48 protein-coding genes and 1 pseudogene are annotated in these 55,262 nt (G+C 68.7%); 28 read left to right on the top strand and 21 right to left on the bottom strand.

Going from position 1 to position 55,262, the window contains the following annotated elements:
- Window positions 1-1,802: carbon starvation CstA family protein (locus CEK65_RS12060; RefSeq protein ID WP_152181877.1), on the top strand; the 1,802-nt coding region annotated here is incomplete at its 5' end.
- Window positions 1,802-2,026 (top strand): CstA-like transporter-associated (seleno)protein, encoded by a 225-nt coding sequence (locus CEK65_RS12055; RefSeq protein ID WP_017909376.1) that lies wholly within the window; start codon window positions 1,802-1,804, stop codon window positions 2,024-2,026. The genes CEK65_RS12060 and CEK65_RS12055, both read left to right, overlap by 1 nt.
- 231 nt (window positions 2,027-2,257) lie before the next feature.
- On the opposite strand, the gene CEK65_RS12050 is transcribed toward CEK65_RS12055, so the two are convergent.
- Window positions 2,258-2,944 carry an HAD-IA family hydrolase gene (locus tag CEK65_RS12050; protein WP_017909375.1) on the bottom strand — a complete coding sequence of 229 codons (687 nt, stop codon included), beginning with the start codon at window positions 2,942-2,944 and terminating at the stop codon, window positions 2,258-2,260.
- A 349-nt stretch (window positions 2,945-3,293) separates the two neighbouring features.
- Between CEK65_RS12050 and CEK65_RS12045 the strand changes: the two genes are divergently transcribed.
- Together CEK65_RS12045 and CEK65_RS12040 are read left to right on the top strand one after the other, a co-directional pair.
- Window positions 3,294-4,061 (top strand): ankyrin repeat domain-containing protein, encoded by a 768-nt coding sequence (locus CEK65_RS12045; protein ID WP_193314773.1) that lies wholly within the window; start codon window positions 3,294-3,296, stop codon window positions 4,059-4,061.
- A gap of 34 nt (window positions 4,062-4,095) precedes the next feature.
- Window positions 4,096-5,304 carry an XVIPCD domain-containing protein gene (locus CEK65_RS12040; RefSeq protein WP_152181876.1) on the top strand — a complete coding sequence of 403 codons (1,209 nt, stop codon included), beginning with the start codon at window positions 4,096-4,098 and terminating at the stop codon, window positions 5,302-5,304.
- A 209-nt stretch (window positions 5,305-5,513) separates the two neighbouring features.
- Here the strand turns inward: CEK65_RS12040 and CEK65_RS12035 are convergent, their stop codons facing one another.
- The 3 genes from CEK65_RS12035 to CEK65_RS12025 form a co-directional block, all read right to left on the bottom strand.
- Complete coding sequence (locus CEK65_RS12035) at window positions 5,514-6,758, bottom strand: DUF819 family protein (protein ID WP_152181875.1); 1,245 nt, start codon at window positions 6,756-6,758, stop codon at window positions 5,514-5,516.
- A gap of 298 nt (window positions 6,759-7,056) precedes the next feature.
- Window positions 7,057-9,126 carry a S9 family peptidase gene (locus CEK65_RS12030; protein ID WP_152181874.1) on the bottom strand — a complete coding sequence of 690 codons (2,070 nt, stop codon included), beginning with the start codon at window positions 9,124-9,126 and terminating at the stop codon, window positions 7,057-7,059.
- A gap of 471 nt (window positions 9,127-9,597) precedes the next feature.
- The gene (locus tag CEK65_RS12025; RefSeq protein WP_150411195.1) at window positions 9,598-11,556 is read right to left on the bottom strand and encodes an oligopeptide transporter, OPT family; all 1,959 of its coding nucleotides are present in this window, start codon (window positions 11,554-11,556) and stop codon (window positions 9,598-9,600) included.
- Between the two features lie 570 nt (window positions 11,557-12,126).
- Between CEK65_RS12025 and CEK65_RS12020 the strand changes: the two genes are divergently transcribed.
- Window positions 12,127-13,887, top strand: coding sequence for an oligopeptide:H+ symporter (locus CEK65_RS12020; protein ID WP_193314775.1), 1,761 nt, complete (start codon window positions 12,127-12,129; stop codon window positions 13,885-13,887).
- A 168-nt stretch (window positions 13,888-14,055) separates the two neighbouring features.
- Here CEK65_RS12020 and CEK65_RS12015 read toward each other — a convergent pair whose 3' ends face one another.
- The gene (locus tag CEK65_RS12015) at window positions 14,056-15,822 is read right to left on the bottom strand and encodes a S9 family peptidase (RefSeq protein ID WP_226980562.1); all 1,767 of its coding nucleotides are present in this window, start codon (window positions 15,820-15,822) and stop codon (window positions 14,056-14,058) included.
- Between the two features lie 430 nt (window positions 15,823-16,252).
- Window positions 16,253-17,260 carry a LacI family DNA-binding transcriptional regulator gene (locus CEK65_RS12010; RefSeq protein ID WP_152181872.1) on the bottom strand — a complete coding sequence of 336 codons (1,008 nt, stop codon included), beginning with the start codon at window positions 17,258-17,260 and terminating at the stop codon, window positions 16,253-16,255.
- A gap of 95 nt (window positions 17,261-17,355) precedes the next feature.
- Between CEK65_RS12010 and CEK65_RS12005 the strand changes: the two genes are divergently transcribed.
- The 5 genes from CEK65_RS12005 to CEK65_RS11985 are packed head-to-tail and all read left to right on the top strand — an operon-like array spanning window position 17,356 to window position 21,978.
- A complete protein-coding gene (locus CEK65_RS12005; RefSeq protein ID WP_152181871.1) occupies window positions 17,356-18,408 on the top strand; it encodes a sugar phosphate isomerase/epimerase family protein in 1,053 nt (350 codons plus the stop codon).
- 27 nt (window positions 18,409-18,435) lie between these two features.
- Window positions 18,436-19,653: a nucleoside permease gene (locus CEK65_RS12000; protein WP_152181870.1), complete on the top strand. Its 1,218-nt coding sequence runs from the start codon at window positions 18,436-18,438 to the stop codon at window positions 19,651-19,653.
- A gap of 11 nt (window positions 19,654-19,664) precedes the next feature.
- The gene (locus tag CEK65_RS11995) at window positions 19,665-20,789 is read left to right on the top strand and encodes a Gfo/Idh/MocA family oxidoreductase (protein ID WP_152181869.1); all 1,125 of its coding nucleotides are present in this window, start codon (window positions 19,665-19,667) and stop codon (window positions 20,787-20,789) included.
- Window positions 20,790-20,808: 19 nt separating this feature from the next.
- A complete protein-coding gene (locus CEK65_RS11990) occupies window positions 20,809-21,663 on the top strand; it encodes a sugar phosphate isomerase/epimerase (RefSeq protein ID WP_152181868.1) in 855 nt (284 codons plus the stop codon).
- Window positions 21,664-21,699: 36 nt separating this feature from the next.
- Window positions 21,700-21,978, top strand: a complete 279-nt coding sequence (locus CEK65_RS11985) for a cytochrome c (RefSeq protein WP_017913243.1) — start codon at window positions 21,700-21,702, stop codon at window positions 21,976-21,978.
- Between the two features lie 95 nt (window positions 21,979-22,073).
- Here CEK65_RS11985 and CEK65_RS11980 read toward each other — a convergent pair whose 3' ends face one another.
- From CEK65_RS11980 to CEK65_RS11955, 5 genes are all read right to left on the bottom strand, one after another.
- Window positions 22,074-22,817: a DUF1080 domain-containing protein gene (locus tag CEK65_RS11980; protein WP_193314772.1), complete on the bottom strand. Its 744-nt coding sequence runs from the start codon at window positions 22,815-22,817 to the stop codon at window positions 22,074-22,076.
- Window positions 22,818-22,860: 43 nt separating this feature from the next.
- Complete coding sequence (locus CEK65_RS11975) at window positions 22,861-23,433, bottom strand: gluconate 2-dehydrogenase subunit 3 family protein (protein ID WP_043095702.1); 573 nt, start codon at window positions 23,431-23,433, stop codon at window positions 22,861-22,863.
- Entirely contained in the window at window positions 23,433-25,118 is a 1,686-nt protein-coding gene (locus CEK65_RS11970) for a GMC family oxidoreductase (protein ID WP_043095703.1), read from the bottom strand. The genes CEK65_RS11975 and CEK65_RS11970 overlap by 1 nt, the downstream gene beginning before the upstream one ends.
- A 30-nt stretch (window positions 25,119-25,148) precedes the next feature.
- Complete coding sequence (locus CEK65_RS11965; protein ID WP_152181867.1) at window positions 25,149-26,045, bottom strand: TIM barrel protein; 897 nt, start codon at window positions 26,043-26,045, stop codon at window positions 25,149-25,151.
- Window positions 26,046-26,900: 855 nt separating this feature from the next.
- Window positions 26,901-27,416, bottom strand: coding sequence for a single-stranded DNA-binding protein (locus tag CEK65_RS11955; protein ID WP_152181866.1), 516 nt, complete (start codon window positions 27,414-27,416; stop codon window positions 26,901-26,903).
- 281 nt (window positions 27,417-27,697) lie between these two features.
- Between CEK65_RS11955 and CEK65_RS11950 the strand changes: the two genes are divergently transcribed.
- A complete protein-coding gene (locus CEK65_RS11950; protein WP_152181865.1) occupies window positions 27,698-28,696 on the top strand; it encodes a polyprenyl synthetase family protein in 999 nt (332 codons plus the stop codon).
- A 13-nt stretch (window positions 28,697-28,709) separates the two neighbouring features.
- Window positions 28,710-28,973, top strand: a complete 264-nt coding sequence (locus CEK65_RS11945) for a helix-hairpin-helix domain-containing protein (RefSeq protein WP_152181864.1) — start codon at window positions 28,710-28,712, stop codon at window positions 28,971-28,973.
- A gap of 226 nt (window positions 28,974-29,199) precedes the next feature.
- Here the strand turns inward: CEK65_RS11945 and CEK65_RS11940 are convergent, their stop codons facing one another.
- The 5 genes from CEK65_RS11940 to CEK65_RS11920 form a co-directional block, all read right to left on the bottom strand.
- Entirely contained in the window at window positions 29,200-30,003 is an 804-nt protein-coding gene (locus CEK65_RS11940; protein ID WP_152181863.1) for a dienelactone hydrolase family protein, read from the bottom strand.
- 220 nt (window positions 30,004-30,223) lie between these two features.
- On the bottom strand, window positions 30,224-31,660 hold the full coding sequence (murD, locus tag CEK65_RS11935; protein ID WP_152181862.1) for a UDP-N-acetylmuramoyl-L-alanine--D-glutamate ligase: 1,437 nt from the start codon (window positions 31,658-31,660) through the stop codon (window positions 30,224-30,226).
- Window positions 31,641-32,996, bottom strand: coding sequence for a UDP-N-acetyl-alpha-D-muramoyl-L-alanyl-L-glutamate epimerase (gene murL / locus CEK65_RS11930; RefSeq protein ID WP_152181861.1), 1,356 nt, complete (start codon window positions 32,994-32,996; stop codon window positions 31,641-31,643). The genes murD and murL overlap by 20 nt, the downstream gene beginning before the upstream one ends.
- Window positions 32,993-33,445, bottom strand: coding sequence for a hypothetical protein (locus tag CEK65_RS11925; RefSeq protein ID WP_010341996.1), 453 nt, complete (start codon window positions 33,443-33,445; stop codon window positions 32,993-32,995). The genes murL and CEK65_RS11925 overlap by 4 nt, the downstream gene beginning before the upstream one ends.
- Complete coding sequence (locus CEK65_RS11920; RefSeq protein WP_152181860.1) at window positions 33,429-36,038, bottom strand: bifunctional aspartate kinase/diaminopimelate decarboxylase; 2,610 nt, start codon at window positions 36,036-36,038, stop codon at window positions 33,429-33,431. Before CEK65_RS11920 ends, CEK65_RS11925 begins: the two co-directional genes overlap by 17 nt.
- Before the next feature lie 80 nt (window positions 36,039-36,118).
- On the opposite strand from CEK65_RS11920, the pseudogene CEK65_RS11915 reads away from it, so the two are divergent.
- Window positions 36,119-36,360 (top strand): annotated as a pseudogene (locus CEK65_RS11915) (PhzF family phenazine biosynthesis protein); the annotation flags it as partial.
- Window positions 36,361-36,526: 166 nt separating this feature from the next.
- Window positions 36,527-37,405: a PhzF family phenazine biosynthesis protein gene (locus CEK65_RS11910; protein WP_152181859.1), complete on the top strand. Its 879-nt coding sequence runs from the start codon at window positions 36,527-36,529 to the stop codon at window positions 37,403-37,405.
- Window positions 37,406-37,501: 96 nt separating this feature from the next.
- Here CEK65_RS11910 and CEK65_RS11905 read toward each other — a convergent pair whose 3' ends face one another.
- Window positions 37,502-38,119: a glycine zipper 2TM domain-containing protein gene (locus tag CEK65_RS11905; RefSeq protein ID WP_152181858.1), complete on the bottom strand. Its 618-nt coding sequence runs from the start codon at window positions 38,117-38,119 to the stop codon at window positions 37,502-37,504.
- 233 nt (window positions 38,120-38,352) lie between these two features.
- Entirely contained in the window at window positions 38,353-38,784 is a 432-nt protein-coding gene (locus CEK65_RS11900) for an OsmC family protein (protein WP_017910837.1), read from the bottom strand.
- Between the two features lie 288 nt (window positions 38,785-39,072).
- Between CEK65_RS11900 and CEK65_RS11895 the strand changes: the two genes are divergently transcribed.
- The 5 genes from CEK65_RS11895 to CEK65_RS11875 all read left to right on the top strand — a co-directional run bounded on the left by CEK65_RS11895 (window position 39,073) and on the right by CEK65_RS11875 (window position 41,969).
- Window positions 39,073-39,471 carry an HU family DNA-binding protein gene (locus CEK65_RS11895; RefSeq protein ID WP_026143706.1) on the top strand — a complete coding sequence of 133 codons (399 nt, stop codon included), beginning with the start codon at window positions 39,073-39,075 and terminating at the stop codon, window positions 39,469-39,471.
- Between the two features lie 142 nt (window positions 39,472-39,613).
- Window positions 39,614-40,318 (top strand): tellurite resistance TerB family protein, encoded by a 705-nt coding sequence (locus CEK65_RS11890; protein WP_152181857.1) that lies wholly within the window; start codon window positions 39,614-39,616, stop codon window positions 40,316-40,318.
- 4 nt (window positions 40,319-40,322) lie between these two features.
- Window positions 40,323-40,889 (top strand): M23 family metallopeptidase, encoded by a 567-nt coding sequence (locus CEK65_RS11885; RefSeq protein ID WP_152181856.1) that lies wholly within the window; start codon window positions 40,323-40,325, stop codon window positions 40,887-40,889.
- 94 nt (window positions 40,890-40,983) lie between these two features.
- The gene (locus CEK65_RS11880) at window positions 40,984-41,283 is read left to right on the top strand and encodes a DUF3861 family protein (RefSeq protein ID WP_010342007.1); all 300 of its coding nucleotides are present in this window, start codon (window positions 40,984-40,986) and stop codon (window positions 41,281-41,283) included.
- Between the two features lie 89 nt (window positions 41,284-41,372).
- The gene (locus CEK65_RS11875) at window positions 41,373-41,969 is read left to right on the top strand and encodes a DUF1439 domain-containing protein (protein WP_152181855.1); all 597 of its coding nucleotides are present in this window, start codon (window positions 41,373-41,375) and stop codon (window positions 41,967-41,969) included.
- Between the two features lie 135 nt (window positions 41,970-42,104).
- On the opposite strand, the gene CEK65_RS11870 is transcribed toward CEK65_RS11875, so the two are convergent.
- Window positions 42,105-42,650 carry a type 1 glutamine amidotransferase domain-containing protein gene (locus tag CEK65_RS11870; RefSeq protein WP_152181854.1) on the bottom strand — a complete coding sequence of 182 codons (546 nt, stop codon included), beginning with the start codon at window positions 42,648-42,650 and terminating at the stop codon, window positions 42,105-42,107.
- Between the two features lie 97 nt (window positions 42,651-42,747).
- Complete coding sequence (locus tag CEK65_RS11865; protein WP_017909663.1) at window positions 42,748-43,215, bottom strand: SET domain-containing protein-lysine N-methyltransferase; 468 nt, start codon at window positions 43,213-43,215, stop codon at window positions 42,748-42,750.
- A 195-nt stretch (window positions 43,216-43,410) separates the two neighbouring features.
- On the opposite strand from CEK65_RS11865, the gene CEK65_RS11860 reads away from it, so the two are divergent.
- The 9 genes from CEK65_RS11860 (at window position 43,411) to upp (ending at window position 53,048) form a co-directional block, all read left to right on the top strand.
- Window positions 43,411-43,869: an SUF system Fe-S cluster assembly regulator gene (locus tag CEK65_RS11860; protein ID WP_017909662.1), complete on the top strand. Its 459-nt coding sequence runs from the start codon at window positions 43,411-43,413 to the stop codon at window positions 43,867-43,869.
- A gap of 15 nt (window positions 43,870-43,884) precedes the next feature.
- A complete protein-coding gene (gene sufB, locus CEK65_RS11855; protein ID WP_017915889.1) occupies window positions 43,885-45,327 on the top strand; it encodes a Fe-S cluster assembly protein SufB in 1,443 nt (480 codons plus the stop codon).
- A 165-nt stretch (window positions 45,328-45,492) separates the two neighbouring features.
- Window positions 45,493-46,260 (top strand): Fe-S cluster assembly ATPase SufC, encoded by a 768-nt coding sequence (sufC, locus tag CEK65_RS11850; RefSeq protein WP_017909660.1) that lies wholly within the window; start codon window positions 45,493-45,495, stop codon window positions 46,258-46,260.
- On the top strand, window positions 46,257-47,519 hold the full coding sequence (gene sufD, locus CEK65_RS11845) for a Fe-S cluster assembly protein SufD (protein WP_148827931.1): 1,263 nt from the start codon (window positions 46,257-46,259) through the stop codon (window positions 47,517-47,519). The genes sufC and sufD overlap by 4 nt, the downstream gene beginning before the upstream one ends.
- Window positions 47,516-48,766 (top strand): cysteine desulfurase, encoded by a 1,251-nt coding sequence (locus CEK65_RS11840; RefSeq protein WP_017913831.1) that lies wholly within the window; start codon window positions 47,516-47,518, stop codon window positions 48,764-48,766. The genes sufD and CEK65_RS11840 overlap by 4 nt, the downstream gene beginning before the upstream one ends.
- A 161-nt stretch (window positions 48,767-48,927) precedes the next feature.
- Complete coding sequence (locus tag CEK65_RS11835; RefSeq protein WP_152181853.1) at window positions 48,928-49,464, top strand: GNAT family N-acetyltransferase; 537 nt, start codon at window positions 48,928-48,930, stop codon at window positions 49,462-49,464.
- Window positions 49,461-49,793: a non-heme iron oxygenase ferredoxin subunit gene (locus tag CEK65_RS11830; RefSeq protein WP_017909656.1), complete on the top strand. Its 333-nt coding sequence runs from the start codon at window positions 49,461-49,463 to the stop codon at window positions 49,791-49,793. Before CEK65_RS11835 ends, CEK65_RS11830 begins: the two co-directional genes overlap by 4 nt.
- A gap of 332 nt (window positions 49,794-50,125) precedes the next feature.
- Window positions 50,126-52,291, top strand: coding sequence for a methyl-accepting chemotaxis protein (locus tag CEK65_RS11825; RefSeq protein WP_152181852.1), 2,166 nt, complete (start codon window positions 50,126-50,128; stop codon window positions 52,289-52,291).
- Between the two features lie 124 nt (window positions 52,292-52,415).
- Window positions 52,416-53,048: a uracil phosphoribosyltransferase gene (gene upp / locus CEK65_RS11820; protein ID WP_017910423.1), complete on the top strand. Its 633-nt coding sequence runs from the start codon at window positions 52,416-52,418 to the stop codon at window positions 53,046-53,048.
- Between the two features lie 292 nt (window positions 53,049-53,340).
- Here the strand turns inward: upp and CEK65_RS11815 are convergent, their stop codons facing one another.
- Window positions 53,341-55,071 (bottom strand): glycoside hydrolase family 9 protein, encoded by a 1,731-nt coding sequence (locus CEK65_RS11815; RefSeq protein WP_226980561.1) that lies wholly within the window; start codon window positions 55,069-55,071, stop codon window positions 53,341-53,343.
- Window positions 55,072-55,262: the final 191 nt, after the last annotated feature.

Here is a 55,262-nt window from a genome sequence, read left to right as displayed (position 1 = left end):
GCGCCGGCCACCACCACGCCGACCACCAGCCACAGCAGGCCGCGCAGATGGGCTACCTGCCCGGCCTGCTGTGGCTGGTGGTCGGCGTGGTGGTGGCCGGCGCGGTGCAGGACTTCATGGTGCTGTTCCTCTCCAGCCGCCGCAACGGCCGCTCGCTCGGCGACCTGGTCCGCGAGGAAATGGGTCAGGTGCCCGGCACCATCGCCCTGTTCGGCGCGTTCCTGATCATGATCATCATCCTGGCGGTGCTGGCGATGGTGGTGGTCAAGGCGCTGGCGGAAAGCCCCTGGGGCATGTTCACGGTGATCGCGACCATGCCCATCGCGATCCTGATGGGCGTGTACATGCGCTACATCCGCCCCGGCAAGATCGGCGAGATCTCGGTGGTCGGGCTGATCCTGCTGCTGGCGGCGATCTGGTTCGGCGGCAAGGTCGCCGCCGATCCCACCTGGGGCCCGGCCTTCACCTTCACCGGCACACAGATCACCTGGATGCTGATCGGCTACGGCTTCGTCGCCTCGGTGCTGCCGGTGTGGCTGCTGCTGGCGCCGCGCGACTACCTGTCCACCTTCCTCAAGATCGGCACCATCATCGCCCTGGCGATCGGCATCCTGGTGGTGATGCCGGAGCTGAAGATGCCGGCGCTCACGCAGTTCGCCGCCAGCGGCGACGGCCCGGTGTGGAAGGGCGGCCTGTTCCCGTTCCTGTTCATCACCATCGCCTGCGGCGCGGTGTCCGGCTTCCATGCGCTGATCTCCTCGGGCACCACGCCCAAGCTGCTCGCCAACGAGTCGCACATGCGCTACATCGGCTACGGCGGCATGCTGATGGAATCGTTCGTGGCCGTGATGGCGCTGGTGGCGGCCTCGATCATCGACCCGGGCGTGTACTTCGCGATGAACAGCCCGGCCGCCGTGATCGGTGCCGACGTCGCCGCCGCCGCGCACCACATCAGCACCACCTGGGGCTTCGCCATCACCCCGGAGCAACTGACCGCCACCGCGGCGGCGATCGGCGAACCCACCATCCTGCATCGCGCCGGCGGTGCGCCGACGCTGGCGGTGGGCATCGCGCAGATCCTGCACCAGGCCATCCCCAACAGCAGCGACGCGATGATGGCCTTCTGGTACCACTTCGCGATCCTGTTCGAGGCGCTGTTCATCCTCACCGCGGTGGACGCCGGTACCCGCGCCGGACGCTTCATGCTGCAGGACCTGCTCGGCAACTTCATCCCGGCGTTGAAGAAGACCGAGTCGTGGACCGCCAACATCATCGGCACCGCCGGCTGCGTGGCCCTGTGGGGCTACCTGCTGTATACCGGCGTGGTCGATCCGTTCGGCGGCATCCAGACGCTGTGGCCGCTGTTCGGCATCTCCAACCAGATGCTGGCCGGCATCGCGCTGATGCTGGGCACGGTGGTGCTGTTCAAGATGAAGCGCGACCGCTACGCCTGGGTGACCGCGGTGCCGGCGGTATGGCTGCTGATCTGCACCACCTACGCCGGCCTGATCAAGATCTTCGACCGCAACCCGTCGCAGGGCTTCATGGCGCAGGCGCACAAGTTCCAGGACGCCATCGCCAGCGGCACCATCACCGCACCGGCCAAGTCGGTGGCGCAGATGCAGCAGATCGTCACCAATGCCTACGTCAACACCGGGCTGACCGTGCTGTTCCTGTGCGTGGTGTTCGCGGTGCTGGTCTACGCGATCAAGACCATTCTTGCCGCGCGCCGCAACCCGCAACGTAGCGACCGCGAGACCGCGTACGTGGCCTTGCAGCCGCACCAGATGGCGGACCTGTAATGGCCGGCGCCCTGGTTCCGGTCGGGCAGTACCAGGCGCACCGCCGGCTATGGCGGCGCCTGGTGCAGACCGCGCGGCTGTGCTGCGGCATTCCCGACTACGACAACTACGTGCGGCACATGCTGGAAAAGCATCCGGACCGCGAGCCGATGGACTACAAGACCTTCTTCCGCGAGCGCCAGGAGGCGCGGTACGGCGGCAAGAGCGGGTTTCGCTGTTGTTGAAAGGCGGGGATTGGGGAGTCGGGATTGGGGATTGGTGGCTGTAATCGTGATGAAAGTGCGGCGATGCTTGCAATGGGCATCGCCGCTTGGCTGTTGTAGGAACGGCTTCAGCCGTGACGCATTACCGACAAGGCATCGCGGCTAAAGCCGCTCTTACGGAGAAGCACGCGGATGCCATGCACTCGCGGCGCCGCTCCCATTCCCCAATCCCGATTCCCCAATCCCCGCTCTTCAGGCCGCCGCGGCGCGCACCAGTTCCGCATAGGTCTGCGGCAGTTCGCGCATGTGTTCCATCACCGCGGCCACGCCGAGCTGGCGCAGGGTCGCGGCGTGCCCGGCGGGAATGTGCGCGGCGCCGGTAAAGCCGATCACGGTCATGCCCGCGGCCAGCGCGGCGCTGGCACCGGTGGCGCTGTCCTCGATCACCAGGCAGCGTTCCGGCGCCACCTCCAGCGTGCGCGCGGCCAGCAGATACACGTCCGGCGCGGGCTTGGGCCGCGCCACCATGTCGGCGCTGAAGATGCGTTCGCCGACACGCTCATGCAGGCCGGCGCGCGCCACCGAGGCGACCACGCTCTCGCGCATGCTGTTGGAGGCGACCGCCAGCGGCAGCGGCAACGCCAGCAAGGCCTCGCGCACACCGTCGATCGGCTGCACCTCGGCGGCAATCAGCGCCTCCGAGCGTGTGCGGATCTCCTGGCACAGGCCCGGCGGCAGCGCCAGCGCGTACTGCCGTTGCACGCGCTGCACGATTTCCTGTGCGGTGAGGCCGAAGCTGCCCGCAAGAAAGCGTTCCAGTTCGGTCCGCGGCACATAGGCGCCCAGCGCGTCGAGCATCACCCGGTCGGCCAGCACTTCGCTGTCGACGAGCACGCCGTCGCAATCGCTGATCAACAGGTCGAAGGGGGTCGCCGTCATTGCGCGCTCCTTTGGAAAACGTCCATTATGCCGCTGCGCACATGTCCCTCGCCTGTGCGGCGCCTGCAGTCGCGGCAGCGCGGCCAATCCCATGCGCACGCGCTGCACACGCCTGCGGCGCTGCCTGTTCGCCCTGCCCGCTCGCGGCAGCGATCGCATCTCGGTGATATCCCGGCCGCCAAGCGTTTGTTTCTGGTTAAACGATGGACCGCCTGGCGGGATGCCACCAGAGATTCGCAGACCGCGTCACAAAACTGGCACAACACCACTGCGATCCGCTGCTAGCATCGGCAACGGCGCCAGGACGTGCGCCGTCATCCCAGGACCGCGAACAGGAAAGGAGCCTTGCATGCGTACGCCCGTCCCCGCCCTGATCGCACTCGCGACCTCGCTGTTCTTCTCGGTCAGTTGCGCCGCACAGTCCGGCGCCAAGGAGCATTCCGCCATGTCAGCCTCGCTGCAGGATCATTCGGTCGCGTTCCGCGACCCCGCACTCGCCGACATCGCCGCCGCCATCGCGCGCGGCGACGTCGCCCGCATCGCCGCCCTGGCGCCCAGCACGGACCTGTCCGCGCACGGCGACCAGAACGTCACCCTGCTCGAATGGGCCATCTGGAACGAACAGCCGCGCGCGCTGGCGGCGCTGCTCGACGCCGGTGCCGACCCGTCGCTGCCCGGCATGGATCAGGAAACCGTGGTGCACATGGCCGCCATGGCCAAGGATCCGCAATACCTGGAGATCCTGCTGCAGCACGGCGCCCCGGTCGACCCGGTGAGCGCGCGCGCGAACTGGACCCCGCTGTTCCGCGCCGTGCAGAGCAAGCGCGACGCGCAGATCGAACTGCTGCTCAAAGCCGGCGCCGACCCGAAGCGGGTCGACGCCACCGGCAACTCGTTGCTGCACCTGGCCGCGCAGAGCAGCGCCGGCAATCCCTGGGTGCCGAAGCTGCTGCAGGCCGGGGTCGATCCGAGCCTGCGCAACGCCCAGGGCAAGACCTTCCAGGCGTACTTCTTCAACACGCCCGAGCGCCTGCTCAACACCAACGCGCAGCAGGTCCGCAACGACGTGCGCGCCTGGCTGAGCGCCCACGCCATCCCGTTGGAAGCAAGCCGCTGACGCGGTCGGTCGCCACATTCGCACGGAGCCGCGCATGAACCAGAACGAGCTTTCCCCGTCCGATCCGTCCACCTCCTTCTCCGACGCCGTCCGCGGCCAGCAGCCGCAGGCCGTGGACCGGCAACTGCCGCCACTGTTGCAGGACCTCTACCACACCGCGGCCGAGCGCCGCGCCGGCGGCGCCGAGACCTTCGCCGCGCTGCCCGACGGCTGGTCGCGCATGGACGACGCCGCGCTGCAGCGCGCCGGCATCGATCCCAGCCTGCAGCACGATGCCAAGAGCGGCTTCGATGCCGCGTTCTACCGCAACCCGCAGGGCAACGTGGTGCTGGGCTTCTGCGGCACCGACGAACTGAAGGACTGGAAACACAACCTCGGCCAGGGCCTGGGCTTTTCCGACTCACAGTACGCCTCGGCGATCCAGCTCGGCAGCCAGGCCAAGCAGGCCTTCGGCGACAACCTGCTGATCTCCGGGCACTCGCTGGGCGGCGGCCTGGCCGCGGCCTCGTCGATGGTCAACGACGTGCCGGCGGTGACCTTCAACGCCGCCGGGGTCAACAACAAGACGCTCGAGCGCGAAGGGCTGGATGCCGACGCGGCCAAGGCCTATGCCGCCGACGGGCTGATCCGCGGCTATCACGTCAAGAACGAACTGCTGACCTACCTGCAGGAAGACAACCTGCTGACCCGCGGCCTGATGCCCGACGCCGCCGGCCACCAGATCCAGCTGCCGGAACCGGACCCGCTGTCGTTCGGCCAGCGCCTGATCCCCGGGATGATGCTCAAGCATCGCCTGGACTTGCACGGCATCGACTCGGTGATGAAGGCCGAGGACCTGGCGCAGAACCAGAGCCAGGGTCAGGTCCAGAGCCAGGGGCAATCCGGTTCGCTGTCGACCGGCAGCCGCCTGTTCAACGACGCGGTGGTGCAGTTGGACGGCCAGCGCGACCGGCTCGGCCTGCACGACGACGCAGCCTTCCTCAACACCGCCGCCAGCGTCGCCGCGCGCGCCGGCCAGGACGGCCTGCAGCGCATCGACCAAGTGCTGCCCAGCCGCGATGGCGACCGACTGTTCGCGGTCCAGGGGCAACCGGAGAACCCGGCGCACCTGCGCAGCCAGGTCCAGACCGCGGCCGCGGCCCACGAGCCGTCGCAGGCCAACGTCGGCCAGTTGCAGCAACAGAACCTGCAGGCGCCGCCACAGCAGCAGGAAGAACGGCAGCGCAGCGTGGCGATGCAGTAGTCGCCGCCACGGGCTCGGTCATGGCAGGCGTCCGCGAGGACGCCTGCCGAATCAGACCAGGACGGCGAAGCGACAGGCATGCTGCGAGCCAAGGTCATCCGACAGGAAACCTTGTGGGTGAGAGCCGCAGCACGCGTAACCCCACCGCAACGCTCGCCTGAAGCGGTCGGCACGAACGCTTACCTTCTGCGGTGGCGCGCCCGCGTGACTCAGCCCGCACCGGCCATCGCGCGCAGGGTGATGCCGACCAGATAGGCCAGGTACGTGCCGGTGGCGTAGCCCATCGTGCCCAGCAGCACGCCGACCGGGGCCAACGCCGGATGGAACGCGGCCGCCACCACCGGCGCCGAGGCCGGGCCGCCGACGTTGCTCTGCGAGCCGATCGCGAAGTAGAAGAACGGCACCCGCAGCAGCTTGCCCAGCGTCAGCAGCAGCAGGACGTGCACGATGAGCCAGATCAGGCCGAGCGCGAAGATCCAGGGCCGGTCGAACAGCGCCAGCAGATCCATCTGCATGCCGATGCAGGCGATCAGGAAATACAGCAGCAGCGTGCCGATGCGCGAGGCGCCGGCGCCCTCGAGCGTGCGCGCGCGGGTGAAGCTGAGCAGCAGGCCGAAGGTGGTCGCCAGCACCACCACCCACACGAACGGCGAGCCGAGGCTGAACTGCTTGGCCCAACTCACGTTCGCGTCGAACCACGCCGCGGTCGGGGTGGCGATCGCATGCGCCAGGCCGACCGCGCCGAAGGCGACGCCGACGATCAGCATCAGGTCGGTGAGGCTGGCCACGCGTTCGTGCTGAGCCTGGAAGTGGGCGATGCGCTGCTTGAGGTCGTCGATGCCGCGGGTGTCGGCGCCCGTGCGCGCATCGATCGCCGGCGCACGTTGCGCAAAGAAGATCAGCAGTGCCATCCACACGTAGCCGACGCCGACATCGACCACCGCGAACTGGCCGAAGGTGGTGGCATCGACCTGGAACACCTCACGCATCGCCAGCATGTTGGCGCCGCCGCCGATCCAACTGCCGGCCAACGCGGCCATGCCGGCCCAGGTGTCGCCGGCCACGGTCACCGGATGCAGCCACTTCATCACCTGGAACGCGACCACCGCGCCGAGCATGATGCTGAAGGACGCGCCCAGGTACATCGCCACCAGCTTCGGCCCCAGCCGCAGGATGCCCTTGAGATCGATGGTGAGGGTGAGCAGCACCAGCGCCGCCGGCAGCAGCACGTCGCGCGCGACCGGGTTGTAGAGCGAATTGTGCTGGCCGTCGATCAGCCCGACGGTGTTGTAGATGCCCGGAATCAGATAGCACAGCAACAGCGCCGGCACGAAGCCGTAGAAGCGCTTCCAGACTCCCGACGGCCGCGCTGCGGTCCAGAACACCGCGCCCAGGGTGGCGGCGATCAGGCCGAAGATGACGATGTCGTTGGTGATCAGGGGCGTCGAGGGCATCGGGCTGTGGCGCGGGGATTCGGGAGTGGGGATTCGTGCGCCGCGGTTGGAGGTTTGGAGGTGTCAACAAAGATCGAAAGAAACACCGGAGGGCTGGTGAATTCGCAGGAGCGACGCGCTGCAAGCACCCTGTTGTTTTTGTGGGAGGGGCTTCAGCCCCGACGCTTTAGCGGTAAGGCGTCGGGGCTGAAGCCCCTCCCACAAGGGCGATCGGGTTACCGGGATCGCGGAAAATCCCGAATCCCGGGACCTGGGCCATGACCGAAAAGGGGCCCGGAATCCCGAGCCCCAGGTCCCCTCACTCCCCGATATGTTGCTTCAGCCAGCCGTTGACCGTGTCGTGCCAGAGGATGCTGTTCTGCGGCTTCAGCACCCAATGGTTCTCGTCCGGGAAGTACAGGAACTTGGACTCGATGCCCTTGCGCTGCAGCGCGCCGAACGCGGCCAGGCCCTGCTCCATCGGGATGCGGAAATCCTGCTGGCCATGGATCACCAGCATCGGCACCTTCCACTTGTCCACGTGCAGGATCGGGTTGAACTTCTCGTAGCCGGCCGGGTTCTGCCACGGCGTGCCGCCGTTCTCCCACTCGCTGAACCACAGCTCCTCGGTGGCGTAGCCCATCATGCGGTTGTCGAACACGCCGTCGTGGTCGACCAGGCACTTCCACGGCTTGTTCCAGTTGCCGGCCATCCAGTAGACCATGTAGCCGCCGTAGCTGGCGCCGAGCGCGCAGGCCTTGTCGCCATTGAGGAAGCCGTACTGCTTCTGCGCCGCGTCCCAGCCCTTCTGCAGGTCTTCCAGCGGGCGGTCGCCCCAGTGCTGGCTGATCGCATCGGTGAAGGCCTGGCCGTAGCCGGTGGAACCGTGGAAGTCGATCATCACCACCGCGTAGCCCTGCCCCGCATAGGTCTGCGGGTTCCAGCGATAGCTCCAGCCGTTGCCGAAGCTGCCCTGCGGGCCGCCGTGGATCAGGAACGCCACCGGATAGGTCTTGCCTTCCTGGTAGTTGTACGGCTTGACCACATAGCCGTGCACGGTGTCGTTGTTCCAGCCCTTGAACGAGAACTGCTCGTAGTCGCCGAACTTCACGTCCGGCAGCAGTTCGCCGGCGCTGGGGGTGATGGCGCGCGGCTGCTGGCCATCGTCGTCGGCGACCACGATCTGGTCGCCGCTCTTGAGGCTGTTGCGGGTGAAGGCCAGGGTGGTGCCGGCCAGGACCGGTGAGCCAACGCTGCCGTCGGCGGCCACGGTACGGACCTTGCCATCGGCCACGTCGACCGCGAACAGCGGGTGCTGGCCCATGTCGTCGGCGGTGGTATAGATGGTCTTGCCGTCGGCCGAGAGCACGAGCTCGCCAGCCGAGCGATCCCACTGCGGGGCGATCTCACGGGTCTTGCCGCTGGCCACGTCCATCGCCATCAGGCCGAAGCGGTCGGCCTCGAAGCCGGGGCGCTTCATCGCGCGGTAGAACAGCGTCTTGCCGTCGGCGGAGAACACCGGGCCGGCGTCCCAAGCCGGGTTGGACGCGGTCAGGTTGACCGGCGCGGCCTTGCCGGCGGCGTCCAGCCGGTACAGGTCGAAGTTGGTCGACCACGGTTCTTCGCGGCCGGCCACGCGCACGCTGGCGACCAGCGACTGCCCGTCCGGCGCCCAGGTGTAGTCCTCACTGCCGCCGAACGGCTTGGAGGGGATGTCGCCGGCCAGGGTCACGCTGACCGCCGAGGCGCCGGCCACCGGCTTGGCCTTGGCGCCGGCCGGCAGCGGCGCGACGAACAGGCTGTTGCGGCGGCCGTCGTTCCAGGTATCCCAGTGGCGCACGAACAAGTGGTCGAACACCACGCCGGTGGCCTTGGACTGCTTCTTGGCGTCCAGGCGCTTCTGCGTACAGGCCAGGTCCGAGCCGCAGTCCTGGAACACGCCGGCGCTGAAGGCCACGCGGTCGCCCTGCGGGGCGATGCGGTAGCTGTCCACGTCCAGCGCGAAATCGGTGAGCTGGCGCGGCGCGCCGCCGGCCAGCGGCAGCGCGTACAGCTGCTGGCGGCCGGACTTGGCGCTGAGGAAGTAGACGGTCTTGCCGTCGGCCGACAGTTCCGGCGAATTGACGTTCCAGCCTTCCGGGGTCAGCCGCTTCGGCGGCGCCGCATCGCGGGTGCGCAGGTCGCGCAGCCACAGGCTGGTGTTGGACTTCTCCAGCGCCTTGTCCATCTGCCGCTTGGCGAAGATCACCGTGCCGCCGTCGGGCGTCAGCAGCGGCGAGGACACCCGGTCCAGCGCGACCATGTCGCGAACTTCGAAACCGCGGGTGGCGGCCAGCGCGGGCAGCGCGGTCAGCAGGGCCAGGGGCAGCAAGGCGTAGCGCAGGGTCATCGGGCGTCTCCGGAACACGGCAAAACGTCGATGGTAGGGGCCGCGGTGGGCGTGGCGCAAAGGACTGAAGTCATGGAGGGGCTGGGAATGGGGAATCGGGATTGGGGATTGGGAAGAGCGAGGTGCTGGCTCGGCTGTGATTACGAAGACCCGCACTGACCCGGTTTCGGATAGCAAGCGGACCGTGGCCATACCGCGGCCGGATGAGCGTGGTGGATCGGGAGTGGCCGCGAGGCACTGATACGGCGAAGTGCAGCAGGACGGTGCCGAAGCTGGCCTTGGTGGCGAGGCGGACCGCGGGAGGCGCACGCGGCCGGGGCAAGATTCGGTCTTTGCGACCCACGCGGCGCGGAGCAGCCAGCGAGAAGCTTGCGGGATCGGCACGTGCGGCGCGCGGGCCCGGCCGGAAAAAGCGAAGCCCGGCGCGGGGCCGGACTTCGGATGTTGCGTTGCAGGAGGCGATTGCGCCGGTTACGTGCGCGGCGCGGCCGCGGCTTCGCCCTTGCGGCCGGTGCGGTACAGCAGCCAGCCGACGAAGGCCAGCAGCGCCAGGCCGTACCACTGGTTGAGGTGGAATGCTTCCGGCAGCGCCAGCACGTCGGCGCGGCCCGAGGCCACGATCGGCACCGCGATCGCAATGCCCATCAACGCCTCACCGGTGATCAGGCCCGCGGCGAACAGCGTGCCTGGGCGGTGCACGCGATCGCGGCCCTCCTCGTCATCAGCGCGGATCTTGTGGAAGCGCTCGACCAGGTGGGTCAGCAGGCCGCCGAGGAAGATCGGCACCATCAGCTCCAGCGGCAGGTAAATGCCGATCGCCGCGGCCAGCACCGGCACGCGGAAGCGCTTGCCGGTCTTCTTCAGCCACTCGTCCAGCGCGATGATCGCCGCACCGACGCCGGCACCGATGCCGATCATGGTCCACGGCAACTCGCCGCCGAACAGGCCCTTGGCCACCGACGCCATCAGCGTGGCTTGCGGCGCCGCCAGCGCATTGGGATGCTGCGGCGTGGCTGCGCCGATGCCATAGGCCTGGGCCAGCAGATTCAGCACCGGCGCCATGATCAACGCGCAAGAGAACGCGCCGATCGCGAGCATCAGCTGCTGCTTCCACGGCGTGGCGCCGACCAGGTAGCCGGCCTTCAGATCCTGCAGGTTGTCGCCGCCCACCGCCGCGGCGCAGCACACCACTGCGCCGATCATGATCGCGGCGACCGCGCCGATCGGCGAATCGCGCCCGAGCAGCAGCACCAGCACCGCCGAGGCGAACAGGATGGTGGAGATGGTGATGCCGGAGACCGGGTTGTTCGACGAGCCGATCAGGCCGGCCAGGTAGCCGGACACCGAGACGAACAGGAAACCGGCGACGATCATGATGAGGGTCATCGGCACGCTGACGTGCCACTGGCCGACGATGGCCTGGTACAGGCCCAGCAGCGGCAGCGTGCACAGCAGCAGCGCGACCAGCATCCACTTCATCGGCAGGTCGCGATCGGTCTCGGCCACCGCGGCGCCGCCGGTGCTCTTGCGCGCCGCCGCGAAGCCGCTCTTGACGCCCGACAGCAGCGACTTGCGCAGCGAGAACAGCGTCCACACGCCGCCGATCAGCATCGCGCCCACGCCCAGATAGCGCACCTTGGCCGCCCAGATGCCGAACGCCGCTTCGGCCGCCGGCGCATTGACCAGGCTCTGCGCCAGCGCCGGGTCGGAGCCCATGAAGAACTGCTGGTACAGCGGGATGGCCAGATGCCAGGACAGGATCGAGCCGGACAGCACCACGATGCCGACGTTGAGCCCGACGATGTAGCCCACGCCCAGCAACGCCGGCGACAGATTGGTGCCGACGTAGCCGACCATCTTGCTGCTGCCGATGTACGCGGCCTGCGCCCAGGTATCCGGAATCACCTTCAGGCCGCTGGCCGCGCCGAGCTTGACCAGCCCGCCGATCGCCGCCGACAGGCCCAGGATCTTCAGCCCCGGCCCGGGATTCTCACCGGCCTTGAGCACTTCCGCGGCGGCCTTGCCCTCCGGGAACGGCAGCGGATCCTCGACGATCATCGAGCGCCGCAGCGGCACCGAGAACAGCACCCCGAGCAGGCCGCCCATGCCGGCGATGCCCAGCACCCACCAGTACTTGAAGTCCGGCCAGTAGCCCATGATCACCAGCGCCGGGATGGTGAAGATCACCCCCGCCGCGATCGAGGAACCGGCCGAGGCGCCGGTCTGCACGATGTTGTTCTCGAGGATGGAACCGCCGCCGAGCAGGCGCAGCACCCCCATCGACACCACCGCCGCCGGAATCGCGGTGGCGATGGTCAGGCCGGCGAACAGACCGAGGTAGGCATTGGCGGCGGACAGCACCACGGCCAGCACGATCGCCAGCACCACGGCACGGAACGTGAGCTGGCGCGGCGCGGCAGCGTTGTTCATGGTTACCCCTGAAACGACAAAAACGCTTTGCACGCTAGCGTCTGGGGCCGGGCAAGTCCAGCATCGCGGTGCCCAGCTTGTGGCACATGCCTGGGGGCGGGGATTGGGAATTTGGGATTTGCAGAGGCTGAGGCAGCTAATAGCCCCTCTCCCGTCGGGAGAGGGGTTGGGGTGAGGGTACGGCGGCACGCAGCGCGCCCCAGCCATGCAGGCGCTGCCCAACCCTCATCCGCCCCTTCGGGGCACCTTCTCCCAAGGGGAGAAGGAACAGCAGTAGCCCCTCTCCCATCGGGAGAGGGGTTGGGGTGAGGGTACGGCGGCACTCAGCAAACCCCAACCATGCAGGCGCTGCCCGACCCTCATCCGCCCCTTCGGGGCACCTTCCCCCCGAGAAGGGGGCCGTGGTCCCGACGGGAGAAGGAGCGGCGTTAGCCCCTCTCCCACCGGGAGAGGGGTTGGGGTGAGGGTACGCCCGCCGCCGAACCATCCATGCCGCGCGCCACCATTCGAGCAAGCGCCCGCCCGCCTATACTCCGCCGCTGCCTTCCTGCGCCGAGAGTCGCCGTGTCCGTGTCCTCCCTGCCGCTGCGCGACGCGCGCGACGATTTCCTCGGCCATCCCAAGGGCGTCTACGTCTGCTTCTTCACCGAGATGTGGGAGCGCTTCTCCTTCTATGGCATGAAGGCGCTGCTGTTGCTGTACCTCACCAAGTACCACCTGTTCGGCGACGACGCCGGGCTCGACCTGCTCGGCGCCTACGGCGGCCTGGTGTACTGCGTGCCGGTGCTCGGCGGACTGCTCGCCGACCGCTGGCTGGGCATGCGCAAGGCGGTGGTGTTCGGCGGCCTGCTGCTGGTGCTCGGCCACATCGGCATGGCCTTCGAGGGCCACGCCGCCACCCGGGTCAACGGCGAAGTGGTGCGCGACACCACGTCCCTGGGCGTGACCTACCTGTCGCTGGCACTGATCATCATGGGCGTGGGCTTCCTCAAGCCCAACATCTCCACCATCGTCGGCAAGCTGTATCCGGCCGACGACCCGCGCCGCGACGCCGGCTTCTCGCTGTTCTACGCTGGCATCAACCTCGGCGCGCTGTTCGCCTCGCTGGTCTGCGGCTTCCTGGGCGAGGCCTACGGCTGGCGCTACGGCTTCGGCGCGGCCGGCATCGGCATGCTGCTCGGCCTGGGCATGTTCCTGTGGGGCCAGAAATACCTGCACGGCCACGCCGAACCGGCGCAGCCGGCGCTGCTGCGCGAGCGCGTGCTTGGCGTGCCGCGCGAATGGGCGATCTACCTGTGCGCCGCGCTGGGCGTGCTGCCGGTGGCCGCGCTGATGTGGGCCGCGGCCAACGGCGCTTTCAGCCTGGGCGGGGAAATTTCCCTGGCCCTGCTGCTGATGCTGCTGGTGCTCGGCGCGGTGCTGCTGTGGTTCGCCTGGTTCACCGGCACCCAGTGCACGCCGGTGCAGCGCCAGCAGATGATCGCGCTGATGGTGCTGATCGCGATGGCGCTGGTGTACTTCACCCTGTACGAGCAGACCTACGGCTCGTGGGTCACCTTCACCGACCGGCTGATGACCAAGGACATCGTACCGTCGCTGGTGATCCGCGGCGGCACGCCCCTGCCCTGGTCGATCGCCTCGTTGCTGCTGGCGCCGCTGGGTTTCGTGCTGGCGGCCTCGCTGTCCGACCGCCGCCCCGGCTCGTCGGCGCCGCGGCGGCTGTTCGTCGCGGTCAGCGCGCTGATGCTGCTGTTCCTGATCCGCGACTGCCTGGTGCTGCCGCAAACCGCCGGCTCGCTGACCTATCTGGGCGCGCTGTTCCTGGTGTTGCTGGCGCCGCTGTTCGCCGCGCTGTGGGCGTGGTTGGCGCGGCGCGGACGCGAGCCGTCCAAGCCGGCCAAGTCGGCGATGGGACTGTTGTTGGCCGGCCTGTCCTTCGTGCCGCTGGCACTGGCCGCGCAACAGGTCGGCACGACCGGACAGATGGCGAGCGTGTGGTGGTTGGTGCTGGCCTACTTCGTGCTGGAGGCCGGCGAAATGTGCCTGTCGCCGGTCGGCCTGTCGGCGGTGACCCAACTCGCGGTGCCGCGCGTGGTCAGCCTGATGATGGGCACCTGGTTCCTGGCCACGGCGTTCTCCGAGGCGCTGGCGGCGCTGTTCGGCAAGCTCGCCGCGATCGAGGTGCCGGATGGCCAGACCCTCAACATCGCCGACGCCGCGGCCAAGTACGCGCACCTGTTCTGGCTGCTGCTGTGGATCGGCGTGGGCTGTGCGGTGCTGGCCTTCCTCGCCGCGCCGCTGCTGCGGCGGATGATGCACGGGGTGCGCTGAGCGGATTGCCATTGAGGTCGCATCATTGCGACCGCGATTTCGCCGCAACGGGCGTCAGGCCCAGCTGCCGACCAATCAAGGCAAGTGCGGTCCGGACCTGCCCCGGACCGCACTGACGTCGTGCACCTGCGATGCGTGCCGTGCAGGCACGCATCGCCAAGCGGACCACTACGGCTTCGCTGCTGCCGCCGGCGCCGCCTGCGCACCGCCCAGCGACTTGCTCAGGAAGGCCAGCAGCCGGGTGTAGAACTCGCGACGATGCGCCTCGGTGTAGAAGCCATGGCCCTCGGTCGGGACGTACAGCGTTTCCACCTGCACCCCTGCCTTCTTCAACGCCGCTTCCATCTTCTTGGAATGCTGGATGGGCGCACGCTCGTCCTCGCCACCCGCCGCCAAGAACACGGGCACCTTGATCTTGTCGGCCAGATTGACCGGCGAAATCGCGGCCAATCCATCGCCCGTCCCCATCCATTCGCGCAAGAAATTCTGGCTGGCATCGCGCAGCTGGGCATCGCCCCTGACATACATCATCGGCAGGTCGTAGACACCGACATAGCCGGCCGCGCAGCGATACAGCGTCGGCTCCTTGGCCACGCCCATCAACGACGCATAGGCGCCGTAGCTGGCGCCGTACATGCAGATGCGCTGCGGGTCCGCGATACCTTGGTCGATCGCCCAGCGGGTGGCATCGGTGACGTCGTCCTGCATCTTGCCGCCCCATTGGCCTGCGCCGGCCTGCTGGAAAGCGCGCCCGTAATTGCCGGAACCCCGATAATTGACCTGCAGCACCGCGTAACCGGCGCTGGCCAGGATCTGCGCATCCTCATCGAACATGCCGTTGTCGAAGATCCCGAACGGTCCGCCATGCGGCATCACCACCATCGGCACCTTGCCGGACTTGGCCGCCGCCGGCAGGGTCACGAACCCATGCAGTGGCAGGCCATCTCGCGCCTGCAACGCGACCGGCCGCACCTCGGCCAGCTTCGGCGGCTGCAGTGCCGCACGGCGTGCGAACACGAAATCGGCCTTCTTGGCGACGGTGTCGAACAGGTAGAACTCGCCCGGATTGCGACCGGACTGCACGTTGACCAGGTTGAGCCGGCCGTCGCGCGTGCTGGAGGTGACATAGACTGCCTGCCCCGGGAAGGCCGCTTCCAGCGAGCGCTGGGTCTTGGCTTCGGGCGAGGCGTCATCGAAAAACAGGCTCCGCGGCTTGTCGCCCAGCACTTCGATCCCGACCGGGACATGGGTGCCATGGCGATACATGATCCGATAGGGATCGGCCAGCACATCGCGTGCCACCACCTTGCGCTCGCCGCTGTCAGTATTCCACGACTCGATGACGTCACTCCCCTTCGCCTGCTGTACCTGCAGATACGCGACATGCCCGTCTTCGGAAAAACCGATCGGCGTCTCCACGTGATGGCTGACGTTTTCGTCATTGATCAGCTTCCAGTCGCTGCCCTGCGCATCGCGATAGAACAGCTTCTTGGCATTGTCGGCATCCGCGCCCAAGGCGAAGCGCACCTTGCCTTGCTCATCGCTGTAGAAATCGGCGCCGCGCACCTTGGGCGAACCGGTCAGCAACCGCCGGCGGCCGCTATAGACGTCCATGATTTCGGTGCGGCTGTAAGGATCCTGGCTGGTGCTGAACGGCTGCGCCTGGATGATGACGTTGCGGTCGTCGCCGGGCAGCGAACCAACGAAATACGCGGCAACCTTCTCCACCTTCTTGGTCTGGATCAGCGTCCCCGGCCCGTTGCCGGTCACGCGCTGGCCCACCAACAGCTCGGCCGCCCCGCCGTCGGCGTTGATCGCAAACAGTTCCCCGGTCCCCCAGGGCCGATCCCGCTGCCCGATCTTCTGGACCATGTTGAACAGCACGCGCGTGTCGTTGACCCACACGAAATCGGAGACGTGGGTGTTCTTCTCCATCGAGAAGCTGCCGACGATCTTGTTGTCGGAGCGGCGCATGATCGCCAGCGCGGTCCGATCCTCCAGCGGCACCGTCGCCGCGTAGTACTCGCCGGTCGGCGACAACTTCAGCGTTTCGACCTGCTCCTTGACCAGATACGGCGCCAGATCCACCTGCGCCCATGCATTCCCCGCTCCCAGCAGACACAACAACGCGACTGCGTGCAGTCCCCTCTTCATTCCCTGTTCCCCTGTTCCTGTTGGCGTGACGTATGCGTGAAGTCTAATCCAGGCGCTTGTCCGATGGCGTACCGGAAGCTGGGCGCCGACCTCAGGCGACGACGGGGCTGGAAACTGAAAAAGCGCGCTGCCCGGAGGCCGCACGCCCGTCACCAGCCGCGAAAACGGCGGCGCGCACCGGTCAGGCGCATCGCCGCCGCCCTGACGTCATCTACTGTCTCGGCGTGCCGGTCGACCCGCGCACCATCAAGCTGAAGTCCAGCGTCTGCTGCAGCGGCACGTCCACCCGTTCGATGATGGCAAGCAGCAGGTTGACCGCGCGGACACCGATCTCCCGCATCGGCTGCCTGATGGTCGTCAATGGCGGCGTGAGGTAACTGGACGAGGCCAGATCGTCGAAGCCGACGATGGACAGGTCGTCCGGCACGCGGATTCCCAGGTCCCGGCAGGCCGCCAGGGCGCCCAGTGCCATCTGATCGCTGAAGCAGAAGATCGCGGTCGGCGCGGGTGTACGACCCAATAGCGCCATCGCCGCCGCATGGCCGGATTCCACGGAGAAGTCGCCCGGCACGACGGTCAGGTTGCGCAAGCGACCGCGCGCCTTGGCGCAGGCGCGAACTCCTTCCAGTCGCTGCTGATGCAGGGGATTGTCGGGCGGACCGCCCACCACGGCGATCCGCACGTGCCCCAGTCCATACAGGTGTTCCATCACGGCGCGCGCGGCGGCCGCGTTGTCGATGTGGACGCTGGGAATCCCCAGCGCCGGGTCGAACTCGCAGCCGTTGACCACCGGCGCGGCGCCGCCCTGCTGCTTGACGATCTCACGCGCCGTCGGCGGCAAGCGGTGCCCCAGCACGATCAGGCCGTCCGCCTCGTTGCGTGGGAGCATCTGCGCGTAGCGCTCCTCGCGGTCGGGCTGGTGCTGGGTATCGCCCAGCAGCACGGCGTAGCCGACCGCCTGCGCGGCGTCTTCCGCGCCCTGCAGGATCTGGGCGAAGAAGGGATTGGCGATGTCCGGGACGGTGACCAGGAGCTTGCCGCTGCGCTGGGTCTTGAGCGTCCTGGCCACCGCGTTGGGGACATAGCCCAGCGCGGCGGCGGCCTGCTCGATGCGCGCGCGCGTGGCGGGCAGGACTTTTTCCGGCCGGGAGAGCGCCCGCGACACGGTGCCCGCGGTGACTCCGACGTGCTTTGCGATGTCGTAGATGGTTGTCGCCATGAACTGAACTCTTGTGTCTGCTGTGCAGTGCACAACGGGTCTTGCGGGAGGCCCATGCTAGGATGATTCAATCGATTGCATGAGGGCGAATCACGTTGAAGACGCTCAAGGGTCCAGCGCTGTTCCTGGCACAGTTCATCGCCGACACACCTCCCTTCAATCGCTTGGACACGCTGGCCGAATGGGCCGCGGGCCTGGGCTATTCTGGCCTACAAGTACCGACCAGCGCGCCCCACCTGTTCGATCTGGCCCAGGCCGCGCACAGCCAGGCGTACTGCGACGACCTCGCCGGCATGCTGGCCGGGCATGGCCTGCAGATCACCGAGCTGTCCACCCACCTGCAGGGACAGCTGGTCGCCGTCCACCCCGCCTACGACGGCCTGTTCGACGGCTTCGCACCGCCGGACAAGCGCGGCAACCCCGCCGCCCGCCAGGCCTGGGCGGTGGAGCAGTTGCAGTTGGCCGCCAAGGCCAGCCAGCGCCTGGGACTGACGGCGCATGCCACGTTTTCCGGCGCGCTGGCCTGGCCCTACTTCTATCCCTGGCCGCAACGCCCGCCCGGACTGGTGGAAGAAGCCTTCGCCGAGCTCGGCCGGCGCTGGCGTCCGATCCTGGATGCCTTCGACGCCTGCGGCGTGGACCTGTGCTTCGAGATCCACCCGGGCGAGGACCTACACGACGGCGCCACCTTCGAGCGCTTCCTCGACGTGGTCGACCAGCACCCCCGCGCCAAGATCCTGTACGACCCCAGTCACCTGCTGCTGCAGCAGATGGACTACCTGGGTTTCATCGATCGCTACCACGCGCGCATCGGCATCTTCCACGTCAAGGACGCGGAGTATCGCGCCAGCGCGCGCAGCGGCGTCTATGGCGGCTACCAGGACTGGATCGATCGTCCGGGGCGGTTCCGTTCGCTCGGGGATGGCCAGATCGATTTCAAGGCGATCTTCTCCAAGTTCGCGCAATACGATTTCCCGGGCTGGGCGGTGCTGGAGTGGGAGTGCTGCCTGAAGCATCCGGAAGATGGAGCACGCGAGGGGGCCGCGTTCATTCGCGACCACATCATCCGCGTGACCGAACGCGCCTTCGACGATTTCGCCGATAGCGGCGCCGATCCGGCATCGCTGCGCCGCATGCTGGGAACCTGAGTCATCACCGCCCTGGGAGGGGACGCCATGACGCACACCATGTCGCGCTTGGGCGCGATGATGTTTCTGCAGTTCTTCATCTGGGGCGCCTGGTTCGTGACCCTGGGAACCTACCTGGTGCAGGGGCCGCTGCACGCCAGTGCGAGCCAGGTGGCGACGGCGTTCCTCAGCCAGTCCATCGGCGCCATCGTCGCGCCGTTCCTGGTCGGCCTGATCGCCGATCGCTACTTCGCGGCGCAGCGCATCCTGGGAGTGCTGCATCTCGCCGGTGCGGTACTCATGTGGCTGGCATCCACGGCGACGAGCTTCGGCGTGTTCTTTGCCTGCGTGATGGGCTACATGCTGCTGTTCATGCCGACGCTGGCACTGGCCAACAGCGTGGCGATGCGGCACATGCAAGCGCCGGAAAAGCAGTTCCCGCCGGTGCGCGTGGCCGGCAGCGTCGGCTGGATCGTGGCCGGCGTGCTGATCGGCTGGCTGGGCTGGGAACAGGCGCATCGGCTCGAGCTGACCTTCCGGATGGCGGCGCTGGCCTCGCTGGCCCTGGGCCTGTACGCCTTCACCCTGCCGCACACGCCGCCGCTGGCGCGACAGCGCGATGCCGGGCTGGGACAGATCCTGGGGCTGGACGCGCTGCGACTGCTGAAGTCGCGCTCCTATCTGGTGTTCTTCCTGGCGTCCATCGCCATCTGCATCCCGCTGGCGTTCTACTACAACTTCACCAACCCCTATCTCAACGACCTGGGCGTGCGCGGCGCGGCCGGCCTGCAGTCGCTGGGCCAGGTGTCCGAAGTCCTGCTGATGCTGGCCATGCCGTTCCTGTTCGTGCGGCTGGGAGTCAAGACGATGCTGGCGGTGGGCATGGCGGCGTGGGTGGTGCGCTACGCGATGTTCGCCTTCGGCGATGCGGGCGGCGGCTTTTCCCTGCTGGTGATCGGCATCGTGCTGCATGGCATCTGCTACGACTTCTTCTTCGTCACCGGCCAGATCTACACCGATGCGCACGCCGGCCCGGCCGCTCGCAGCAGCGCGCAGGGCTTCATCACCCTGGCCACGTACGGCGTGGGCATGCTGATCGGCACCTTCCTGTCCGGCGCGGTGGTGGAGCACTACACCACCGCCACAGGTCCGGACTGGCAGCGGATCTGGCTGTTCCCGGCCGGCGTCGCGCTGCTCGTGCTGGTCGCCTTCCTGCTGCTGTTCCGCGACCGGCCCGCCGTCGCGGCCGCACGCTCCGCACCTTGAGGATCCCCCCGATGCCCAAGCTTGGAATCGCCATCGTCGGCACCGGCATGATCGGCGCCGTGCACCGTCGCGCGGCACTACTGGCGGGCGCCTCGGTCCGCGGCGTCGCCGCCTCGTCCCCGCAGCGCGCACGCGAGGTGGCGCAATCGTGGGATGTCCCGCATGCGTATCGCGATATCGAGGAGGTGGTCGCCGATCCGCAGGTGCAGATCGTGCACGTCTGCACGCCCAACCATCTGCACCGCGCCATGGCGCAGGCGGCGCTGGACGCCGGCAAGCACGTGATCTGCGAGAAGCCGCTGGCCACCACGCTGGAGGATGCGCGGGCGCTGGCGGCCCTGGCCCGCGCGACCGGGCTGGTCGCCACGGTGCCCTTCGTCTACCGCTACCACCCGGTGGTCCGCGAGGCGCGCGCCCGCATCGCCCAGGGCGAACTGGGGCCGCTGCGCCTGATCCACGGCAGCTATCTACAGGACTGGCTGCTGGATCCTGCCAGCAACAACTGGCGTGTGGACCCGGCGCTGGGCGGCGCGTCGCGCGTGTTCGCCGACATCGGCTCGCACTGGTGCGACCTGGTGGAATGGGTGAGCGGCGAGCGCTTCGCCGAGGTCAGCGCGGCGTTCGCGACGGTGATCGCCGAGCGCGGCACCAACACCGGGCAGAGCTTCACCACGCCGGCGGCGGGCGGCGCGATGCAGGCGGTCTCCAGCGAGGACGTGGCCATGGCGATGCTCCGAACCGGCGCGGGCACGCTGGCTTCGTTGACGGTCAGCCAGGTCTCGGCGGGGCGCCGCAATCGTCTCTGGTTCGAGATCGATGGCGCCCAGGCCAGCGTGGCGTTCGACCAGGAGGACGCCGAACGCCTGTGGATCGGCTGGCCGGACCAGCGCGAGGAAGTCTTCGTGCGCGGACCGGGTGCCGGCAGCGCCGAACAACGCCGGCTGGCGACGCTGCCGGCCGGGCACGCGCAGGGCTACGGCGATTGCTTCGAGGCGTTCGTCGCCGACACCTACCGCGCCATCGACGGCGAGCGGCCGGACGGCCTGCCCACCTTCGACGACGGGCTGCGCTCGGCGCTGATCGTCGATCGCGTCATCGCATCGGCCAGGACACGCGGCTGGACATCCATCGACTGACTCCCGGGAGGACTTCTTGATGAACACAGCGACACGCAGAACCGCGACCCTCGCACTGCTGCTCTTCGCGGCCCTGCCCGCCTTCGCACGCGACGCCGCCGGCCAGGAGGCGCCCATCGCGGTGCAGATGTACTCGCTGCGCAACGCCGGCACGCTCGACCAACAGTTGAAGATCGTCCGTGACGCCGGCGTGGGCGCGGTGGAAACGGTCGGCACGCAGAACATGAGCGCGGTGGAACTCAAGCAACTGCTGGACAAGTATTCGATCAAGGCGATCTCCTCGCACGTGCAGCTGGCCGACCTGCGCAAGGACCTGGACGGCGCGGTGGCCTTCAACCGCTCGATCGGCAACACAACGCTGGTGGTGCCTTACCTGGACCAGAAGGAGCGGCCCACCGATGCCGCAGGCTGGACCGCACTGGGCAAGGAGCTGGGCCAACTCGCGACGCGGGCACGCGCCAAGGGCATGCGCCTGGCCTATCACAACCACGATTTCGAGCTGGTCGATTTCGGTGGCAAGACCGGCCTGGAACTGCTGTTCGCCGCGGCCGGCCCCGATCTCAAGACCGAGCTGGACCTGGCGTGGGTCGCGCGCGCGGGCTACGACCCGGCGGCGATGCTGGGCAAGTTCAAGGGCCGCATGTTCGCGGTCCACGCCAAGGACAACGCACCGAAAGGCCAGGCCCAAGACGAAGGCGGCTTCGCCGCGGTCGGCAAGGGCGTGCTGAACTGGAACGCGATCCTGCCTGCCGCGGCGGCGAGCGGCGTGCAGTGGTACATCATCGAGCACGACCAGCCGCGCGACCCGGCCAGCGTCGTCCGGACCAGTGCGGAGTACCTGCGCGAACATCTGCCCGCCAGCACACAGCGCTAGCACGCAAAGGAGTTCCGCTTGAAAACGATCACGACGATGGCCGTGGTGCTGCTGGGGGCGACGCTTGCGCCCAAGGCCTGGTCCAAGGACGACCCGGCGGCCGGCGCGCAGCTCTATGCGAACCATTGCACGGCCTGCCATGGCGCGAATCGCGCAGGCGTCCCGCCCACCTTCCCCGCGCTGACCGACGTGGGCAAGCGCCTGCAGCCCGCGCAGATCAAGGAGAAGATCCGCAACGGCGGCGGGCTGATGCCGCCGTTTTCGCAGCTGTCGCAACAGGAGGTCGACGACCTCGCCAGCTTCCTGGCGCAGTAGGGCGCGCCCTCCATTCCCGAGTATGCCGCGTTGGGCGCGGCATACCCGGGATCGCCGACACGCCCCAGGCGATCGGCGCCGACTGCGCGCCGGCGCTACAGCTCGCGCACCCAGATGTTGCGGTAGCTGACCTTGGAATCGTGCTCCTGCAGGAAGATCGGCGCGCATCCATGCGGCGCATACGACGGCGCGCCGATGTATTCGGTCTTGCCCGCCAGCACGGTGTCGTTCTGCACCAGCACGCCGTTGTGCAGGACGGTGATGCGGGCGGGTGACGTGAGCCCGCCGCCCTGCGAGAAACGCGGCGCCTTCCAGATGATGTCGTACACCTGCCACTGGCCCGGCGCACGCGAGGCATTCACCAGCGGAATGGCCTGCTTGTAGATCGCACCGGCCTGGCCATTGGCATAGGTCGGATTGTCGTAGCTGTCGAGCACCTGCAACTCATACAGTTCCTGCAGGAAGATGCCGCTGTTCCCGCGCTGCTGGCCGTCGAATCCGCGCGTCGCAGTGGGCGTACGCCATTCCACGTGCAACTGGATGTCGCAGAAGCCTTGCTTGGTGCGGATGCCCTTGCTGCCCGGCACCACGGTCATTGCGCCGTCGGCGACGCTCCAGGGCACGCGTCCGCCCTGCTCCGACTCCCAGGCCGACAGATCCTTGCCGTCGAACAGCACGATCGCGTCGGAGGGCGCGCCGCCCGGGGGCGTGGCCACGGTCGCGGGCACGGGCTTCCACACTTCGGTCTTGGCAGGATCGCGTGCGGGGTCGCCGTCGGCCTGCGCGACCGCAGGCGCCACGGCCAGCAGGCAGGCCGCCATCAGCAGGGTTCTGGTCATCGTGTTTCCAGGAAAAGGAGGAAGGGCGAAGCGTGGCGCTCCATCAGCCGGTGGCCCAGGCGGGCGTGCCGGGAACGTAGGTGATGTCTTCATAGCGGCCCGGCACGGCGACGTAGCGCAGCACTTCGGTCGCGCCGACCTCGGAGGTGAAGAAGCCGAAGATGGTCAGCTGCTTGATCATGGTGAAGGGATGCGGCATCGCGTCCGCCGCGTCGGCGGTGCCGGTGTCGGTCACGTCGACGGCCTTTGCCCTGGCCTCCGCATCCAGGGCGCGCAGCAGTTCGGCGCGCGCCTGCGGGGTGAGCGACACGAATCGGCCGCCGGCACGTTTGTCGATCTCGGCCAGGCCGGCGCGGAACGTCGCCTGCTGCCGCGGGGTGTAGCAGTCGGTGACGAATTTCGCCATGAATGCACCGGCACCGGCGTCCTTCGCCCCCGGCGTCTTGGTCCGCGGCAGGATGGTCTCGGCGATCTCGTCCAGCGTGCCGATCTCGGCGGCGGAGAACAGCACCTTCGTCCCCGCGGCCGACGCCTGTGCCGGGGCGAGCGCGGGCAGGCCGACCATCGCCGCGCCCGTGGCGGCAAAGATCATCTTCAGCAGTTCGCGACGTTCCATCACAGGTTCCCCGCTTTCAGTTCGCGCACGGCATGATCGGCGGCACGTGCGGTCAGCGCCATGTAGGTCAGCGAAGGGTTCACGCAGCCGCTGGAGGTCATGCAGGCGCCATCGGTCACGTAGACGTTCGGTGCGTCCCACACCTGGTTGTACTGGTTCAGCACGGAGTTCTTGCGATCCCGGCCCATGCGCGCGGTGCCCATCTCATGGATGCCCTTGCCCGGCGCGTAGTCGCCATCGTGCATCTTCACGTCCTTGACGCCGGCCGCCTCCAGCATCTCGGCGGCATCGGCGGCCATGTCCTTGCGCATGGCCTTTTCGTTCTCGCGCATGGCGACGTCCATCGCCAGCACCGGCAGCCCCCATTTGTCCTTGCGCTGCGGGTCCAGGCGAATCGTGTTGTCGTGGTGCGGCAGCATTTCGCCGAATCCGGTCATGCCGATGCTCCAGTCGCCTGGCACGGTCAGCGCCTCCTTCAGGTCGGCGCCGATGTTCAGCTCGGCGATCTCGCGCGACCAGCCGGTGCGGCTCGCACCGCCCTGGTAGCCGAAGCCGCGCAGGTAACCGCGCTTGTCCATGGCGACATTGCGGAACCGGGGGATGTAGAAGCCGCAGGGACGGCGGCCGAAGTAGTACTTGTCCTCGTAGCCCTCGACCCGGCCGGAGGCACCGGCGCCGAAATGATGGTCCATCACGTTGTGCCCGAGCTCGCCGGATGACGACCCCAGGCCGCCGTCCCAGACGTCGGTGGCCGAGTTCATCAGCAGCCAGGTCGAATTGAACGAGGACGCATTGAGGAAGATGACATTGGCCGTGTACTGGTAGGTCTGTCCGCTCTCGGCATCGATGATCTCCACGCCGCGCGCACGCTTGCGGTCCTTGTCGTAGAGCACCTCCTTGACGATCGAGAACGGCCGCAGGGTCAGGTTGCCCGTCTTCATGGCCGCTGGCAGCGTGGCCGCCTGGGTCGAGAAATAGGCGCCGAAGGGACAGCCCAGGATGCACTTGTTGCGATACTGGCAGTTGACGCGGCCCTGCTCGACCTTGGGCTGGGTGATGTTGGCGGTACGCGAGTGGATCAGGTGCCGGGTGCCGCCAAAGGCCTTCTTGATCCGCGCGGCGACGTCCTTCTCGACGATGTTCAGCGGGATCGGCGGCAGGAACTCGCCGTCCGGCAACACGTCAAGTCCCTCGCGCGTGCCGGCGATGCCGGCGAACTTCTCCACGTGGTCGTACCACGGCGCGAGGTCGGCGTAACGGATCGGCCAATCGGTGGCGATGCCGTCCTTCAGGTTCGCCTCGAAATCCAGGTCCGACAGGCGATAGCTCTGCCGTCCCCACATCAGCGAGCGGCCGCCCACGTGATAGCCGCGGAACCAGTCGAATCGCTTGATCTCGGTGTAGGGCGATTCCTTTTCGTTGGCCCACATTCCCTGCAGGTTCTCGACCAGGGCGTAGTCGCGCATCAGCACCGGATAATCGGCCTTCATCGCCTGGGTCGGGCGGTTGCGATGCGGGAAATCCCACGCCTCCTTCATCGCGTTGACGTAGTCCTTGACGTGCTCGATGTTGCGTCCGCGTTCCAGCATCAGGACCTTGAGTCCCTTCTCGGTCAGCTCCTTCGCCGCCCAACCGCCACTGATGCCCGAGCCAACGACGATGGCGTCGTAATGATTGTCTGCCATGGGTTCTACTTCACCTCGGTGGATAGCGTTTCAGACATCGCAGAGGCGGATCGCCTCGCGCAGCGAGCCGACGGGATCCGGCGCGGTAGGAATGAACTCCTGCGCCAGATAGCCATCGAAACCGGTATCGCGGATCGCGCGACAGATGGCGGGATAGTGGAGCTCCTGAGCGTCCCCGATCTCGTGCCGGCCCGGGACGCCGGCGGTGTGGTAATGCTTGAAGCACGCGTGATGCTTGCCGATGGTGGCGATGATGTCGCCCTCCATGATCTGCATGTGGTAGATGTCGTACAGCAGGCCGAAATGGTCCGAGCCGATCCGCTGGCACAGCTCCACGCCCCAGGCGGAGTGGTCGCACAGATAGTCGTGATGATCGACCTTGGAGTTCAGCAGCTCCATCACCAGCACGACCCCGCGCTTCTCGGCATGCCCGAGGATGCGCTTGAGTCCGACTTCGGCGTGGGCCATGCCCTCCTGGGGATCCATGCCATTCCGGTTGCCGGAAAAACAGATGAGGTTGCGATAGCCGGCATCGGCCACCAGATCGATGTGCCGCGTGTAGCGCTCGACCAGCTCATCGTGGAACTGGCTGCCGGCGAAGCCCTTGTCCAGGCCGAGTTCCGCGCCATTGCACATCGCGCTGTACACGCCATGCGCCTTCAGCGTGGGCCAATCCGCCGGGCCCACCAGATCGATGGCGGCGAACCCCAGGCCCTTCACCACCTGGCAAAGCTGTGCGGTCGACAGCTGCGGAAACGTCCAGCGGGCGACAGACTGCTTCAGGTTGCCCTTGAGCGGCGTGGCGGCAGCGAGTGCCGGCAACATGTCCACTGCCCCAAGGCCAAGGCTCCCGGCGACCGCCATGCGCAGCGCCTCGCGCCGCGTGAACCCAAAGGCCGGCGCCGGTCCGATCGAATGGATAGACATCCACCTTCCGGCCTCCCAACCGGTTCAAACGCTGACGAATCGCCGCGATTCAATCGATTGAACCATAGAGCAGTGAATCGCGCTTTTGCAAGACGCACTGCACGAAAACACATGCTGCAGGGCACAACGCCTGTGGTGTCAGCCGTCATGACGGCGATGGAATTCCGGTGACGTACGGAGTTGTGCAGCGAGACGTAGAGCGACAAACAAACGGGTATTTGGTGAACCTGCTCGAGCAGGCGACGCATGGCGAGATACCGACGGACCTGTGGTTCCTCCCTGGGACTAAGGCGCTAAATCGCCTGCAAGGCGGCGGGGATGGGAGGTCGGACCTGGAGCTTCAGGACACCTCCGCCGCGTTGCCATGCGCATTCATGTGGTGAGGATCGTGGTGTCGCGGCGAGCGACGCCAATGTGCCTTTCGCAGAAGCGGCTTTAGCCGCGATGGCTTTCATCGGAAAGCCTGTCGCCGCTAAAGCAGCCCCTACGACACCTTCCCGTTGCAGCCGGGTCGGCCGGCGTTGAGCGATAGCATGGACTCGGCACGAAAGCCGCGCCAAGGCGTTGCCGAGGCGACCGGGCACGACGCGACGCTTGGCGACCGACCCAGTTTTGAAGGCAAGAACAGCGGGGTACTCGCCGCTTGCACGCACGCTCCGCCCCCAATCGCCAGCGGTGAAAAGCACGGTACGTGTGACCACTCCAGTCGACCGATACCGCCTGGCTTCATATCGCCTGCGTTGGAGGACCGGACAGACTCGCGCTAGAAAGGAAAACACCTCGCCAAAACAGAAAAAACCCCGGCAAGCACAATGGCTTGCCGGGGTCTGTTTGCATCGCAGGAACGACGAAAGATCAGAACGGGATATCGTCGTCCGCGAAGTCGTCCATCGGCGCGGACTGCTGCGGGGCCGGCTGCTGCCGGCGCGGCGCGTAATCCTGCCCGCCGCCACCGCCCATGCCGGAGCGTTCCTGGCGCGGCGGCGCCGAGCGCTGCGGACGGTCGCCGCCGCCCATGCCGCCGCCACCGCCCTCGCCGCGGCCGCCGAGCATCTGCATCTCGTCGGCGACGATGTCGGTGGAGTACTTCTCCACGCCGTCCTGGCCGGTGTACTTGTCGTAGCGGATCGAGCCTTCGACGTAGACCGAGCTGCCCTTGCGCAGGTACTCGCCGGCGATCTCACCGAGCTTTCCGAAAAACACCACGCGATGCCACTCGGTGCGTTCCTGCTGGTTGCCGTCGCGGTCCTTGCGCACGCTGGTGGTGGCCAGGCTGATGCGGGTGATGGCCATGCCGGCCTGGGTGTACTTGGTGTCGGGATCGTTGCCGAGGTTGCCGACGAGGATGACTTTGTTGATGCCGCGGGCCATGAGCTGCTTCCGTCTGGGGTCTCCGCGGCCAGGGGGCACGCAGAGCGGTAAAGAAGATTTCGGGGAGCAATCCTAACATCGCCGGGCCGGACCGGCCTGCGCCAGGCGCCCGCCGGCGCCCCGGAAAACGCCGCATTGGGCTGTCGGAATCCTGCCGGCACGCCTCCCGCCGGGCGCTGCAAACCCAGGCACGGCAAGCTCTCCGCCCCCTGCCCCGGCCCACAACGGGACGGATGTGGCCGCGCAGCCTATACTTTGCGCACGTTTCCAGTCCTGTCCGCATGAGCATCGCCGAATCCCCCAGCTCCGCCCTGGGCCTGCCCCAGATCCAGATGCTCGCCGCGCCGGACATGGCCGAGGTGGACGCCCTGATCCGCCGCCGCCTGTCCTCGGACGTCGTGCTGATCAACCAGATCGCCGACCACATCGTCTCCGCCGGCGGCAAGCGCCTGCGGCCGATGCTGGTGGTGCTGGCCGGCCGCGCCTGCGGCGCCGGCGGGCCGATGCAGCACCAGTTGGCGGCGATCATCGAATTCATCCACACCTCGACCCTGCTGCACGACGACGTGGTCGACGAGTCGGACCTGCGCCGCGGCCGCAGCACCGCCAATGCGCTGTGGGGCAACGCGCCCAGCGTGCTGGTCGGCGACTTCCTGTATTCGCGCAGTTTCCAGCTGATGGTGGAGCTGGACAGCATGGCGGTGATGCGCCTGCTGGCCGACACCACCAACCGCATCGCCGAGGGCGAGGTGCTGCAACTGCTGCACGTGCACAACCCCGACACCGACGAAGCCGCCTACCTGCGTGTGATCGAGCGCAAGACCGCGGTGCTGTTCGCCGCCGGCACCCGGCTTGGAGCGCTGGCCTCCGGTGCCAGCGAGGCGGTGCAGGAACACCTGTACGACTACGGCATGCAGCTGGGCTATGCGTTCCAGATCGCCGACGACGTGCTCGACTACACCGCCGACGCCGCCGACCTGGGCAAGAACCTGGGCGACGACCTGGCCGAGGGCAAGGCCACGCTGCCGCTGATCCACGCCATGGCGCATGCCGACAACGTCACCCGCGCGCGCCTGCGCCAGATCGTCGAACAGGGCGACGCCAGCGCGATGCCAGAGGTGCTGGCCGCGATCGAGGCCAGCGGCGGCATCGACTACAGCCGCCGCCGCGCGGCCGACTACGCCGCCGCCGCCGAGCGCGCCCTGGACGGCCTGCCGGAGAACGAGGCGGTGGCCGCCCTGCGCGGCCTGGCCCGCTACGCGGTCGAGCGCAGACATTGAGCGCTGCCCGGGCATGATCGCCTTTGACGCCGAGGACCGCTCCGTATTGCTGGCGGTGAAAGGCGTCGGTCCCACCGTGGTCGCGCGCCTGGAACAATTGGGCGTGCATTCGCTGCAGGCGCTAGCCGCCTGCGATGCACGGCAACTCACCGAACAGGCCGCGGCGCTGCTCGGCTCCACCTGCTGGCGCAACAGCCCGCAAGCGCGCGCGGCCATGAGCGGCGCCATCGCCGCGGCGCAGGCGCACTTGCTCAAGCACTCCGCCAAGACACCTTAAGGGCCTATTGGGCCCATTTAGCCGCCATCGGCGCGCAGCCGCGCGCCGGAGGGGATTGGTGATTCGGGATTGGGGATTCGCGACGGCGGCTTGGTTGACGCCTGAAGCGCTACGGGCTCGCCACACCAACCGATCAGTTGGGCGGCACCGACGGTCCGCTTTTACCAATCCCCAATCCCGCCAAGCGTGCAGCGCGAGGCACCTCCCGAATCCCGGAAGCCCCTCCCTACTCCCGCCCGAACCGCTCCTCGAAGAAATCCTCGAGCATCCGGTAGGCACGCTTGGCCGCACGCGGGTTGTACTGGCAGCCCGGCGGGCCGTTGGCGTCGGCTTCGGCGAAGCAATGCACGGCACCGCTGAAGTTGACGAACTGCCAGTCGGCGCCAGCGCCGTTCATTTCCTGCTCGAAGGCGGCGATATCGTCGCGGCTCACGCTCTTGTCGTCGGCGCCATTGAGCACCAGCACCGGTGCCTTGGCGCTGCCTGCGGCTGCCGGTGCCGCCGTGGCCAGGCCACCGTGCAGGCTGACCACGCCGGCGAGCGGCGCACCGGCGCGGACCAGTTCCAGCACCGTGGTGCCGCCGAAGCAAAAGCCGACCGCGCCGATCCGGGCCGGATCCAGCGGTGCCTTGCCGGCCTGCGCCTTCAGCGCCGCCACCGCCGCCAACGCCCGCGCGCGCAGCGTGGCCGGATCCTTCTTCAACGCGCCGGCGAACTGCCCGGCCTCGGTATCGTTGGCGGGTCGCTTGCCCTTGCCGTAGACGTCGGCCACCAGCACCACGTAGTCGTCGCCGGCCAGGCGCTTGGCCTTCTCCACCGCGGAGTCGTTGACGCCGCGCCAGTTCGGCACCATCACCAGGCCGGGGCGCGTGTCGTGGTCGGCATCGTCGTAGACCAGCACGCCGCTGAAGCTGTCCTTGCCGACCTGCCACTCCACCGGCTTGGCCTGCATCGCCGCCCAGGCCGGCAGCGGCAGCGCCAAGGCCAGCCCGAGCAGACCGGCCCACCGCAGCATCGATCGTGTGCGCATCGCCCTTCTCCCGTGGAAACCAGGCGGCAGTCTAGAACGCGCCATGCACGTCGAGGTGAGGGCGACGGCGGCCGGCGATGGCGATGGCGATGGCGATGGGACAAGGCGCACAGCGCCGTCGCATGGCGGCCCGGCGAATGCTTCCGGGCATGCTCTCTCCGCCGCACCCACGACGGACAGCGACATCAGCGCACCGCGTGCGCCGACGCCGCGCCGAGGCTCAGGCGATGCCCAACCCCGGAATGGCGCTGATCGCATCCGGATCGAACCCGGCCAGCGCGGCGAAATGGCGGCCGCGCGCCACGTAGTCGCGGTAGGCGCCGAAGCTGGGCGCACCGGGCGACAGCAGCACCACGCCGCCCTGCTCGCCCAGCGCCGCGCGCGCCAGCGCCACCGCTTCCGCCAGGTCGGCCGCGGCATGCAGGCCGAAGCCGGCGGCGGCGGCCAGCGGCGCCAGCAGCGCGTGGATGCGCGGGCCGTTGGCGCCCAGGGTGACGATCTCCAGCGGTGCCCCGCCATCGCGCATGTGGTCGGCGAAATCCTGCCAATCCAGGCCGCGGTCGTGACCGCCGACCAGCAGCGCGATGCGCCGCCCGCGGAAGCACTCCAGCGCCGCAAGGCTGGCATGCGGCGTGGTGCTGATCGAGTCGTTCACATAGGTCACGCCATCGCGCGTGCCCAGGGTCTGCAGCCGGTTCGGCAGCGGCCGGAAGCGATCGGCCGCGGGCGCCAACGCCGCCGCGTCCAGGCCCAGCGCCTCGATCGCGGCCAGCACCGCGCACAGGTTGCCGCGGTTATGCCGGCCCGGCAGCGGCGCCTGCGCGCTGTCGTACACCGCGCTGTCGCCGCGGTAGACCACCTCGCCGCGCATGTGCCAGCCATCCTCGCGGTTGAACCAGCGCACCTCGCTGTCGGACAGCTGCAGGGCGGCCAGTTGTGGATCGGCGGCGTTGAGCAGGGCGATGCGCGGCCGCGCGTGGGTGACCAGTTCGAGCTTGTCGGCGATGTAGCGCGCCTGGCTGCCGTGCCAGTCCAGATGCTCGGGAAACAGGTTCAGCACCAGCGCCAGCTGCGGCCGTGCGCCGCTGCGGGCCACGTCGCCGGTCTGGTAGCTGGACAGTTCGATCGCCCAATACTGCGGCGGCGGCATCGGCGCCAGCACCTCCAGCAGCGGCACGCCGATGTTGCCGACCAGGCCGGTGCGATGGCCGCCGGCGCGCAGCAGGTGCGCCAGCAGCGCGGTGGTGGTGCTCTTGCCCTTGGTGCCGGTGACGCAGACGCTGCGGGGCACCACCCCGTCGGCACCGGCGTGTTCGGCGAACCACAGCGCGGTGCCGCCGATGAAGCGGGTGCCGCGCGCCGCGGCGGCCTGCGCCTCGGGCCGGTAAGGACTGATCCCGGGCGACTTGATCACCACATCGAACGCGGCCAGGCGCTCGGCGCTGGCCTCGGTCTCGACATGCAACGCAGGATCGTGCAGCGCGGCGATCTCCGCGGCCTCCTCAGCCGAACAGAACACCGTCAGCGGCAGCGCGCGTGGCGATTCCCCGTTCCCGATTCCCGCTTCCCAGCCACGCACGGCCGCATACGCCGCGCGGCCCTCGCGACCCCAGCCCCACAGCGCGACGCGCTGCGACTCAAGCTGCGAAATTCGCACGCACGCGTTCCCACAGATCGGCCGGGATGCGGTGCTGCGCGTCCAGCTCCAGCAGCGGCTCCACGCGCAGGTCGGCGGGGTCGAGCTGCGGCTGGATCTCGCGGATGAAGCGCGCCACCAGCGCGTCCTCCTTCCATTCCGCGCGTGCGGCCAGCGCCGCCATCGCCGCACGCGACTCGCGGCCTTCGCCAACGCACTCGAACGGCTTGTGGTCCTGGAACTCCAGCAACGCGTCGAAGCCGCCGGCCTGGCCGGCGTCGTCGAGCAGGTTGCGGCCGAAGATGCGCACCAGCCGCGTCTTCGGCATGAACGGCGCCAGCGCCAGGAACACGAAATGGCACTTCGGGCAGACCCCGCACCAGCGGTGCGCCGGGCGCTCGCCGAGGATGTGGAAATTGCGGTTGCAGCTGGAGAAATGCGCGTCGTAATGGTCGGTCTTGGCGAACTGTCGCGCCACCGCCAGTTCCGACAACGGCCGCAGCAGCGAGTAGTAGCGCAGGTCCGCGGCCACGTAGCGCTGCACCTGCGTACCGAACGCCTGCTCGAAAGCCCAGCCCTTGGACCACTGGTGGTTGACCTCGCCGGTGCCGGCGATCTGGCTGCCGTAGCTGGCCGAATGTTCGTTGGAGAACACCACCTGGCCGGCGTCGTGCAGCACCGCGGCGAACACCAGGATCGCCGAGTTCACTGCGGTCACCGGGATGTGGCCGTTCCACGCGCCCTGCCGGTTCAGCTCGAACAGCTCCGGCGCCAGCGTGCGGCCGATGTTCAAGGTCGGCAGGCCGGTGCGCTCGGCGCAGGCGCGGATCAACTGCGAGCCGCCGATCCAGGTCACCGTCTGCGCCACGCCGGCCGCGCGCAAGGCCTCGATGCTGACCAGCGAATCCTTGCCGCCGCCGATCGCCACCAGCGCCTGGTCGCGCAGGCCCAGCGCCGCCGCATCGGCCGCCTCGACGTCAGCGGCCGGGAAACGGATGCGCCCGCGCAGGTCCAGGCCATTGCGATAGGCGAACTCGCCCAGGCCATGCAGGTACACGCTGTCCAGCAGCGCGGCGGTCTCGGCATCGATGGCGTAGTCGTCGATGACGATGCGAGGCGGCACCGCCGCCTTGTAGTAGCTGACGCCGGCGATCAGGTGCAGCAGGCGCAGGGCGCGCTGCGCCGCCTGCGCGCGCGCCGGGTCGAGCGCGAACGGCGCGCCGGGCACGGTGATGGTCTCCACCAGCTCCGGGCCGTCGTCGAACGCATAGACCAGGCGCGCCACGCCGCTGTCGGCGTCGAAGCCGCAGCGCACGAAGCGGAAGGTGGCGATCTGCTGTTTGTCGAAAGCGGTCATGGACGTCCTGCAAGCACACGGGTGTGCCGCAGGTAGCGGCGGCACAGAAGAAATTCGAGCATCGAAAACGGCAAGGCGGCCCACAGCAGCGGCAGGCAGCCGAATACGAACGCCATCAGCAGCAGTTGCCAGTGCTGTCCGGCCGGCACCGACGCGGCGGAGGCCAGCACGGCCACCAGCACATACAGCGCCAGCGCCGGCAGATAGGCCAACGCGGCCAGGAGCGAGGTGCGCAGGGCCAGCGCGCCGGTGCTCGCCGCTGGCCCGCGGCGCTGCCAGCGCACCGCCAACCATGCGCCGATGGCAGCGGCGGCCAACGCCGGCAACGCCCACTTCAGGCTGTCGGTCCACGGCAGCGACGTGCCGGACTGATCCACCGCGGTGGCAGCCACCATCGCAAGCGCGCCAGCCGCGGCGCTGCCCGCGACGAACTCAGTCCGTGCGCGCATCGATCGCCTCCTCGCGGGGCAATTCGCGCTGGTTGTAGGTGCTGGCCATGCTGTAGCCGTAAGCGCCGGTGTCGGCGATCAGCATCACGTCGTCGGGCGCGGTGCCCGCCGGCAGGCGCCGGCGCTTGCCGAACACGTCGCTGGATTCGCAGATCGGCCCGACCACGTCGAACACGGTCTCGGCCGGCTGCTCCAGGCGGCTCAAGTTCGCCACGTCGTGCCAGGCGTCGTACAGCGCCGGGCGGATCAAGGTGTTCATGCCGGCATCCAGCCCGACCCGGCGGATCCCGTCCTTCTCGATCACCTGGGTGGCGCGCGCCAGCAGCACGCCGCACTCGGCGACCAGGTAGCGGCCCGGTTCGATCGCCAGGCGGAACGCCGGATGCACGGCCTTGGCCTCGGCCAGGCCCTGGGCGAAGGTCTCCAGGTCGAACGGTTCGTCGTCGGCGCTGTACGGGATCGGCAGGCCGCCACCGATGTCGATGACCTCGACGCTGCCGATGCGCCGCGCGAAGCCGGCCAGCTCGTCGCACATGCGCCGCCAGTGCTGCGCCGTCTCCACGCCACTGCCCAGGTGCGCGTGCAGGCCGACGATGCGGATGTCCAGCGCGCGCGCGGCCTCCACGAACTCGTCGACGCGGGTCGCCGACAGGCCGAACTTGGAGGCCTTGCCGCCGGTGTTGACCTTCTCGTGGTGGCCGTCGCCATGGCCCAGGTCGATGCGCAGCCACAGGCTGCGGCCGCGGAACAGTTCCGGCCAGCGCTGCAGCGCCTCGACGTTGTCCACGGTGACGGTCACGCCCAGCGCGAACGCGGCTTCGTACTCGGCGCGGGGTGCGAAGCTGGGGGTGAACAGCACGCGGCGCGGCGACAGCTCCGGCACGATCTCGAACACCCGGCGCAGTTCGCCGTGCGAGACGCACTCCAGGCCGAAGCCTTCCTCGACCAGGGTCTGCAGGATCGCCGGATGCGCGTTGGCCTTGATCGCGTAGTAGCGCTGGTCCACCGCCGCGATCGCCTTCAGCGCGCGCGCGCGTTCGCGCAGGGTCGGCAGGTGGTAGATGTAGCGCGGCGTGCCGGCCTCGGCCAGGCGCAGCAGATGCGCGCGCTCGCCCTGCCACCACGGCACCGGCCGCGGCCGCACCGTGCCGGCGATCTCGCGCCAGCGCGGGCCGAACACCTCGGTCTCTTCCACCGGCATCGCGCCGCTGTCGATCAGTTCGGCGTGCAGGATCGGCAGCAACCCGTCGGCGTCGGTCTCGTCGATGACGAAGGTCAGGTTCAGGTCGTTGGACGACTGCGAGATCATGTGCACGCGCTCCTTGCCGAACGTGGCCCACACGTCCGAGAGCTTGTGCAGCAGCGAGCGCATGCCGCGCCCGACCAGGGTGATCGCCGCGCACGGCACGATGATCTTGACCCGGCAGATCTCCGCCAGGTCGGCCGACAGCGCGGCCAGCACGTCGGTATTGACCAAATTCTCGCTCGGGTCCAGCGACACGGTGACGTTGGTCTCGGCCGAGCCGATCAGGTCCACCGACAGCCCGTGCTTCTTGAACAGCGCGAACACGTCGGCCAGGAAGCCGACCTGCTGCCACATGCCGATGCCTTCCATCGACACCAGCACGATGCCGTTGCGGCGGCTGATCGCCTTGACCCCGGGCACGGTGCGGGCGTTGCCGTCGATGCTGGTGCCGGGCAGCTCCGGGCGCTCGGTGTCCAGGATCGCCATCGGCACGCCACCGTCGCGGCACGGCTTGATCGAGCGCGGGTGCAGCACCTTGGCGCCGGTGGTGGCGATTTCCTGCGCCTCGTAGTAGTCCAGGCGGGTCAGCAGGCGCGCGTCCGGCACCTCGCGCGGATTGGCGCTGAACATGCCCGGCACGTCGGTCCAGATCTCGACCCGGCTGGCGCCGAGCAGCGCGCCGAAGTAGGCGGCCGAGGTATCCGAGCCACCGCGGCCGAGGATGGCGGTGCCGCCGTCCTCGTGCCGGGCGATGAAGCCCTGGGTGATCAGCATGCGCGTGGGCTGGGCGACGAAGCGCGCCCGCCACTGCGGATCGGACTGCCACTGGCACGACACCGACAGGCGCCGCGACCAGGCACTCTGGTTCGGCTGCGGCGGCAGCGCGTCCAGCCACTGCCGCGCATCCATCCAGCCCATGTCCAGGCCGTTGGCGCGCAGGTAGGCCGCGCCCAGGGTCGAGGACAGCAACTCGCCCTGCCCCAGCACCTCGGCCTGCCAGTCCAGCGCGCGCTCGGCCGCGCGCGGATCGGCGAGCAGACCGCGCAGCGCCGCCAGGCGTTCGCCCAGCACCGCCTCGGCATCCAGCTCCAGTTCGGCCAGGAACTCGCGGTGGCGCTGCTCCAGCGCGGCCATGCGCTGCGCGCTGTCGGCGCTGCCGTCGGCGATCGCGGTCAGTTCGTTGGTGACCCCGGACAAGGCCGACACCACCACCAGCACCCGCGCGCCGGTCTCCTCCGCGCGTTTTTTCGCCAGCCGTCCAATCGTGTCCCAGCGATGACGACGCGACACCGAAGTGCCGCCGAACTTGAGGACGATCCAGCGATCGACAGGAGAGGAAGCTGACATGGAGTGGGGGTGTCTGGAATGTGGGGAAAACGCCTGCATGCGCGGGCGGAACCCCCGATTCTACTGCCAACCGAGCGCCGATGAGCGCGCGCCGCTACCTGCACCTGGACGTCTTTTCCGCCAGCCCGGGGCCTGGCGTGGCGCTCGATGCCGCCGACCTGGACGCACCGCGCATGCAGCGCCTGACGGCGTGGCTGAACCTCTCGGAGACGGTGTTGTTCCTGCCGCCGGAGGCGGGCGCGGGCTACCGTATCCGCATCTTCACCCCGAGGGCGAACTGCGATTCGCAGGCCACCCCAGCGTCGGCGCCGCCTGGGCGGCGGGCGCGACGTCGCCAGCCAGGGACGCGAACTCGGGCGCGATAGCCGCGTCGAACTCCTGGTCGATGGCGAAGACGTGTGGAGCGGCGGTCTGGTGCAAGCGGTGATCGCTGGCAAGATCGCTTGGTAAGCTCCGGCCTCCCCCACCGCAGTCCGGAGTTCCCCCTCATGGCCGCACGCCGCTTCTTCCAGGTCGATGTCTTCTCCTCCCGCGCCGGCAACGGCAATCCGTTGGCCGTCGTGCTCGATGCCGATGGATTGGACGCCGCCACGATGCAGGCCATCGCGCGCTGGACGCGCCTGCCGGAAACCACCTTCGTGTTCGCGCCGACGCGGCCGGATGCCAGCTACGGCCTGCGCATGTTCAGCCCGCAGAAGGAAGTGCCGTTCGCCGGCCATCCTAGCGTCGGCACCGCACACGTCGCGCTGGAAGCGGGCATCGCCAGCCCGCGCGACGGCGTCCTGACCCAGGACGGCATCGCCGGCCTGCTGCCGCTGCGGGTCGACGTGGATGCCGGAGTGCGCAGCATCGCCATCCGCACCCCGCGCGCGCAGGTGGCCGAGATCGCCGATGCCGCGGATCCACGCCTGCAGGCGGCGCTGCGCGGCTGGACGCTGGGCGCGCTGCCGCCGGTGCGCATGGACGGCGGCCGCTGCTGGTGGCTGGTCGAAGTGGCCGACGAAGCCGCGCTGCGCGCGCTGGCGCCGGACTGGGATGCGATCGCCGCCCTGGCCGAAAGCACCGCCAGCATGGGCGTGTTCGCCTACGCGCGCGCCAGCGGCCAGGCCTATGCAGTGGCCGTGCGCGCCTTCGTCGGCAACGGCCGGCGCTTCGAGGATGCGGCCTCCGGCGCGGCCAATGCGGTGCTGGCGGCATGGCTGGATCACAGCAAGGCCCTGCCCGGCCATGGCGGCCGCTACGTCGCCAGCCAGGGCCGCGAGGTCGGCCACGATGCGCTGCTGACGCTGTGCGTCGACGAGGCCGGCGAGGTGTGGTCCGGCGGACAGGTGCAGACGGTGATCGAAGGCCGCATCGACTGGCCCTGATCGCCGGCCGCCGCCCCGCACCGCGGGCGCGAACGCACGCGCAAAAACAAAGGGCGCCTCGCAAGGAGGCGCCCTTTGTTTTAGTCGGGCAATACGTCAGTCGGGCAGGACGTCGACGCGGACGCGGATACGATCGCCCGGAGGCGAGGCGGTGCGGGTGTGGTAGTAGCGGCCGCCGTATTCGTAGGTCACGTCGTAGCCGTCGACGCGGTCGTAGCGTTCGGTCCGATACGACACCGGGTCGCATTCGCGGACCACGCCGCCACCGTAGCCGCCGCCGTAGCCGTAGCCGTAGCCGCGGGTATTGGAGTCGTAGATCGAGCGGCCTGCCAGGCTGCCGAGCATGGTGCCGACGGCGGTACCGACGAAGCGGCCATTGCCGCCGCCGACGCGACTGCCCAGCACGGCGCCGGCGATGCCGCCGACCACCGACGAGGCGGTGCGGCCGCCATCGGTACCGCGGTAGCCGTAGTCGCTGGCGTAGCTGCCCGAGGCCGGGCGGTCGTAGCAGCGCTCGGTGGTCTCGCGCGGGCCGTTGACCTGCACCATGATCGGATCGGCACGCACCACGCGCGCATATTCGTAGGTGCCGGACGCGTAGCCACGGTCGCGGTAGTCGTCGTAGCGGGTGTAACCGTAATCCTGCGCGGCGGCGGAGCCGATGACGCCGACAGCGAGCGCAGCGGTCAACAGACGGGTCGAGAGCTTGTTCATGGCGATGGTTCCAAGCGCGTGGATCGCGCGACTGCATGCTCGATCCGAGGCGGTGAAACCAGACTGAATAGGGACGGTTGCGCCGCTTACATTTAGTGGCGCGACAGCTAGCGATCGACCGAGCCACGCGGGACGGTGCAGAGGCGCAACGCGTCCTGGCCTGCCATCGGCGGCGCCGCAGGTGCGCCGCACACGCGCGGCCCGGCATGCCGCCGGGCCGCGCCGGGGATTCCTCAGCCCAGTTCCGCTTCCAGGCTGATCGGCACCGCGCTCAGCGCCTTGGACACCGGGCAATTCTGCTTGGCATCGTCGGCCACTTCGCGGAAGCGCGCGGCGTCGATGTTGGGCACCACGGCCTTGACCTTCAACCGGATCTGCGAGAGCTGGGGACCGCCTTCCATCGACAAGTCGACATCGGCGCGGGTGTCCAGCGCGGTCGGCGGGAAGCCGGCTTCGGTCAGCTTGGCCGACAGCGCCATGGTGAAGCAGCCGGCGTGCGCGGCGGCGATCAGTTCTTCCGGATTGGTGCCCTTCTCGTCGCCGAAGCGGCTGTTGAACGCATAGCGGGTGTTCTCCAGCAGGCCGCTCTGCGGTGTGTTCAACCGGCCCTGGCCGGTCTTGAGATCGCCTTCCCAATGCGCGGTGGCGTGACGCGAAATGCCCATGCGAGGCTCCTGTCGGTGAGTGGAGCGCGGACCATAGGGGAGGCGGCGTTACGGGCTTGTGCTTCCGCGCGAAGGCGGCGGCAGCGGCGCGCGGCAGCGAAAATGCCCTGGCGCATCGCCGCGGATGTGCCGGCATCGGCGCCGTCCTCGGCAAAAAAGGCGTCGGTCGCGGCGAATATTCGCGTTTTTTGCTTCCGACCTATTGGCGCGGCGTAGCACATGCCCTACATTTCGCCATGCCGACGGGGTCGGCGCGACCCAAACCACCAAATACGGAATCAGGACATCATGGCAAAGACCGCAAAAAAGGCTGCCCCGAAGAAGGCAGTGAAGAAGGTAGCGACCAAGGCTGCCGCCAAGCCGGCCGCTCCCAAGCCGATCAAGGACGTGCTGAGCAAGTCCGCGCTCGTCGCCCACATCGCCGAAACCAGCGGCGTGATCGCCAAGGACGTGCGCGCCGTGATGGCCTCGTTGGAGCACGCCGTGGCCGGTTCGGTCAGCAAGAAGGGCGCTGGCTCGTTCACCCTGCCGGGCCTGCTGAAGATCACCGCCGTCAGCGTGCCGGCCAAGCCGAAGCGCAAGGGCATCAACCCGTTCACCAAGGAAGAGCAGTGGTTCGCCGCCAAGCCGGCCACCACCAAGCTCAAGGTGCGCCCGCTGAAGAAGCTCAAGGACGCCGCGCTCTGAGCAGCGTCGCCTGATCCAGGCAAGCACACCGACGAGACGGCCCCGGCCGTCTCGTTTTTTTGTGTCTGCTGCGCACCTGGGTTGACGGCCCGCTAAGGCGACGGCCGCTATATCGGTGATTCCCTTCGACAGGATCACCTGCATGAAACTACAGGGCTTTCTCGACCAACTGCTGCAATCGGCGCAGGGCGCCGCCGGCCAGGCCATGGCCAAGACCGGCACCGGTGCTCCTGCCGCACCGGCGCACGCCGGCGCCGGCGGCCTGGGCGGTCTGCTCAACGCCGACTTCGGCAAGGGAGCCCTCAGCGGCGGCGCACTCGGCCTGCTGCTTGGCAAGCACCGCACCACCCGCAAGCTGGCGACCTACGGCGGCCTGGCCGCGCTGGGGCTGATGGCCTATCGCGCCTACGGCGACTACCGCCGCCAGCAACTGGGCGCCGCCGCACCCGAACCGCAGACGCTGGACCGGCTGCCGCCGCTGGAAGTCGAGCAGCACAGCCAGGCGGTGCTGCGCGCGCTGGTCGGCGCGGCCAAGGCCGATGGCCATCTGGACGAGCACGAGCGCCGCCTGATCGAAGGCGAGTTCGCCCGCCTCCACGGCAACGATGCCGACGTGCAGCAGTGGCTGCATGCGGAACTGGAAAAGCCGCTGGATCCGGCCGAGGTGGCGCGCGCGTCGACCAGTCCCGAGATGGCCGCGGAAATGTACCTGGCCAGCTTGCTCGCCGCCGACGAACAGGGCTTCATGGAGCGCAGCTACCTGGACGAACTGGCGCGGCAGCTCGGCATCGACGACGCCCTGAAGCAGCGCCTGCAGCAACAGGCGGCTGCCCTGCACGCGGACTGAGCGCATGGCCGCGACGCCCACGCTTTCGCCAGCGCAGCGCCTGCGCCGCGACGTGCTGCGTGCGGCGTTGCTGGCTGCGCTGGCGCTCGCCGCCGCCTGGGCCTGGCGGCATCCGTGGGCGCAGCGCCTGCGCGTCGGCTGGGAGTTGGCGCGCGCGCCGGCGCCGACGGCCCTGCACATGCCGGTCGAAGGCGTGGATCCGCGGCGCGTGGCCGCCACCTTCGGCGCGCCGCGCGGGCGCGACCGCCAGCACGCCGGCGTGGACATCTTCGCCAGACGCGGCACGCCGGTGGTGTCGGCGACACGCGGCATCGTCGTGGCCATCGCCGACCGCGGCCTCGGCGGCCGCCAGGTCTGGGTGCTGGGCCCGGCCCGGCAGCGGCACTACTACGCGCACCTGCAAACGTGGGCACCGGGGCTGCAGGTCGGCGACCTGGTGCAGCCCGGCGACCCGCTGGGCGCGGTGGGCGACAGCGGCAACGCGCGCGGCACGCCGCCGCACCTGCACTATGGCGTCTACGCCGAAGGCGGCGCCTACGATCCGCTGCCGCTGCTGCGCGCGGCACGCTGAACGGACGCACTGGAACAGAGCGTCGCGAGCGACAGGCTCGTGGTGCCGCTCGCGCGCGCCTATCTTGGAGGCACACCCCGCGTGCGCCACTGCCATGACTGCCTCCCAACGTTATCGCGTCACCGTCACCCCGATCCAGGACGACGGCCTGCCCTGCCAGGGCCGCTGCACCATCGAACTGGAGGCGCGCTGTCGGCAGGACTGGATGCGCCTGCTCGAGGCGGCACAGCGCCAGCCCGGACTGCGCGGCGACGAGCGCGCCGCACTGATCGTCGGTACGCAGTTGCTGCGCGGCCTGGGCGAGCGCAGCGAGGGAGAGGCGCGTGAACTGCTGGCGCCGCTGCAGCCGGCGCTGGACGCGCTGCTGGCACGGCTGGCGCTGCCGGCCGCCTGAGCGACGACTCCCGCGCCGCCGGTTCCGCTAATCGCGCATTCACCGGCCACCGTTATGGTGAATTCCTCTCGTTCGCCCAGGGCTTCCCGATGATCTTCCGCAAGTTCACCCTGCGCGCGGCGGCGCTGCTGGCGCTCGCCGTCGCCACCCAGGCCCAGGCCGAGCCGACCATCCAGGGCCACCAGGTCAGCGTCGGTGCCGCCGACGTGCAGCATTACCTGGACAGCAGCTTCCCGCAGACGCACAAGGCGTTGGGCGGGCTGCTCAAGATGACCGTCCGCGATCCGAAGCTGAGCCTGCCGCCGGGCGACCGCCTGAAGATGCAGTTCGACCTGAGCATGGCCACCGGCGGCGGCGCGCCGACGCCACTGGGCCAGGTCCTGCTGACCAGCGCCCTGCGCTATGACCAGCAGAGCCAGAGCTTCCACCTACAGTCCCCGACCATCGATGATTTCCGCCCGGCTGCCAATGGCGGCAAGCTCGACGCCAATACGCGTGAGCTGCTCAATGCCTGGCTGGAGGACTACGCGCGCAAGGAGCCGATCTACAAGCTCGACCCGCGCCTGACCGCGATGCTGGGCGACGTGCAGATCCAGTCGGCCGGCGTGGAGAACGGTTCGCTGGTGGTGCGTTTCAACCAGGACATCGGCAAGCTGGTGCCGGCGGGCATGCTTCCCGCGCAGTAACCCACGCGACGTCCGGGGTGCGGCGGCAGCCGCCACCAGCAGCGCATACAGCAACGGCGGCCTCGGCCGCCGTTGCTGTTCCCAGGTGCTCCCGCATCCGCCACCATCGCGGCGGCGCAGACGAATCGCCAGGCCTCAGCCCAGCGCCTTGGCCACCGCCTGCGCGAACGCCGGGATGTCGTCCGGCTTGCGGCTGGTGATCAGGTTGCCGTCCACCACCACCTCCTGGTCCGCCCAGCGTCCACCGGCATTGGATAGGTCGGTCTTCAGCGACGGCCACGAGGTCACCTGGCGGTCGCGCACCAGCCCGCTTTCAGCCAGCAGCCACGGGCCATGGCAGATCGCCGCCACCGGCTTGCCGGCGCTGGCGAAGGACTGGATGAAGGCGATCGCGGACGGCTCGGTGCGCAGGTTGTCGGGATTGATCACCCCACCCGGCAACACCAGCGCGTCGTAGTCGCCGGCCTGGGCCTGCTGCAGGCGCTTGTCCACCGGCACGCTGTCGCCCCAGTCCTTCTTGTTCCAGCCGCGGATGCTGCTGGCCTCGCCCGGCGCGATCACGTCGACCTGGGCGCCCCAGGATTCCAGCAGGCGCTTGGGTTCCTGCAGTTCCGACTGTTCGAAACCGTCGGTGGCCAGGACGGCCACCTGCTTGCCGGCAAGGGAAGGCATTGCGCTCATGGGACACTCCTCGACTAGGGGAGCCCCACCGTAGAAACGCGCCGGTGGCAGTGCCGTGAACCGCGCGTCGGCGCGGCGTGCACGGTTGGACGCGACCTCAGCGCTTGGGCTGCAGCATGGTGCCGGTGCAGTTCTTGGCGCCGCAGCGGCATTCCCAGATCTTCTTCAGCCGTGGCGTGTGACGCTCGGCCAGGGTGATGCCGTAGTTGTAGGTGAGTTCTTCGCCGGGCTTGATGTCGCGCAGCGCCTCGATCACCACCTTGTCCTTGCGGCGGTCCTCGCCCTCGGCCTCGACGATCACCGCCTCGCAGTTCGGCGCACAGCTGTGGTTGATCCAGCGCGCGTCGTTGCCCTCGTAGTTGGCGTCGATCACGTAGTCGTCGCTGAGGGTGAACAGGAAGGTGTGCCCGGTCTCGACGTCGCCGGCCTCGTCGCGGTCGACCTCGGCGTGGCTGCGGCGGCGGCCCTTGTACTCGATGACCCGCTCGCCTTTCTTGAGCGGCAGCACGGCGAACACGCCGTTGCCATGGATGCGGGACTTGCGGGCGGCGATCTTGCGGGGCATGCGGCGATCCGGACAGGAAAGCCTAGATTCTGGCGCACATCGCCCGCGATCCCAAGTCTGCGCGCGCCGGCCCGCCGACCGCGCCCCCGCTCCGGCCCGATCGTACCGATCGAAATAAGAGATGAATGGCCCAGTTGGACGCTGCGGCGCAAAAGCGTACAATTTCGGTCCGCATTGAAAAACCACCGCGTCTCCATGCTCCGCGTCACCAAGCTCACCGATTACGCCACCGTCGTGCTGACCGTGCTCGCCGCGCGTCCGAACGAAGTGTTGAGCGCGACCGAACTGGCCGAACAGGCCGGGCTGGAGCCGCCCACGGTCAGCAAGCTGCTCAAGCCGCTGGCCCAGGCCGGCCTGGTCGAGGGCCTGCGCGGCGTGCGCGGCGGCTACCGGCTGGCACGTCCGGCCGACGCCATCACCCTGATCCAGATCGTCGAGGCGATGGAAGGCCCGCTGGCGATCACCGAATGCAGCCACCACGGCAGCCAGTGCAGCATCGCCCAGACCTGTGGCGTGCGTTCCAACTGGCGGCTGATCAACGACGTGGTCGCCGACGCGCTGCGCGGCGTGACCCTGGCGCAGATGCTCCATCCCCTCCCCCCCTCCGGCGATCCGAAACGGCGTTCCATTGCCGTGCGGTTCGCGACCACCTGACCTGTAGGCAGCCCCATGGCCACCGAAAACGCTGAAATCCTGGAACGGCTGGGACGTCGCTACGACGCCGGCTTCGTCACCGACATCGAATCCGATTCGTTCCTGCCCGGCCTGAACGAGGACGTCGTGCGCGCCCTGTCCGTGAAGAAGGACGAGCCGGAATGGATGACCGAGTGGCGCCTGGCCGCCTACCGGCACTGGCTGAAGATGCCGATGCCGCACTGGGCCAAGCTGGACATCGCGCCGATCGACTTCCAGGCGCTGAGCTACTACTCCGCGCCCAAGGGCCCGAAGTACGCCTCGCTGGACGAGGTGCCGAAGGAGCTGCTGGACACCTACGACAAGCTGGGCGTGCCGCTGCACGAGCGCGCCAAGCTGGCCGGCGTGGCCGTGGACGCGGTGTTCGACTCGGTCTCGGTCGGCACCACCTTCCGCAAGGAACTGGCCGAGAAGGGCGTGATCTTCTGCTCGATGTCCGAGGCGATCAAGGAACACCCGGAGCTGGTCAGGCAGTACCTGGGCAGCGTGGTGCCGGTCGGCGACAACTTCTTCGCCGCGCTCAACTCGGCGGTGTTCTCCGACGGCAGCTTCGTATTCATCCCCAAGGGCGTGCGCTGCCCGATGGAGCTGAGCACCTATTTCCGCATCAACGCCGGCCACACCGGCCAGTTCGAGCGCACCCTGATCGTGTGCGAGGACAAGGCCTACGTGTCCTACCTGGAAGGCTGCACCGCGCCGATGCGCGACGAGAACCAGCTGCACGCGGCGGTGGTCGAGCTGGTGGCGCTGGAAGACGCGGAGATCAAGTACTCCACCGTGCAGAACTGGTACCCGGGCGACGAGGAAGGCCGCGGCGGCATCTACAACTTCGTGACCAAGCGCGGCGAATGCCGCGGCGCGCGCAGCAAGATCACCTGGACCCAGGTCGAGACCGGCTCGGCGATCACCTGGAAGTACCCGTCCTGCGTGCTGCTGGGCGACGACTCGGTGGGCGAGTTCCACTCGGTGGCGCTGACCCATCACCGCCAGCAGGCCGACACCGGCACCAAGATGATCCACGTCGGCAAGCGCACCAAGAGCAAGATCGTCAGCAAGGGCATCAGCGCCGGCCGCGGGCAGAACACCTACCGCGGGCTGGTCAAGGTGGAGCGCAGTGCCGAGGGCGCGCGCAACTACACCCAGTGCGACTCGCTGCTGATCGGCAAACAGTGCGGCGCGCATACCTTCCCGTACATCGAGGTCAAGCATCCGACCGCGACCGTCGAGCACGAGGCCACCACCTCCAAGATCAGCGACGACCAGTTGTTCTACTGTCGCGCCCGCGGCATCGACCAGGAAAACGCGGTGTCGATGATCGTCGATGGCTTCTGCAAGCAGGTGTTCCGCGAACTGCCGATGGAGTTTGCGGTGGAAGCCAAGAAGCTGCTGGAAGTCTCGCTCGAAGGCTCGGTCGGCTGACGCCTTTCCTTCTCCCTCTGGGAGAAGGTGGCGCGAAGCGCCGGATGAGGGTACGTGCGCAGCCTCGCACACCCAAACCCGCGAGATGCTTCGCACCGCTCCCTCACCCCAACCCCTCTCCCGGTGGGAGAGGGGCTACACCAAAGAATTCTGACGGACCATCCCATGCTCACCATAGAAAACCTCCACGCCTCCGTCGCCGGCAAGGACATCCTCAAGGGCCTGTCGCTGCAGGTGAAGCCGGGCGAAGTGCACGCCATCATGGGCCCCAACGGCGCCGGCAAGTCCACCCTGGGCAACGTGCTGGCCGGCCGCGACGGCTATGAAGTCACCAACGGCAGCGTGCGCTTCGACGATGCCGACCTGCTCGAACTGGAACCGGAGGAGCGCGCCGCTGCCGGCCTGTTCCTGGCCTTCCAGTACCCGGTGGAAATCCCCGGCGTGAACAACACCTACTTCCTGCGCGCCGCGCTCAACGCGCAGCGCAAGGCGCGTGGCGAGGCCGAGCTGGATTCGATGCAGTTCCTCAAGCTGGTCCGGCAGAAGCTGGCGGTGCTGCACCTGAAGGACGAACTGCTGCATCGCGGCGTCAACGAGGGTTTCTCCGGCGGCGAGAAGAAGCGCAACGAGATCTTCCAGCTGGCGGTGCTGGAGCCGAAGCTGGCGATCCTCGACGAGACCGACAGCGGCCTGGACATCGACGCGCTCAAGACCGTGGCCGAAGGCGTCAACGCGCTGCGCTCGCCGGAGCGCGCGTTCGTGGTGATCACCCACTACCAGCGCCTGCTCGACTACATCAAGCCGGACGTGGTGCATGTGCTGGCCGACGGCCGCATCGTGCAGACCGGCGGCCCCGAGTTGGCGCTGGAGCTGGAAGCGCACGGTTATGCCTGGCTGAAGGAGCGCGTGGCGCCCGAGGCGGCAGTGCAATGAGCGCCCTGCTCGACTCGCTGGCCGCCGCGTTCCACGGCGATGCCGCACGCCGCGCGCCGCTGGAGCAGGCGCTGCGCGACGGCCTGCCCGGCACGCGCAGCGAAGCCTGGAAGTACACCTCGCTGCGCGCACTGGAACGGCGCAGCTTCGCGCCTGCACCGCAGAACGCGCCGGCGGTGGACGCGGCCTTGCTCGACGGTATCCCGGCGCCGCGCCTGGTGTTCGTCAACGGCCGCGCCAGCGATGCGCTGTCGGATCTGAGCGGCCTGCCGGCCGGGGTGGAGCTGCAGCGGCTGTCGACCATCCTGCGCAGCGGCGACGCTGCCATGCGCTTCCTCGGCCGCCGCTTCGAACGCAGCGACGAGGTGTTCGCCCAGCTCAACGCCGCCCTCGCCGACGAAGGCTGCGTGCTGCGGGTGGACGCCGGCGTGCGCGTGGAGCAGCCGCTGCACCTGGTGTTCGTCTCCACCGCCGCCGAGGCCGACCTGGCCTGGCACCACCGCCACCTGATCGAACTGCGCCAGGACGCGACGCTGGCGCTGGTCGAGCACCATCTGCATGGCAGCGATGCCGCGCACCTGAGCAACAGCCTGGCGCACGTGCACCTGGCCGCCGGCGCGCAACTGAGCCACGCCCGCGTGCAGGACGAGGCGGCCGGCGTCACCGCGCTGCTGCGTACCGATGCGGTGCTGGCGCGCGACGCGCAGTACCGGCGTGTGGACCTGGAACTGGGCGGCGCGCTGGCCCGGCACGAACTCAACGTGCGCCTGGAGGGCGACAACGCCAAGCTCGTCGCCAACGGCGTGCTGCTCGGCAACGGCCGGCGCCAGCTCGACACCCGCCTGGGCATCGAGCACATCGCCCGCGACACCGCCTGCGAGCTGCTGTGGCGCGGTGTCGCCACCGGGCGCAGCCGCGTGGCCTTCCATGGCGGCATCCGCATCCGCCACGGCGCCGACGGTACCGACGCGGCGCTGTCGAACAAGAACCTGCTGCTGTCCGCCGACGCCGAAATCGACACCCAGCCAGTGCTGGTGATCGATGCCGACGAGGTCAAGGCCGCGCACGGCGCCACCGTCGGCCAGCTCGATGCCAATGCGCTGTTCTACCTGCGCTCGCGCGGGCTGCCGCAGGAACGCGCGCAGCAACTGCTGACCGCCGCGTTCTGCCGCGAGCCGGTCGGCACGCTGGCGCCGGCGCTGGGCGAAGGCCTGCTGGCACGGCTGGAGCGGGCGCTGAGCGCCGCAGGCGTGGCATGAACGGGCCCGCCGCGCACAGCGCCACGCCGCAGGCGCCGGACTGGGATGCGGTCCGCCGCGACTTCCCGCTGCTGATGCGGGAAGTGCACGGCAAGCCGCTGGTGTACTTCGACAACGCCAACACCGGGCAAAAGCCGCTGCAGGTGATCGCGGCGACCGATGCGTTCTATCGCCGCCACAACGCCAACGTCAGTCGCGCGGTGCACGCGCTCGGCAGCGAGGCGACCGAGGCCTACGAAGGCGCACGGACCCGGCTGGCGCGCTTCCTCAACGTGCGCGCCGACGAACTGGTGCTGTGCAGCGGCGCCACCTTCGCGCTGAACCTGGTGGCGTACTCGTGGGCACTGCCGCGGCTGCGCGCCGGCGACACCATCCTGGTGTCGCGCATGGAGCACCACGCCAACATCGTGCCCTGGCAACTGGTCGCGCAGCGCACCGGCGCCACGGTGAAGGTCGCCGAGATCACCGCCGACGGCGCGCTGGACCTGGACGCGCTGCGCGCGGCGATGACCGCCGACGTCAAGCTGCTGGCCCTGGCGCACGTCTCCAACGTGCTGGGCACGGTCAACCCGGTGCGCGAGATCTGCCGCGAGGCGCGCAAGCGCGGCATCGTCAGCGTCATCGACGGCTCGCAGGCTGCGCCGCACCGGCCGCTGGACGTGGCCGCGATCGGCTGCGACTTCTACGCCATCACCGGCCACAAGATGTGCGGCCCGACCGGCACCGGCGCGTTGTGGGCGCGGCGCGAGCACCTGCAGGCGATGCCGCCGTTCCTGGGCGGCGGCGAGATGATCAAGGAAGTCAGCTTCGACGGCACCGTGTTCAACGACCCGCCGCACAAGTTCGAGGCCGGCACCCCCAACATCGCCGGTTTCGTCGGCCTCGGCGCGGCGGTGGACTATCTGCAGGGGATCGGGCTGCAGCACGTGGAAGCGCGCGAGAGCGAACTGCTCGCGCACCTCACCGAGGAACTGCAGCGGATCGACGGCCTGCGCCTGTTCGGCACCGCGCCGGGCAAGGCCGCGGTGGTCTCGTTCCTGATCGAGGGCGCGCACGCCCACGACCTGGCCACCCTGCTCGACCTGGAAGGCGTGGCCGTGCGCTCAGGCCAGCACTGCGCGCACCCCCTGCTGCAGTTCTACGGCGTCGCCGCCACCTGCCGCGCCTCGCTGGCGTTCTACAACACGCACGCCGAGATCGAGCGTTTCGTGGCGGCGTTGCGGAAGGTGCGGGCGCTGTTGGGGTGATTGAAGCTGAGAATCGGGAGCAGGGAATCGGGAATCGGCAAAGCGCTCCACGTACGGACTGTGCCTAGCGGGCAAAACGTGTGCTCGCCTCCTTGAGAGCGCGAATTTCGATTCCCGATTCACCATTCCCCATTCCCGGCGGCACGCCCTAGAATCGGCCCATGCACACCCTCACCTTCCGCACCGCCACCGTCGACGATCTCGACGCCATCGCCGCCCTGGTCACCTCGGCCTATCGCGGCGACAGCAGCCGCGTCGGCTGGACCACCGAAGCCGACCTGCTCGACGGCAACCGCATCGACCGCGAGGTGCTGCGCGCCGACATCCTGCGTCCGCGCAGCCTGGTGTTGCTGGCCGAGCGCGATGGCGAATTGATCGCCTGCGCGCATGTCGCCGACGAGAACGGCGCCGGCTATTTCGGCATGTTCTCGGTGCAGCCGCAGGCGCAGGGCAGCGGCCTGGGCAAGACCGTGCTGGCCGAGGCCGAACGCATCGCCTGGCAGGAATGGCGGTTGCCGCTGATGCGGATGACCGTGATCGATCTGCGCGAGGAACTCATCGCCTTCTATGAGCGCCGTGGCTATCGTCGCACCGGCATCAAGAAGCCGTTTCCGTACGGCGACGCGCGCTTCGGCCTGCCAAAGCGCGACGACCTGCGTTTCGAGGTGCTGGAAAAGCCGCTGGGCGGTGCCGCATGAGCGAGACCTGGACCTTCGTCTGCGCCGACGGCGAACTGGCGCCCGGCGAAATGAAGACGGTGTGGGACGAAGTGACCGACACGCCGATCGTGGTGTTCAACTTCGATGGTCAGTTCTATGCGCTGGAAGACCGCTGCAGCCACGAGGACTACGAGCTGTCCCCCGGCACCTTCGACCCTGCTGCCGGCAGCATCGAATGCGTGCTGCACGGCGCCCGCTTCGACGTGCGCGACGGCCGCGCCCTGTGCGCGCCGGCCTACGGCCCGGTGCCGAAGTTTCCGGTGAAGTCCGAACACGGCGGGCTGTGGACGCGCGACGACCGCGGTTGAAGCCACGCGTTTTCGTCGCGACCCGGCGCTGACCGCGTCCTTCGCCATCTCTGCAGCGCCGCTCACGGCGATCGCCACATCAAGCGCCCTTACCTGCAGCAAGCGCAACGCTTGCTGGCACGTTGTGCGTGCGCGCCGGCAAGGCGGCAACCGGGATGGAAAGGCCATCTCGATCGATCCGATTCAAGATCCCGATCCCTCGGCCGCTAAGGGGAGACGATGTAGACGGATATGCAACTTCGTCACGATTACGTGAAATATCCGTTGCATTTCGTATCGGTTATTTATGCGACCACCCCTGGTACTCCCATCCCCCTTGCTAGGACCAGAGCATGACCGCTCTTCTGCACCGCTTTAACGTCTCCAGACGCCTCTCCATCGCGTTCGGCCTGCTCATCCTGCTGTCCTGCGGGCTGGTGGTCGGCGGCCTGGTCACCCTGTCGCAGGCGCGCAGCCAGTTGGACACCGTCGCCCGCCGCACCGTGTCCAGCATCGTCTATACCAACGAAATGCTCGATGCCAGCTCGGACATCGGCATCCAGTTGCGCAACATCGTGCTGCCGACCACGCAGGAAGAGAACATCGCCTTCGCCAAGATCATGGTGACGGAACTGCGCCGTTATCGCGAATACTGCACCAAGCTGTTCGCCATCCCCGCCACCAGCGCGCGCGATCGCGCCTTGCGCGAGCAGATGAACCGGACCTACGCGCAGGCGAGCGAGGTCAACCAGCAAGTGCTGGAACTGGGCCTGACCTACAAGTCCGACGACGCGATGAAGGTGCTGCTGCAGCAGGCCGCGCCGGCGACTCAACGTTGGCGCGAGGCGATCAGCGCCTACGCCAGCTGGCAACGCAACAACGGTGAACAGGCCTACGCCGATGCGACCGCGGTGATGGCGCGCGGCCGCTTCCTGCTGATCGCCGGCGGCCTGGCCGTAGTGTTGGTCAGCAGCCTGCTGGCCTGGCTGATCACCCGCAGCCTGACCGTGCCGCTGGCCCGCGCCACCCGCGCCGCCGAAGCCATCGCCGAGGGCCGCCTGGACAACGACGTGGCCACCGACGCGCGCGACGAGCCCGGCCGCCTTTTGGTCGCGATGGGCCGCATGCAGACCCAGTTGCAGCGCTTCTCCCGCGAAACCGCCTTGATGATTGAGCTGCATGCCGACAAGGACATCAGCCACCGCATGCCGCAGGACTTCCCCGGCGTGTACGGCGAACTGAGCAAGGGCATCAACACCATGATGTTCGAGCACCTGGACGCCATCGTCGAGGCGGTCGAGATCCTCAACGAATACGCCAACGGCGATCTGCGCCGCGATGCGCGCCGGCTGCCCGGCAGCCGTGCGGTGCTGCACGAGTCGATGGATGCGGCCAAGGCCAGCCTGCTGGCGATCAATACCGAGATCAAGCGCCTGGCCGCCGCAGCGGCGGCCGGCGACTTCAGCGCCCGCGGCGATGCCGCGCGCTTCCAGCACGACTTCCGGCTGATGGTGCAGGACCTCAACGCGATGATGGAGGTCAGCGACGTCAATCTGGGCAAGCTGTCGGCGTTGCTGCAGTCCATCGCTGCCGGCGACCTCACCACCCGCATGCATGGCGACTTCCACGGCGTGTTCGCACGGATGCGCGAGGACGCCAACGCCACCACCGACCAGTTGACCGGCATCGTCGCGCGCATCCAGACCGCGGCCAGCAGCATCAGCGCCGCCGCCGGCGAGATCGCCAGCGGCAACGACGACCTGTCGCGCCGCACCGAGCAGCAGGCCGCCAGCCTTGAGGAAACCGCGGCCTCGATGGAAGAGTTGACCTCGACCGTGCGCCAGAACGCCGAACACGCCCGCCAGGCCAACCAGTTGGCGGTCGGTGCGGCCTCGGTGGCCTCGCAGGGCGGCGACGTGGTCGGTCAGGTCGTGCAGACCATGAGCGGCATCGAGGCGTCCTCCAAGAAGATCGGCGACATCATCTCGGTGATCGACGGCATCGCCTTCCAGACCAACATCCTGGCGCTCAACGCCGCGGTGGAAGCGGCGCGCGCCGGCGAGCAGGGCCGCGGCTTCGCAGTGGTCGCCAGCGAAGTGCGCACGCTGGCGCAACGCTCGGCCAACGCCGCCAAGGAGATCAAGGACCTCATCGATGACTCGGTCACCCGCGTCGCCGAGGGCTCGGCCCTGGTCGACCAGGCCGGCAAGACCATGCACGAGATAGTGTCGTCGGTGCAGCGGGTGACCGACATCATGGGCGAGATCTCGGCGGCGTCGCAGGAACAGTCGGCGGGCATCGAGCAGGTCAACCAGACCGTCACCCAGATGGACGAGGCCACCCAGCAGAATGCGGCACTGGTGGAGGAAGCCACGGCGGCGGCGCGCTCGATGGAAGATCAGGCCGGCCAACTCACCCAGGCGGTGGCGCTGTTCAAGATCGACACCCGCAGTACCGCGACGCGCAGCGCAACAGCGCCACGCACGCGCGCGGCCGAGGTGCTCGACCCCGCGGCCTGAGTCACCTCGGCACGGCGGGCGATGCGCCTTCCCGGCGCGTCACCCGCCGCGCGCTGGCGCCCACACCTGGCGGCGCCGGAGCCGGCTGCGGCACACTGTGCGCCTCCCCCTTGCGAGCGCGCCCATGAAGATCGTCGAAGTCCGTCACCCGCTGGTACAGCACAAGATCGGCCTGTTGCGCGACGCGGCGCTGAGCACCAAGGGCTTCCGCGAACTGGTCACCGAGCTGGGCACCCTGCTCGGCTACGAGGCCACCGCCGACCTGGAGACCGAGACCCACACCATGGAGGGTTGGGCCGGCCCGACCCAGGTGCAGCGCATCGCCGGCGCCAAGATCACCCTGGTGCCGATCCTGCGTGCCGGGCTGGGCATGCTGCCCGGCGTGCTGGCGCTGATTCCCGCGGCACGGGTCAGCGTGGTCGGCCTGCAGCGCGACGAGGAGACGCTGCAGCCGGTGCCCTATTTCGAACGTCTCACCGGACGACTGGAGGAGCGCGACGCGCTGATCCTGGATCCGATGCTGGCCACCGGCGGCACCCTCATCGCCACCGTGGACATGCTCAAGCGCGCCGGCGCGCGGCGGATCAAGGGCATCTTCCTGGTCGCCGCGCCGGAAGGCCTGCAGGCGCTGGAAGCGGCGCACCCGGACGTGGAGGTGTACACCGCCGCCATCGACGACCATCTCAACGAGAAGGGCTACATCCTGCCAGGCCTGGGCGACGCCGGCGACCGCATCTTCGGCACCCGTCTGGGCTAGGGCGTGTCATCAATCCCCGAGCATGCCGCGCCGCGGTTGCGCATGCCTGTGGCAAGGAAGAACGAGGAAGTGGATGTGCGTCCACGCCCGAGCGATAACGCGGCCATGGGCGCGCGCAATCGCGGCCCTTCGGGTTGGGCCTGGCAGGCGCGCTGCCGGCGCCGCGCGGCTTGACCTGACGGCCAGTCAGGCGCTGCGCCACGCAACGCCGGCAGCGCGCCTGCCAGACCCAACGCGGCATACTCGGGAATCGGTGACACGCCCTGAGCGGCGCCATCCGCGCCGTCCAGCATCAGCGCTGCAGCACCTGCAGCGCGGCGCTCACGTACACCAGCGGCGCATTCCAGTTGATCGCCACTTCGTTGGTGGCGTAGCTGCATTCCTTGTCCAGGTACGACAGCGCCGGCAGCGACGACGTGTAGGCGTGCTTGCACGCGTCGGCGTCCTGCTGCCCCGGCTGCGGACCGCCCACCAGCCATCCCGGCACCGGCGTGGCGACGCCGTCGGCGATGGAGATGCGATGGTGGATGTGCATCGGCGAGCGCGCGCCAATGCCGGTGACGAAGGACATGCCCAGCGGGTTGCGGCCGAGCACGTAGTCCAGCTGCGACTGCGCGGCCTGCAGGTATTCGGGCTTGTGCTGCAGCTGGTAGGCCTGCAGCAGCATCATCGCCTGGTTCATCGCGGTGGCGTTGCTGCCCCAGTGGAAATCGGCGTCGCGCATGGTCACCCGCCAGGCCGAGCCCTGCCACACCTGCACCAGGTGATCGGCCAGGCCCTCGATCTCGTCGGCAATGCGCGCCTGGTCGGCACGCGGGGTCAGCCGCGCGCGGTGCTGCGCCAGCGACATCCACGCCAGCCCGCCGACCTGGCGCCAGTCGGGCACGCTGGCCGGCACCTTGCGTGCCATCGCCGCCTCGTAGAAGGCGTCGTCGGCGGTAGCCAGATACAACTCGGTCGCGGCCCAGGCGAACTCGTCGTCGAACTCGGTGTCGTCGTAGGCGCCGGTGTGCACGTCGGCCGGCTGCGTGTAGGCCACGTCCGGATGCGCCTGCGCCCAGGCCCAGGCGCGCCGCGAGGCCTCCAGCATGCGCGTGGAGATGCCGCCGAACTGCGCGTCGTACGGGGCGTAGATGCGGCTGGCCTGGGCCATCACCGCGGCGAAGTCGAGCGTGGCGGCGGTGCTCTTCTGCACCACGTAGCGCGGCGCGCGCGCCTGGTCCGGCATCTGCATGCCGGCGAAGTCCAGGTTGGTCAGCTTGTGGTACACGCCGCCGTCGTGCGGGTCCTGCATCGCCAGCAGCCACTGCAGGTTCCAGTCGACCTCGCGCAGGATGTCCGGCACGTCGCCGCCGCTGTCGGGAATGCCTTCCGGGTGCGTGCTGAAGTAGGTGGGGAACTGCTCGTAGGCGGCCAGCAGGGTATAGACGGTGATGCCGGAGCTGACCACGTACTTGTTGTAGTCGCCGGCGTCGTACCAGCCCTTGGGCGCGGCGATCACGGTGCCGGCCGGGCGCTCCGGCGAGGCCGCCGAGGCATGCACCAGCACGTGGTCGTCGGGATGGCCGGCAGCGCGCGCGTGGCGGCCGGCGTAAGTGCCGTCCAGCGCGGTGCTGGCGCGGTTGTAGTAGTAGGCCTTGAGCGCGGCGCGCGACAGCGCGTTGTAGGCGTCTTCGCCGATGGCGAAGCTATCCGAGGGCGACAGGCCGTCGACCTGCAGGCGGTAGCGGCCCGGCGTGCGCAACGCGGAGAAATCGGCGATGCGCACGGTCTGATGCGCCGGCGGCCACGCCGCGGCGGCGCCGAGGGTGCCGCGCAGCACCACCTCGTCGCTGTCGGCGCGCACAATTGAGAACGCGTCGCCATGCCCATCCGGCACCACCGCCAGCTTGCTCGCGGCAGGCAGGAAACCGACCTGGTTCAGGCGGATCGGCGACGGCACGGTGGTGTCGGCATGCGAGGTGCAGCCGCCCAGCAACAGGCAGGCGAGGAACAGGCAGGACAGGGCATGGGGCAGCTTCATGCGCCGATACTGGCCGGCCATGATGACGGCTGCAAGCGCCACGTTGCGGACGCGCTGGCAGCGGTTCAAGACGCGGCGTTGGACGGCCGCATGCTGCGTTTCTGACAGCGCCGTCAGTGAGGCGTCAGCTTGGGGTCGCCATGCGGCGCCTACGGTGACGGCCTGTCCCCGCTGCCGGCGCCGCCCCGTGA

The organism is Xanthomonas sp. LMG 12459 (genome assembly GCF_009192905.1).
Lineage (GTDB): Bacteria > Pseudomonadota > Gammaproteobacteria > Xanthomonadales > Xanthomonadaceae > Xanthomonas_A > Xanthomonas_A sontii.
The sequence above is the reverse complement of the archived record's forward strand: the minus strand, read 5'-3'. Positions and strand labels throughout refer to the sequence as shown.

Excerpts from the sequence above, each read along its gene's own strand:
- CEK65_RS11895 (WP_026143706.1), top strand. The coding sequence starts at position 39,073 with ATGGCAAAGACCGCAAAAAAGGCTGCCCCGAAGAAGGCAGTGAAGAAG.
- CEK65_RS11825 (WP_152181852.1), top strand. The coding sequence starts at position 50,126 with ATGACCGCTCTTCTGCACCGCTTTAACGTCTCCAGACGCCTCTCCATC.
- CEK65_RS11990 (WP_152181868.1), top strand. The coding sequence starts at position 20,809 with ATGAACACAGCGACACGCAGAACCGCGACCCTCGCACTGCTGCTCTTC.
- CEK65_RS11980 (WP_193314772.1), bottom strand. The coding sequence starts at position 22,817 with ATGACCAGAACCCTGCTGATGGCGGCCTGCCTGCTGGCCGTGGCGCCT.
- CEK65_RS12000 (WP_152181870.1), top strand. The coding sequence starts at position 18,436 with ATGACGCACACCATGTCGCGCTTGGGCGCGATGATGTTTCTGCAGTTC.
- CEK65_RS12040 (WP_152181876.1), top strand. The coding sequence starts at position 4,096 with ATGAACCAGAACGAGCTTTCCCCGTCCGATCCGTCCACCTCCTTCTCC.
- sufC (WP_017909660.1), top strand. The coding sequence starts at position 45,493 with ATGCTCACCATAGAAAACCTCCACGCCTCCGTCGCCGGCAAGGACATC.
- CEK65_RS11975 (WP_043095702.1), bottom strand. The coding sequence starts at position 23,433 with ATGGAACGTCGCGAACTGCTGAAGATGATCTTTGCCGCCACGGGCGCG.
- sufD (WP_148827931.1), top strand. The coding sequence starts at position 46,257 with ATGAGCGCCCTGCTCGACTCGCTGGCCGCCGCGTTCCACGGCGATGCC.
- CEK65_RS11995 (WP_152181869.1), top strand. The coding sequence starts at position 19,665 with ATGCCCAAGCTTGGAATCGCCATCGTCGGCACCGGCATGATCGGCGCC.
- CEK65_RS11955 (WP_152181866.1), bottom strand. The coding sequence starts at position 27,416 with ATGGCCCGCGGCATCAACAAAGTCATCCTCGTCGGCAACCTCGGCAAC.
- CEK65_RS12050 (WP_017909375.1), bottom strand. The coding sequence starts at position 2,944 with ATGACGGCGACCCCCTTCGACCTGTTGATCAGCGATTGCGACGGCGTG.
- CEK65_RS11945 (WP_152181864.1), top strand. The coding sequence starts at position 28,710 with ATGATCGCCTTTGACGCCGAGGACCGCTCCGTATTGCTGGCGGTGAAA.
- CEK65_RS11870 (WP_152181854.1), bottom strand. The coding sequence starts at position 42,650 with ATGAGCGCAATGCCTTCCCTTGCCGGCAAGCAGGTGGCCGTCCTGGCC.
- upp (WP_017910423.1), top strand. The coding sequence starts at position 52,416 with ATGAAGATCGTCGAAGTCCGTCACCCGCTGGTACAGCACAAGATCGGC.
- sufB (WP_017915889.1), top strand. The coding sequence starts at position 43,885 with ATGGCCACCGAAAACGCTGAAATCCTGGAACGGCTGGGACGTCGCTAC.
- CEK65_RS11910 (WP_152181859.1), top strand. The coding sequence starts at position 36,527 with ATGGCCGCACGCCGCTTCTTCCAGGTCGATGTCTTCTCCTCCCGCGCC.
- CEK65_RS11905 (WP_152181858.1), bottom strand. The coding sequence starts at position 38,119 with ATGAACAAGCTCTCGACCCGTCTGTTGACCGCTGCGCTCGCTGTCGGC.
- CEK65_RS11885 (WP_152181856.1), top strand. The coding sequence starts at position 40,323 with ATGGCCGCGACGCCCACGCTTTCGCCAGCGCAGCGCCTGCGCCGCGAC.
- CEK65_RS11890 (WP_152181857.1), top strand. The coding sequence starts at position 39,614 with ATGAAACTACAGGGCTTTCTCGACCAACTGCTGCAATCGGCGCAGGGC.
- CEK65_RS12030 (WP_152181874.1), bottom strand. The coding sequence starts at position 9,126 with ATGACCCTGCGCTACGCCTTGCTGCCCCTGGCCCTGCTGACCGCGCTG.
- CEK65_RS11985 (WP_017913243.1), top strand. The coding sequence starts at position 21,700 with ATGGCCGTGGTGCTGCTGGGGGCGACGCTTGCGCCCAAGGCCTGGTCC.
- CEK65_RS11860 (WP_017909662.1), top strand. The coding sequence starts at position 43,411 with ATGCTCCGCGTCACCAAGCTCACCGATTACGCCACCGTCGTGCTGACC.
- CEK65_RS12035 (WP_152181875.1), bottom strand. The coding sequence starts at position 6,758 with ATGCCCTCGACGCCCCTGATCACCAACGACATCGTCATCTTCGGCCTG.
- CEK65_RS11940 (WP_152181863.1), bottom strand. The coding sequence starts at position 30,003 with ATGCGCACACGATCGATGCTGCGGTGGGCCGGTCTGCTCGGGCTGGCC.
- CEK65_RS11875 (WP_152181855.1), top strand. The coding sequence starts at position 41,373 with ATGATCTTCCGCAAGTTCACCCTGCGCGCGGCGGCGCTGCTGGCGCTC.
- CEK65_RS11920 (WP_152181860.1), bottom strand. The coding sequence starts at position 36,038 with ATGTCAGCTTCCTCTCCTGTCGATCGCTGGATCGTCCTCAAGTTCGGC.
- CEK65_RS11840 (WP_017913831.1), top strand. The coding sequence starts at position 47,516 with ATGAACGGGCCCGCCGCGCACAGCGCCACGCCGCAGGCGCCGGACTGG.
- CEK65_RS12025 (WP_150411195.1), bottom strand. The coding sequence starts at position 11,556 with ATGAACAACGCTGCCGCGCCGCGCCAGCTCACGTTCCGTGCCGTGGTG.
- CEK65_RS11970 (WP_043095703.1), bottom strand. The coding sequence starts at position 25,118 with ATGGCAGACAATCATTACGACGCCATCGTCGTTGGCTCGGGCATCAGT.
- CEK65_RS11830 (WP_017909656.1), top strand. The coding sequence starts at position 49,461 with ATGAGCGAGACCTGGACCTTCGTCTGCGCCGACGGCGAACTGGCGCCC.
- CEK65_RS12045 (WP_193314773.1), top strand. The coding sequence starts at position 3,294 with ATGCGTACGCCCGTCCCCGCCCTGATCGCACTCGCGACCTCGCTGTTC.
- CEK65_RS11925 (WP_010341996.1), bottom strand. The coding sequence starts at position 33,445 with ATGCGCGCACGGACTGAGTTCGTCGCGGGCAGCGCCGCGGCTGGCGCG.
- CEK65_RS11965 (WP_152181867.1), bottom strand. The coding sequence starts at position 26,045 with ATGTCTATCCATTCGATCGGACCGGCGCCGGCCTTTGGGTTCACGCGG.
- CEK65_RS11900 (WP_017910837.1), bottom strand. The coding sequence starts at position 38,784 with ATGGGCATTTCGCGTCACGCCACCGCGCATTGGGAAGGCGATCTCAAG.
- CEK65_RS11865 (WP_017909663.1), bottom strand. The coding sequence starts at position 43,215 with ATGCCCCGCAAGATCGCCGCCCGCAAGTCCCGCATCCATGGCAACGGC.
- CEK65_RS12015 (WP_226980562.1), bottom strand. The coding sequence starts at position 15,822 with ATGGAGAAGAACACCCACGTCTCCGATTTCGTGTGGGTCAACGACACG.
- murL (WP_152181861.1), bottom strand. The coding sequence starts at position 32,996 with ATGACCGCTTTCGACAAACAGCAGATCGCCACCTTCCGCTTCGTGCGC.
- CEK65_RS11815 (WP_226980561.1), bottom strand. The coding sequence starts at position 55,071 with ATGAAGCTGCCCCATGCCCTGTCCTGCCTGTTCCTCGCCTGCCTGTTG.
- CEK65_RS11835 (WP_152181853.1), top strand. The coding sequence starts at position 48,928 with ATGCACACCCTCACCTTCCGCACCGCCACCGTCGACGATCTCGACGCC.
- CEK65_RS11950 (WP_152181865.1), top strand. The coding sequence starts at position 27,698 with ATGAGCATCGCCGAATCCCCCAGCTCCGCCCTGGGCCTGCCCCAGATC.
- CEK65_RS12055 (WP_017909376.1), top strand. The coding sequence starts at position 1,802 with ATGGCCGGCGCCCTGGTTCCGGTCGGGCAGTACCAGGCGCACCGCCGG.
- CEK65_RS11880 (WP_010342007.1), top strand. The coding sequence starts at position 40,984 with ATGACTGCCTCCCAACGTTATCGCGTCACCGTCACCCCGATCCAGGAC.
- CEK65_RS12010 (WP_152181872.1), bottom strand. The coding sequence starts at position 17,260 with ATGGCGACAACCATCTACGACATCGCAAAGCACGTCGGAGTCACCGCG.